Annotated in this window: 34 protein-coding genes; 28 read left to right on the top strand and 6 right to left on the bottom strand. The window is 35.2% G+C overall.

Annotated elements, in window-relative coordinates; all coding sequences use genetic code 11:
- The 5 genes from MWU82_RS21655 to MWU82_RS21675 form a co-directional block, all read right to left on the bottom strand.
- A partial coding sequence (locus tag MWU82_RS21655) for a malectin domain-containing carbohydrate-binding protein (RefSeq protein ID WP_247097878.1) occupies nucleotides 1-7,389 on the bottom strand: 7,389 nt, incomplete at its 3' end.
- Between the two features lie 463 nt (nucleotides 7,390-7,852).
- Nucleotides 7,853-10,234 (bottom strand): tyrosine-protein kinase family protein, encoded by a 2,382-nt coding sequence (locus MWU82_RS21660; protein ID WP_247097879.1) that lies wholly within the window; start codon nucleotides 10,232-10,234, stop codon nucleotides 7,853-7,855.
- Nucleotides 10,235-10,261: 27 nt separating this feature from the next.
- Nucleotides 10,262-11,032, bottom strand: a complete 771-nt coding sequence (locus MWU82_RS21665) for a polysaccharide biosynthesis/export family protein (RefSeq protein ID WP_247097880.1) — start codon at nucleotides 11,030-11,032, stop codon at nucleotides 10,262-10,264.
- Between the two features lie 56 nt (nucleotides 11,033-11,088).
- Nucleotides 11,089-13,038: a nucleoside-diphosphate sugar epimerase/dehydratase gene (locus tag MWU82_RS21670; protein WP_247097881.1), complete on the bottom strand. Its 1,950-nt coding sequence runs from the start codon at nucleotides 13,036-13,038 to the stop codon at nucleotides 11,089-11,091.
- Entirely contained in the window at nucleotides 13,035-14,165 is a 1,131-nt protein-coding gene (locus MWU82_RS21675) for an aminotransferase class I/II-fold pyridoxal phosphate-dependent enzyme (protein ID WP_281502459.1), read from the bottom strand. The genes MWU82_RS21670 and MWU82_RS21675 overlap by 4 nt, the downstream gene beginning before the upstream one ends.
- A 242-nt stretch (nucleotides 14,166-14,407) precedes the next feature.
- Here MWU82_RS21675 and MWU82_RS21680 point away from each other — a divergent pair, with 242 nt between their 5' ends.
- The 4 genes from MWU82_RS21680 to MWU82_RS21695 all read left to right on the top strand — a co-directional run bounded on the left by MWU82_RS21680 (nucleotide 14,408) and on the right by MWU82_RS21695 (nucleotide 19,430).
- Nucleotides 14,408-15,805: a nucleotide sugar dehydrogenase gene (locus MWU82_RS21680; protein ID WP_247097882.1), complete on the top strand. Its 1,398-nt coding sequence runs from the start codon at nucleotides 14,408-14,410 to the stop codon at nucleotides 15,803-15,805.
- Nucleotides 15,806-15,948: 143 nt separating this feature from the next.
- Nucleotides 15,949-16,998 carry an NAD-dependent epimerase/dehydratase family protein gene (locus MWU82_RS21685; RefSeq protein ID WP_247097883.1) on the top strand — a complete coding sequence of 350 codons (1,050 nt, stop codon included), beginning with the start codon at nucleotides 15,949-15,951 and terminating at the stop codon, nucleotides 16,996-16,998.
- A gap of 76 nt (nucleotides 16,999-17,074) precedes the next feature.
- Nucleotides 17,075-18,073, top strand: a complete 999-nt coding sequence (locus MWU82_RS21690; RefSeq protein ID WP_247097884.1) for an SDR family oxidoreductase — start codon at nucleotides 17,075-17,077, stop codon at nucleotides 18,071-18,073.
- A gap of 76 nt (nucleotides 18,074-18,149) precedes the next feature.
- On the top strand, nucleotides 18,150-19,430 hold the full coding sequence (locus MWU82_RS21695) for a nucleotide sugar dehydrogenase (protein WP_247097885.1): 1,281 nt from the start codon (nucleotides 18,150-18,152) through the stop codon (nucleotides 19,428-19,430).
- Nucleotides 19,431-20,224: 794 nt separating this feature from the next.
- On the opposite strand, the gene MWU82_RS21700 is transcribed toward MWU82_RS21695, so the two are convergent.
- Entirely contained in the window at nucleotides 20,225-21,271 is a 1,047-nt protein-coding gene (locus MWU82_RS21700; protein WP_247097886.1) for an acyltransferase, read from the bottom strand.
- Nucleotides 21,272-21,929: 658 nt separating this feature from the next.
- Between MWU82_RS21700 and MWU82_RS21705 the strand changes: the two genes are divergently transcribed.
- The 24 genes from MWU82_RS21705 (at nucleotide 21,930) to MWU82_RS21820 (ending at nucleotide 50,446) form a co-directional block, all read left to right on the top strand.
- Complete coding sequence (locus MWU82_RS21705) at nucleotides 21,930-23,720, top strand: Ig-like domain-containing protein (RefSeq protein WP_247097887.1); 1,791 nt, start codon at nucleotides 21,930-21,932, stop codon at nucleotides 23,718-23,720.
- A 405-nt stretch (nucleotides 23,721-24,125) separates the two neighbouring features.
- The gene (locus MWU82_RS21710; RefSeq protein WP_247097888.1) at nucleotides 24,126-25,325 is read left to right on the top strand and encodes an O-antigen ligase family protein; all 1,200 of its coding nucleotides are present in this window, start codon (nucleotides 24,126-24,128) and stop codon (nucleotides 25,323-25,325) included.
- A gap of 24 nt (nucleotides 25,326-25,349) precedes the next feature.
- Entirely contained in the window at nucleotides 25,350-26,807 is a 1,458-nt protein-coding gene (locus tag MWU82_RS21715; RefSeq protein WP_247097889.1) for a lipopolysaccharide biosynthesis protein, read from the top strand.
- 78 nt (nucleotides 26,808-26,885) lie between these two features.
- Nucleotides 26,886-27,974 (top strand): glycosyltransferase family 4 protein, encoded by a 1,089-nt coding sequence (locus tag MWU82_RS21720; protein ID WP_247097890.1) that lies wholly within the window; start codon nucleotides 26,886-26,888, stop codon nucleotides 27,972-27,974.
- Nucleotides 27,975-27,991: 17 nt separating this feature from the next.
- The gene (locus tag MWU82_RS21725; RefSeq protein WP_247097891.1) at nucleotides 27,992-29,077 is read left to right on the top strand and encodes a polysaccharide pyruvyl transferase family protein; all 1,086 of its coding nucleotides are present in this window, start codon (nucleotides 27,992-27,994) and stop codon (nucleotides 29,075-29,077) included.
- Between the two features lie 101 nt (nucleotides 29,078-29,178).
- Complete coding sequence (locus MWU82_RS21730) at nucleotides 29,179-30,303, top strand: glycosyltransferase (protein WP_247097892.1); 1,125 nt, start codon at nucleotides 29,179-29,181, stop codon at nucleotides 30,301-30,303.
- Nucleotides 30,304-30,363: 60 nt separating this feature from the next.
- Nucleotides 30,364-31,368 carry a polysaccharide biosynthesis protein gene (locus MWU82_RS21735; RefSeq protein WP_247097893.1) on the top strand — a complete coding sequence of 335 codons (1,005 nt, stop codon included), beginning with the start codon at nucleotides 30,364-30,366 and terminating at the stop codon, nucleotides 31,366-31,368.
- Nucleotides 31,368-31,796: a WxcM-like domain-containing protein gene (locus MWU82_RS21740; RefSeq protein WP_247097894.1), complete on the top strand. Its 429-nt coding sequence runs from the start codon at nucleotides 31,368-31,370 to the stop codon at nucleotides 31,794-31,796. The genes MWU82_RS21735 and MWU82_RS21740 overlap by 1 nt, the downstream gene beginning before the upstream one ends.
- 108 nt (nucleotides 31,797-31,904) lie before the next feature.
- Entirely contained in the window at nucleotides 31,905-33,038 is a 1,134-nt protein-coding gene (locus MWU82_RS21745) for an NAD-dependent epimerase/dehydratase family protein (RefSeq protein WP_247097895.1), read from the top strand.
- A gap of 20 nt (nucleotides 33,039-33,058) precedes the next feature.
- The gene (wecB, locus tag MWU82_RS21750; protein ID WP_247097896.1) at nucleotides 33,059-34,195 is read left to right on the top strand and encodes a UDP-N-acetylglucosamine 2-epimerase (non-hydrolyzing); all 1,137 of its coding nucleotides are present in this window, start codon (nucleotides 33,059-33,061) and stop codon (nucleotides 34,193-34,195) included.
- A gap of 4 nt (nucleotides 34,196-34,199) precedes the next feature.
- A complete protein-coding gene (locus MWU82_RS21755) occupies nucleotides 34,200-35,399 on the top strand; it encodes a glycosyltransferase family 4 protein (protein WP_247097897.1) in 1,200 nt (399 codons plus the stop codon).
- Between the two features lie 125 nt (nucleotides 35,400-35,524).
- A complete protein-coding gene (locus tag MWU82_RS21760) occupies nucleotides 35,525-36,139 on the top strand; it encodes a sugar transferase (RefSeq protein WP_247097898.1) in 615 nt (204 codons plus the stop codon).
- A gap of 378 nt (nucleotides 36,140-36,517) precedes the next feature.
- The gene (locus MWU82_RS21765) at nucleotides 36,518-37,636 is read left to right on the top strand and encodes a glycosyltransferase family 4 protein (RefSeq protein ID WP_247097899.1); all 1,119 of its coding nucleotides are present in this window, start codon (nucleotides 36,518-36,520) and stop codon (nucleotides 37,634-37,636) included.
- 13 nt (nucleotides 37,637-37,649) lie between these two features.
- The gene (locus MWU82_RS21770; RefSeq protein WP_247097900.1) at nucleotides 37,650-38,666 is read left to right on the top strand and encodes a GNAT family N-acetyltransferase; all 1,017 of its coding nucleotides are present in this window, start codon (nucleotides 37,650-37,652) and stop codon (nucleotides 38,664-38,666) included.
- 19 nt (nucleotides 38,667-38,685) lie between these two features.
- Nucleotides 38,686-39,516: a hypothetical protein gene (locus MWU82_RS21775; protein ID WP_247097901.1), complete on the top strand. Its 831-nt coding sequence runs from the start codon at nucleotides 38,686-38,688 to the stop codon at nucleotides 39,514-39,516.
- Between the two features lie 50 nt (nucleotides 39,517-39,566).
- Entirely contained in the window at nucleotides 39,567-40,607 is a 1,041-nt protein-coding gene (locus tag MWU82_RS24405; RefSeq protein ID WP_247097902.1) for a peptidoglycan bridge formation glycyltransferase FemA/FemB family protein, read from the top strand.
- Nucleotides 40,608-40,617: 10 nt separating this feature from the next.
- Nucleotides 40,618-41,868 (top strand): GNAT family N-acetyltransferase, encoded by a 1,251-nt coding sequence (locus MWU82_RS21785; protein WP_247097903.1) that lies wholly within the window; start codon nucleotides 40,618-40,620, stop codon nucleotides 41,866-41,868.
- Between the two features lie 189 nt (nucleotides 41,869-42,057).
- Complete coding sequence (locus tag MWU82_RS21790; protein ID WP_247097904.1) at nucleotides 42,058-43,062, top strand: GNAT family N-acetyltransferase; 1,005 nt, start codon at nucleotides 42,058-42,060, stop codon at nucleotides 43,060-43,062.
- 61 nt (nucleotides 43,063-43,123) lie between these two features.
- Nucleotides 43,124-44,311, top strand: a complete 1,188-nt coding sequence (locus MWU82_RS21795; protein WP_247097905.1) for a GNAT family N-acetyltransferase — start codon at nucleotides 43,124-43,126, stop codon at nucleotides 44,309-44,311.
- A gap of 13 nt (nucleotides 44,312-44,324) precedes the next feature.
- Nucleotides 44,325-45,548 (top strand): GNAT family N-acetyltransferase, encoded by a 1,224-nt coding sequence (locus MWU82_RS21800; protein WP_247097906.1) that lies wholly within the window; start codon nucleotides 44,325-44,327, stop codon nucleotides 45,546-45,548.
- Between the two features lie 12 nt (nucleotides 45,549-45,560).
- The gene (locus MWU82_RS21805; RefSeq protein ID WP_247097907.1) at nucleotides 45,561-46,712 is read left to right on the top strand and encodes a GNAT family N-acetyltransferase; all 1,152 of its coding nucleotides are present in this window, start codon (nucleotides 45,561-45,563) and stop codon (nucleotides 46,710-46,712) included.
- Between the two features lie 17 nt (nucleotides 46,713-46,729).
- Nucleotides 46,730-47,935: a GNAT family N-acetyltransferase gene (locus tag MWU82_RS21810; RefSeq protein WP_247097908.1), complete on the top strand. Its 1,206-nt coding sequence runs from the start codon at nucleotides 46,730-46,732 to the stop codon at nucleotides 47,933-47,935.
- A 198-nt stretch (nucleotides 47,936-48,133) separates the two neighbouring features.
- Nucleotides 48,134-48,961, top strand: a complete 828-nt coding sequence (locus MWU82_RS21815; RefSeq protein WP_247097909.1) for a cupin-like domain-containing protein — start codon at nucleotides 48,134-48,136, stop codon at nucleotides 48,959-48,961.
- Nucleotides 48,962-49,294: 333 nt separating this feature from the next.
- Nucleotides 49,295-50,446 (top strand): GNAT family N-acetyltransferase, encoded by a 1,152-nt coding sequence (locus tag MWU82_RS21820; RefSeq protein ID WP_247097910.1) that lies wholly within the window; start codon nucleotides 49,295-49,297, stop codon nucleotides 50,444-50,446.
- Nucleotides 50,447-50,615: the final 169 nt, after the last annotated feature.

Genomic DNA, 50,615 nt, shown 5'->3' on the forward strand with positions numbered 1-50,615 from the left:
CACCGCACCCTCTATATCATTCTGCACACCTGGATTAGTGACCACTGGTGCCTGATTAACAGGATCCACAGTTACGTTCCAGGTAAAGGAAACCACGGCAGACTCCGCAGGAGTACCGTCGTCCGTTACCGTTACCTCTACTGTATAAGGACTGTTTGTTGTAGCACCTGTAGCGATGGTACCACTGATAAGTCCGGTAGCGTTATCTATACTTAGGCCGGTAGGGAGTCCAGTGGCAGAAAAGCTCATGCCATCGTCCTCCGGATCAGTGGCCGAAACCTGTAGCGATACCACGTCGCCCTCAACACCGTTCTGCTCACCAGGGTTCGTAACCACTGGTGCCTGGTTAGCAGGTATGTTAACTGTTATGGTTAAAGTAGTCGAATTCGAAAGAACTCCGTCACTAACCGTTAACTCTACTTCATATATGCCAGGGGTATTAAAAATATGTACAGGATCTGCAGTGGTCTCTGTTGGAGTCCCATCCTTAAAGTCCCACAAATATTCTGTTACTCCCGTATCATCGGTTGAATTACTTCCTGTAAAACTAACGGTTAGGGGCGCATCACCAGAAGTGATATCAGCTTCCAATACTGCTACAGGAACTTGATTTCCTGCCTCACCAATATTCCACACAAATTCAAGTAGTGTAGATTGAGACGGTACACAATCATCGGTAACAGTAACCTCTACATTATAAGGACTATTGTCAGCAGCACCACTACTTCCTCCACCTTGTAAAGATTCGGATGCAGCAAATAATTGCGTTGTGTTATAATTCTGATCCACTTTATGCAAGGTAGCGCGATCAATAATATGGCCATCGGACCTAGAAGCAATTTCCATGGTGTAGGTACCTGGATTGTCAAATTGAACAAAAACATATTGCAATTCATTATCACTGGTTTGGGTATCCCAATTCCAAGCAATAACATTGGTATATATTTTAAACCAACCAGCTGAAGTCGCCCCATTAACCACTGGGGTTTTCCCAATTCCTCCAGGATATTTGATATCAGTGGTACCTGCTGTGTTGTCTGCACAGAAAAAATCATCTGCATCGGGGAAACGTAGCCAGGCGTCATTATGCTCTGTATTTGGATTGGACGGGGCTATAGTACCAATCTTATTGTGCCATTGGAATCTATAAAGTCCAGGTGTTGAGATATTAATCTGGGTAGTAATGGTTCCATTACCCGGAGTACTAAAACTATCAACCGTATTAAATAGATAACCCGTTCCTTTAAAACCTGTAACAGAAGATTCTTCGGACCAATTACTTCCAAAATTTAGGTTCTCCATTTCCATAACTACCAATCCATTACTTTCCTGATAGGCACCACTACCCCCGCCACCGGCAGAGACCGTTCCTGAAATTAAACCTGTATTGGCATCTATACTAAGACCTGCTGGTAATCCGGTTGCACTATATGTAACATCTGTACAAGATCCAGTAGCATCTATTTGAAGAGAAACACTTTCTCCTTCAATATTATTTTGAGTACCAGGATCGGTAACATCTGGAACATTTAGAGCATTGGACAAATTAATGACTTTGGAAGAGTTATTTCCATAATTAATGGTTAAAATGGCACTTCTGTTTGCCCCAGTACCATTAAGAGTAATTCCAATAGGATGTGTAGTATTTGGATTCAATAACTGATTGGTCAATTCCCCAGATACAATATTAAAATCGGCCGCATTGGGTCCGGATAGAACCATTGAAGTTACTATAATCCCCACGTTTCCATTTTCTATATCCAAATCGATGGATTCTGTAGCTCCATCGGCTATTAACAAACCGTTCAAAGCAGTAAGGTCACTGGCAACACTTGGACTACCAACAGGTGCATCCTCACCAAAATACTCCATATTCTTTTGGTTTCCACCACCCTGTACGGGCGAACCGGCCAAAATAAAGATTCCGTTTCCAGAAACAATAGCTTGTGTACCATGTCTTGGTGAATTTAACCCAGGTAATGTACTCCATGATTGTGATACAGGATCATACTCCTCCACTGTGGTTAAAGAGGGACCTGCATTTTCACTTTCTCCTCCAATTACCATCAATTTATCGTTAAACTTAACCGCTGAAGAGCCACCCCTTGGTGTTGGAATATTCTGACCGGCAGGCAAAGTACTCCAACTTTGGGCGGTAAAATCATATACATCTACCTCTGGTATAGTAGGAGCAAATGTTCCTCCTGCACCACCTGATAAACGGCCTCCTGAAACATATAACTTATTTCCAATCACAACTGCTGCAAAATGATCTCTTGCTCTTGGAGCATCGGCCAATGCTGTCCATGTTCCGGTTTCCGGATCAAATTCATCAAAGTATGGAACGTAGCCACCATCGTGTCCTTGTGTGTTACCGGCCACAACGTAAAACTTATTATTGTGCAGAACGAGGCCTGCAGATCCCCTTCTCCTGTTGGCAGGAATTTGAGGACCTTGAATCCATTCTTCATTTGCCGGATCAAATGCCCAAACATATTCAGCCGGGGTTTCAGTAGGAAAGGCATTATCCTTAAAAGAGCCTATTACCCAAATTAATCCTTGGTACTCCGTAGCTTGGAAATGATTAAACTCAAAAGGAGCTGAATTAACCAATGAAGTCCAAGAATTTGAAGTATAATCATAAACATCAATTGTTTTGGCACTCTCTCTTCCACCCATTAGATAGAATTTATTACCAGCTTGAACAAAAGAATTTTCATGCCTTGCCGTATAGGTCTCATCTTCACTCTTATTGACCCAAGTAGAGGCTATGGTCCATGAAAACACTTTACTTGCCGGAGCAGAACCCGGTTTAACTACAGTTACCACTACTTGATGTACCCCGTTGTTATTAGGTCCTCCAGCCGAAGCCGTGGGGTCTATTGTACCAGTAATTTGTCCGTTGCTTGAGTTAATGCTTATCCCTTCAGGTTGACCAGAGATATAATAAGCAATATCCTCTCCGGGATCTCCACCGCTTGCAGAGACACTAAGATTAACGACTTCGTTAATATCATTGGATTGGCTGGCAATTGTAGATAAGGTTAAAGTGGGATTTGTAGTATCCACCTCAAAAATTTCTATTGCACTTATTATTGGATTATCCGCAACCCCATGAAGGAATAAAATATTCAATTCTCCATCATTTAACGTCACCGGAAAAGATAGCGTACCTGCAACCAAATGTCCAAACTCTGAAATTAAGTCCAAATCATCTTTTACTATAACACCTTCCAGAGAAATATCGAATATTCTATCGCCGACTTGATCAGCCAACTCATAACTATTCCCTAAATAAAGATTTACCATATAATCTCCATTTTCCAACGGAAACTTAAATTCCATCTCGGCTCCTCCAGCTGCATCATAGCGCTCCCTACCAAAAATGCTGTTGAACGTAGTGTTATCAATATAGGCAGGCAAAGAACTATGTCTTTTATTGTAAGGTAAACTGGCGTTAATGGAAAAACCGGTATTTACAGAATACATACTTGATGCATACGCTCCATTGGTATTATTAAACTTCCAATCCACACCATTGTCTGTAGCCGTAACATCGTTACCACCAACGTTCACCCTATATGAAGTGGCATCAAATATGACCCATTCAAAGGAAATACTTACCGCATCATTGGTTAAACCATCGCTATCATCAACGGTTATGGTTACATTATAAGGGCTGTTCACTTCAGCACCAACTGCCACTGTCCCTCCTATTTGCCCATTGGTAGGTTCAATAACCAATCCTGGTGGAAGTCCTTGTGCGGAATACTGTTTATTCCCATCTCCACCATAAGCGGAAACCGTAAGATTACCTATCAACTGTTCCCCCGTACCGGTTTTTTGATCTGCAATTGGATCTACATATATCGGTGTTTCCGAGTCCGAGGCATCCAAAATTTCAATTCCATTAATCATAGGGTTTTCAATGCTTCCATGAATAAAGGAAATATCAATAGCCCCATCGGTTACTGTAATAACATGACTTATAAGGGCTCCTACTTCGTGACCGTAGGATCCAGACAAATCTATATCGTTCAAGGCCGGATAAGTAATCCCTTCCATCTGAACATCAAATAATCGTTGTCCCGGAGCTGAAGTTCCCGACCAGCCATTACCCATATAAAGTCTTACCTCATAGTTACCAGGTTGACCTACTGGAAATGAATATGTCATATTGGGCACGCCTGCGACATTGTCTGCCCTTTCAGTACTAAAAATAGTAGCTGGCGTTGTAGCAGGTACACTGGGACCACTATTAACTGTAAAAGCAAAGGCTTGGTTACTGCCGGCAACAGAAAGATTGGCGGAGTTGTTGGCCGGAGTATCTTGCTCCCAAACAATACCTCCGTCAATGGCCGCTATTTCTGGTCCACCCGCATTCACCCTATATAATACAATTGGAGCATCAGTAACAGTAACAGTAAAGGTCTGTTCCACAAAATTAGATTCACCATCTGTAGCTCGTATGGTTATATCGGACACCGTTGATACTCCTGGATATGACAAGGTCAGTTCGTTCCCGTTGATTACTGCACCTATACTGGGATCCGTATTATTCTCAACAGTGTAAGTAAGATTGGAGATACCATTATCATCATCGAAAAAATTATCCAAAGTTAATACCTCATTGGCAGAGTTGATCATTCTATCCAAATTTGGAATATTGTTGACTACGAAAGGATTGCTGTCCAAAACGTTAAGGAAATCCCAAGTTCCCTGTAATTCTACTCCGGTAGCATTCGATGTTCCAATTAGTCCAACGGCCAAATCGGTAGTGGATTGTTGTAAAGCTGTCAATAAAGCTCCTGATGCCGTTATCGTACCTAAAGTAGTCCGAGATGCCCCCCCTACTAATGTATACTGGCAAACCACTTCCCCATTTGCTGGATTAACTACAAAATAGAATACAACACCATTTGGACGATCTTGAACTGGAACCACAAAATCCAAAGAGGGTTGCGGCACATCATTAATTTCTTGCAAGGCAGTAATTCCATTTTGAGTAATCACCATTTTAATATAGTTGCTCTGAGTTCCATCACCCATAAAAATGCCAAGCTCACCATTGGGTGAAGCCGTATTTCCATATAACTGCAAGGGATCATTAAAATTAGCCAAACTACTAACTACAGTAAATATGGAACTGGTCTGCTCTACCTGTACTCCATATTGAAATCCCTTTTCTTGGCTATTGGTAGCTCCCAAAGCCGTTCCAGAGGTCATATTCATAGTCATTGCGCCAATGGCCCCTCCCAAAATATCGTTCGGATTCGGGTCTACGGGGTCATCTTTTCTGTCGATCCAATTTAACCAATTGGGATTAGCATCTCCATTATTCATTAAACCGGTCATTCCAAGACCTAAATATCCACCTAAACTAGTATCTGAAAATAGCTCATTAATAACAGGAATTATAAATGCATCGCTGCCCGCTGTATTAGGGTTGCCCAATTGAAAAGGATCTAGAGCATCTGAAATACCGTCGTTGTCGTCATCCAAATCATTAAGATCCGAAAGATAGGGAGCACCGGCAGATTTATCAAAATCACTTGGCTGCGAACCACCATTACAAGGGTCACTGCCATTTTGTTCCTCATCCTGATTGGTATAGCCATCGTTGTCGTAGTCAGCATTGGCATCATATCCCGGGTCACCTGGCGCTATACAATTCACTAAATCCGCAGGTTCCAATACAACAATTTTGGATACTGTATTACCGTTTCCTCCACTCCCAGTATATATCCCTATCCATATAGTTCCCGGAAAAGGATCTGAATCCCCATTACAACTCACCCCAAGTGCATTACCGCCTAAATTGGAAGCAAAAATTGGATTTAGTGTCTCAAGACTACCATCTGGATTAAGTTCTGCTCTTCTTAACTGTTGAAAATTGGTCCCGGCAAGTAAATCGCCTTGCATGGCTCCATTAAAGTTTGTAGCTGTATACTCATCAATACCATTGGTATTGGTACCCCAAACAGTTACTATATCATCATCCGGGCCATCTGGATTGGTTATCCCCGGTCCCCTCCAATCCCCTTCTACGGGATTGGCCGTCGGCACTGGAGGCCAATTTGCAGGAAGTGCTATGCTTGCATCGGTTGTAGACCCTGGACTAGATCCATCAGGATCATATATTAGTGTTCTAAAAACAGCACCTGCATTACTTGTAGCGTTTGGAGTGGTATATAATCCTGCTCCGTTAGGATTGGCCCTTACAGGATTTGGATGTCCTCCATAATAGCTCCCAAAAACATAATTTTGAATATCCGTGGTAATCAATTGAAGGTGATCTTCATTATTAATTTGTTCTCCTCCAGATGGGGAAGAACTTCCAGGTTCTCCTACAACATAATTATTGGTTACATTGGCAGTACCCTCATTCTCGGGAAATCCACCCCATCCACCATTGGCACCATTGTCCGTAACATATACGGCCCCACTCTCCGTAACCACTAAATCATATGCATTTCTATAACCTGGGGAAAAAATTTGAACAGGACCACCTTGTACTACCATGGCCTGATTAAGACCATCATTGCCTCCAAAAGGGTCATTCACATCTATACCATTATAACCAGGAGCATTAGGGTCGGTAATGCCGTTTGCATTGGCACGTGTTGGATCGTCCAAGGTTGGTATATCATATATATAGTTACGACCATTGTCATTTTGGATAGGTAGCGCTTCCAAAATATCCAGATTTACTGATAAAATGGCCCCGGAAAGTGCGTATTCCATTGCATAATTAAAATTGATGGATGGACTTCCCCCATTGGTATGTCCCCCTTGAGCTACGATTAGATAGTCAATTCCACTAACTGTAACAAATTCCAATCCATTGGTAGCATGGTTTTCCTCCGATCTCGGCAAGCCTCTAACTATATCTACCACATCCCATGAAGATCCGTTCCAAGAAAACCTAGTTATAATCCCAGAGTTGGTATCAAGACCTGTATCACCAGATCCACCGTTAACTCCCCCTCCAATTCTGAAATCACTGGAGGTAGCATAGATAATCGGATTTGCGGAAGTTCCAGCAACAGTTATACCAGTAGTCTGTCTTAATGCTGAACTATCAGGGGAACCATCGTCATTATGGTTTTGAATACCGTTGATACCAGTAATTACCTCAGTATTTAGGACTTTGTAATCGCTAGGACCGTTCCTTTCTATGGTAAGTGCCTTGATGGTACCAGAGTATTCAGCAAAATATAACCGTCCATCAGGACCAAATTTCAATGAAGTGGTGACCAAAGCATTACCATTTCCATTGAAATCCAACTGGCTCTGAGAAAAGTTAATCTGTGCATTTATCTGGTTAAATCCTAGGGCGAACAACCAAAAAAAGATAAATAAAAGGGATTTGGAGTAATTGTGTTTCATATTCCTATAGTTAAAAAGCATTCTAATTTTAAACCGCTTGCAACGGGTCTTATAAGTTACAACAAACAAATATAAAGTAATAACAATCGTGAAGGAAAATACCCTAATCTTATTCGTTTAAACCCGAATGTTCATCGATAAAATACAGGGATAAAAATTATGAACACTTTAAGCCTTCATTAAGCTTAATAAAACATATTGCTCTATCAAAATAATGAAAACCACCGATGATTCTGCTTCACAAACATTTAGCTGTATCCGCTAAAGAGGGCAAGCAAATAAAATCTGTAAAAAACAAAAAAAGGAAGACTAAACGCCTTCCCTTTTATAAATCAAATGAGTTTAAATTAAATCCCTGATTATATAACTCTAATCGCCATATAATTATGCTATAAAATTACATTACAGTAACCAAGTCCAAAAGGAAGATTATAATAATCATTGCTCAACAAGTGCATAGATTTTAAAATTTCCACCACTTTTTTTGGCTTTTGCCATAGCCATAACCGTATTTACCGCCATACCCTAAATTGGAAACTTTCACATCGTTCACTACAAAGGACAGCCCTTTGATTTTACCATCCTCCTGCAATTTCATAGGATATTGAACAGCCTTCTTTTCCGTAACACCTGCTCTTGTTACATAAATGAGATGATCGGCATAATCACTGATTAATAATGTATCCGTAACCACCATTAATGGTGCCGTATCAACTATTACATAATCGTATTTCTCAGATATTTCCTCAAAAAGTTCTTTAATACGTTTGCTCATTAACAATTCTGCAGGGTTGGGAGGTATTCTCCCCGAATATATAACATCCATAGTATCATTAAAAACCAACATCGGATTAATGATATCCTTAACCTCCAAAGCATTATCATAGAGGTACTCCGTAAGACCCACATCCTTTTTTCTACTCCTAACGGGCATTTTATTAATTTCACTTCCCGTAAAAAAGGAATACAATTTGGGATTACGGACATCAGCCCCCAATAATAGCACCTTTTTATCGGTACTGGCAATTGTCATGGCCAAATTGGTTGATAGAAAAGACTTCCCTTCTCCTGGAACACTAGAGGTAACAAAAATAATATTATTCTTTCCGTTTTCTGTACTTTTTGTCTTGATCAAATAATCCAGATTGGTTCTAATAATCCTCAAGGATTCTGCCAAAACGGAGCGGTCTTCTTTAACAATTACTTTTTGGTCTTTTCTGGACAGTCGTGGCAATTCCCCAAGCACAGGAATATCCATGGATATTTTTTCCAAACTATGCATGTTGTGCAGTTTGTTATCTAACAAATTCGTCACATAAATCCAAGAAAATGGAATTAAGCCGCCAAGTAATATAAAGGCCAAAAAAACAACTTTTCTTTTGGGTGATATAGGAAATGGACTAGGGTTATAGGCATAATCTATTACCTTAGATTTAGGTGCGGTTGAGGCTACTGCAATTTGAGCTTCCTCCCTCTTCTGCAACAAATAAAGATACAACTGTTCCGTTGTTTCCTGTTTTCTGGTGATATCCCTTAAGGCTCTCTCATTTTTTGGAGCGGAATAAATCTTGGAATTAAAAATAGCCTGTTGACTACTCAAAGCATTTACCTGTAAGCCCAAATTATCTACCGTACTGCTTAAACTAGACTGCATATTCCTTTTTAAACCTCGGATCTGTTGGTCCAAATTAACAATGACCGGGTTCTTTTCATTGGAACTTTTTAATAATCGGTTCCGTTCCAAAACCAATTCGTTATACTTGGAAGTAGTACTATTTATGGTTGGGTCGGTTAGGCCTATATTCCCAGGAAGCACCTCAAAACCATCCTGCTGTTCCACAATGTCCTTCATAGATGCAGCAATATTGAGCTGGGTCCGCATATTGGCCAATTCCTGTTGATTGGCCACCCCCACATTTAAATTAATATTGGCTTCAGAAGCAATGTCCGTAACCCCTCTTCCAGTTTTGAAGTCTTGGGCAGTCTGATCAGCCGTAGAAAGATTGGTGTAAATCTCTGCAATTCTGTCATCAATAAAATTCGAAGTTCTATCGGCAATCATCCGTTTATCCTCTATGGCATTCTTATTGTAGACCCTTATCAATTCATTTAATATTTGAATTGCCTTTTCTTTTATAGGATCTTCCAAGGCAATATTAACCACATTGGAATATTCATCCAATATATTAATATTTATCTTCTCAATATAAGCTTGAGCCACCAGATTAACTGGGTGTACCTCTACCTTAATTTTAGCCTTCTTAAATCGATCAAAATTTTCCATATTGGGGGTTACCACAATATCCCCTATTGGGGTAGGAATATTCGTCCCAAATGACAGCACTTTTAATGGCATATCCTCCTCTTCGGTATAACCAAATGTGGTAGTAGATGACAATTGTAAATAAAAAGTAAAACTGGATTTATTAATAATAGAATCGGCAGCTATAAAATTTACCTTTACCGGTGGGTTGCTATACAATTCCGTATCTATTATATTACCTTGGGCCATAATCTTTGTATTTAGCCCCAAAGTTTTGACCACTTCAATAAAATTGGACCTCGATTTAATTAGTTCAATTTCGTCGCTAACTTCTGTATTTCCTCCGGAAAGAAGATCCAAATCTTTAAATAACCCAAGGCCCGCCCCGGAACTGCCTTCATCAACAATTTGGATTTTAGCTTCAGCACGATATTCCGGGATTTCGTAACGTAGATAAATGAACGCCATGCAAAATGCAATAACAACTGACAAAGCGAACCATTTCCAATGCTTAGAGTATAAACTTATTATTTCATTAATATCGAAGTGATCCGTGGAATTGTTTTGAGAGTTTAAACTCATTGGGTAAGGAGTAAAATATATTAATCGTTAATTTCTTGTTATAAAAAGTATGGTGGAGGTAATCACCAGCGAGGCCAAGGAAATGGCTATAGTGGCCCTGTTGTCCAAACTAGAAGAAGTTACTGCCGATTGATTGGGTTCCACATAGACCACATCATTTTGGGTCAGATAATAAACTGGGGAATTCATAGCCTCCTTTTGGGTAAGGTCTAAACGGGTATACACCTTGGTGCCATCAAAATCACGGATAACCATCACATTTTTACGCATTCCCTTTATAGTTAAATCTCCGGCCAGGCCAAGTGCCTCCAAAATAGTTATACGTTCCCCTCCTACAGGATAAGTACCTGGACTTCTAACTTCTCCTAAAATTGTAACTGTAAAATTCACCAACCTAATATTAATTATAGGATCCTTTAAATAGTCCTTCAATCTTTCACTCAAAAGTAGCCTTACTTCCTCTGGCGATAAACCGGATATTTTCAACTTGCCGATCACTGGAAAATTGATATTTCCCTCCTGATCGATAAGATACTCTACCTCTTCTGCCCGTATACTTCCTTCGGTTACACCTTTATACAAATTAAAGGGAACGCTGGCCTCGTTATCCAGGGTAGACACATTAATACTAACAAGGTCATCGACCTTAAATTTTGGGGTAAAACTGTTCTTGTCTACCAGGGTTTCAAAACTACTGGCATTCTGAAAATAGACAACCTCTTTTTTCGAGGCACAGGATGAAAGGAATAACGCAAAAATTAATAAAAGTTTGGATAAGCCAAAATATTCTTTTTTCATGGAACCAGGTATAATGGAATTGATTATAAGATTTTGTAATGCAAGTATAGTAAAATTTAAGACTGTAGCATTTTCTTGACGTTTACATTTTCTGTTTTTTCTACTACTTTTTTATTTTCTTTAACCTTATCCAGCTTACATTGATCAGAATTGTTGGAAACATATTCTGGAACAATAGCCTTCATAAGTGCCACCGGGTTACCATTAAAAAACATATTGGTCACACACAACTCGTTAATCTTGGACCTAATATCCTCAAAATCAAACTCCCTGGACTTGCTGATCATAATTTTCTTATGGTAAGTAGGCATGGTATTTTCCCCATTGGCCAATAGCTCCTCATACAATTTTTCACCTGGTCGAAGCCCTGTAATCTTGATATCGATGTCCTCAGGATATCGTAGACCGGACAATTTAATCATATTCTTGGCCAAATTGAAAATTCTGACGGATTCACCCATATCAAAAATAAATATCTCACCTCCTTGTCCCATTCCTCCAGCTTCCAATACCAATTGGGCCGCTTCCGGAATCGTCATAAAGTAGCGAGTTATATCCTTATGAGTTACGGTTAAGGGACCTCCTTTTTCAATTTGTTTTTTAAATAACGGAATCACAGAACCATTGGACCCCAAAACGTTACCAAAACGGGTTGTAATAAATTTTGTTTTGTTCTGTTGCTGCGAACAACTAATGTACATTTCCGCTATCCTTTTGGTAGCCCCCATTACATTAGTAGGGTTAACGGCCTTATCCGTAGACACAAAAATAAATTTATCCACATTATTGTCCAGAGAAAGATCTACGATCACCTTGGTCCCTGCAACATTAATCTTAACAGCCTCATAGGCGTTGTATTCCATTAACGGTACATGCTTATATGCAGCGGCATGAAACACCATATTGGGCTTGTACTCCTGAAACAATCCGGACATCCTATTTTTGTCCCTTATATCCCCGACAATAGGAATAAAATTATGAAAACCGTTCTGTATCAACTCTTGCTGCAAGTCATATAAGGCAGATTCTGCCTGGTCGATCACGATTAGCGATTTATATTCGTAATTTGCTATTTGCCTTACCAGCTCACTACCAATAGAACCTGCTCCACCAGTAACCACAATCACCTTATCCTTTAACTCCTTGGAAATGCGATTGTTCTTGATATTGATGGGAACCCTGTCCAACAAGTCCTCAATTTGCACCTGTTTAATCTGGGAAAGTTTCAATTCACCATTGATCCAATCCTCTATAGGTGGAACTATTTTGACTTGTACAGGAAAATCGACCAAACCTTCAACCAATTCCCTTAATTTGCTATGCTCTATATTTTGTATGGAAAAAATTATTTCATTAATACCATTGGCTTTTAAGAAATACTCCGACAATACTTCGGGAGCATAAACCTTTACACCATTTATACTCTTGCCCACCTTTTCATAATCCTTATCTATATACCCAACAACTCTTGATGAACTTCCTGAATGCCCCGTTAAGGCATTCTGGGTAAGAATACCGGATTCTCCTGCCCCGTAAATAATAACATTTTTGGTGATCTTAAATTGCTTCACCAAGTTATAATAGGCATTCTTAAACATATACCTAGAAGCCGTTAAGGCAATAAAGCACAACAAACTATGAATAATTATAATGGATAACGGTACTGTAAAACCTTCCATAAAATCCATTTCCCTATTTAGAATAATTATGAAAATGGTAATTATACTGGCAAGACAAATGGCATTGAAAATATTATAAACATCCCTTACCCCTGTATGACGGACTACTCCCTTGTACGAACCTGTAATCAAGAAGGCAAGCAACGAAATTAGAATTATCACAGGCAACTGCATAACCAACTTGCTAATATCAAAATCAAGGGTTAGGTTAAACCTTATAAGGTAAGATAATATAAATGTTATGGCCACCAAGATCAAATCTATTGCCAAGACAATCCATTTGGAGGTATACTTTTGTGCTCTACTGGTTAAGTAATTATGTATCATTGGGTTATTACTTTTAAAATTATTTCTACAACTCGATCTAAATCTTCTTGCTGCAAATTGGAACCGCTGGGCAGACAAAGCCCTCTTTGGAACAAATCTTCTGATGTGCCGTCAACGAAACTCTTACAATCTAAAAAAACAGGCTGCAAGTGCATTGGTTTCCACAAAGGTCTGGACTCTATATCTTCCTCCAATAGCGATAACCTTATTTTTTCACGAATATCGTATGAAGGTAACAATATACAGCTCAACCATCGGTTGGATTTTAAGTCATTTGGCTCGTCCAAAAATTCTATTTCGGATAGTCGTGCCAATTTGGACTTATAATATTCAAAATTGCTCCTTCGACTATTCACTCTATCTTCGATCACCTCCATTTGCCCCCTACCTATTCCGGCAAGCACATTGCTCATTCTATAATTATAGCCAATATGGGTATGTTCATAATGCGGAGCATTATCCCTAGCTTGTGTTGCCAGAAAAACCGCCTTCTTTTTTAATCCCCCATCCTTGGTAATCAAGGCACCGCCACCGGAAGTGGTAATAATCTTATTGCCATTAAAAGACAATATACCTATTGTTCCAAGACTGCTACAAGGCCTATTCTTATAGGTGCTTCCGAGTGCTTCCGCACTATCCTCAATTACAGGAATATCATATTTGGATGCAATTTCATTTATTTCCTCCACCTTATAAGGCATGCCGTATAAATGTACCGCGATAATCGCCTTAGGCTTTTTGCCATTTGCTAAACCATCCTTTATCGCTTGCTCCAACAATACCGGCGAAATGTTCCAAGTTTCCCTTTCACTATCCACAAATATAGGCCGAGCCCCTAAATAGGTTATAGGGTTAGCGGAAGCCGAAAAAGTAAACGACTGACAAATTACATCATCTCCGTACGTAACTCCAAGCAACTCCAACGCCAAATGAATTGCCGCTGTGCCCGAACTAAGAGCAGCCACCTGCATGGAATTGCCTAAATAATTTCCAATAGCATCTTCAAAAGCATTTACATTGGGACCTAGTGGCGCTATCCAATTCGTATCAAACGCCTCTTGAACATAATTTTGCTCATTGCCGCCCATATGTGGCGAAGAAAGCCATATTTTTGTTTTTGTAATCAAAACTTGGGGTTATTTAATTATTGCAATGTAAAATTAGCTATACTTTCGAGTACATTATCATATTCACCAGATAATTCGTTCAAGATTGAATTATCTCGATTAAATACTGCTCTAATTAAATTTTTCGAAGTTTTATCGAGACTTCTGAACAATTCACCTATAAATATAAGCTTAGATAAGCTAAAAGCCTAGGTCAATTGAATTAATTTTTAATCTTTGCACAAAATAATTATCCTATAATAATGAAAAAAGTCACCAAGATTTGTTGCATCGGGGCCGGTTATGTTGGCGGACCTACCATGTCTGTCATAGCCAGTCAATGTCCAGAGATTAAAGTTACTGTTGTGGATATCAATGTAGACCGCATTAACCAATGGAACGATTCCAATTTGGATAATTTACCGGTCTACGAGCCTGGCCTGAGTGAAATTGTGGCTGCTACAAGAGGCAAAAACCTTTTTTTTAGCACTGAGGTGGACAAAGCTATTGATGAGGCAGAAATAATTTTCATATCTGTAAACACTCCTACCAAAACCTACGGTAAGGGCAAAGGGCAGGCAGCCGATCTTAAATTTATTGAATTATGCGCCAGAAATATTGCCAGGGTTGCCAAAACCGATAAAATTGTTGTTGAAAAGTCAACCCTTCCCGTAAGAACGGCCAGTGCCATAAAAAGTATTTTGGACAATACCGGTAACGGAGTTGCTTTCGAAATCCTTTCCAATCCTGAATTTTTGGCGGAAGGTACCGCTATAGAAGATTTATTGCATGCAGACCGTGTTTTAATAGGTGGTGACGAAACTGCCACAGGTAAAGCGGCCAAAAACACCTTGAGTGCCATTTATGAACATTGGCTTCCAAAGGAACGCATTTTACAGACCAACGTTTGGTCTTCGGAACTTTCCAAACTCGTTGCCAATGCCTTTTTAGCACAACGCGTATCCTCTATAAATTCTATCTCTGCATTATGTGAAAAAACGGATGCCAATGTCGCTGAAGTCTCCAGAGCCATAGGCTATGACAGTAGAATAGGATCCAAATTCTTAAATTCCTCAGTAGGCTTTGGGGGATCCTGTTTTCAGAAAGACATCCTTAATTTGGTTTACATTGCCAGTAGTTTTGGCTTACAAGAAGTTGCGGATTACTGGGAACAAGTAATTATTATGAACGATTACCAGAAAAGACGCTTTGCCGAAAATATTATTTCCACGCTATACAATACAGTTTCCGGAAAAAAAATAGTATTCTATGGTTGGGCATTTAAAAAAGACACCAATGACACTAGGGAATCCGCAGCTATATACGTTGCCGATGCGTTATTGGAAGAAAGAGCTGAAATAGTGGTTTATGACCCAAAGGTTTCTGAAAAGCAAATTTATGCAGACCTGGATTATTTAAATACCAGAACGCCCGAAGAAAACCGCCGCTTATTGAAAGTTACAAAACAACCTATAGAGGCCATTCAGGATGCCCATGCTATAGCCATACTAACAGAATGGGATGAGTTTAAGAACTACGATTGGGCCGAAATTTTCAAAAATATGCTAAAACCAGCCTTTGTTTTTGATGGGAGAAGACTTTTGGATAAAGAAAGTATGACCGAATTAGGGTTTAACTATTATAAGATTGGAGAATCCTAGGAAGCGGTAAGAAAAAATGAATTGACACATACGACACAGGACCAGTATAAAAATATAGGCCTGCAAAACTAAAACACTATTAAATGTAGGGAGAACCCAGCCCACTTGTCAATTTTTCCGATATTTGTGAAAAACAAATTCTTTTGAAAATACTAGTTACTGGTTCTGCGGGTTTTATAGGGTTTCACGTTACTCGATCTTTACTGAACAAAGGGCATCAGGTGGTCGGGATAGATAATATAAACAGGTATTACGATATTGAACTTAAATACGCACGACTAAAAGAATTGGGCATTTCCAAGGACAAGGCCGAGCTTTTGCACCTTGGTTGCACCGGAACCTTATATGGAGACCAGTTCCAATTTATCCGTATGGACATTGCCGACCGGGAAAGGCTTCCCAAAGTTTTCGAGACAGAAAAATTTGACAAGGTGTGCCATTTGGCTGCCCAAGCAGGAGTACGTTACAGCATAGACAACCCCGAAGTTTACATAGATTCCAATGTGGTCGGCTATGCCAATATTTTGGAATGTTGCAGGCACCATTCAATCCAACATTTTATTTACGCCAGCAGTTCCAGTGTGTACGGTCTTAACAAGAAAATCCCTTTTCATGAAGATGATCAGGTAGACCACCCCATAAGCCTTTATGCAGCAACAAAAAAGAGTAACGAACTAATGGCACATACCTATAGCCATTTATACAAAATACCCACTACGGGACTTAGATTTTTTACGGTTTACGGGCCTTGGGGCAGACCAGATATGGCACTTTTTCTTTTTACTGAAGCTATTGTAAAAGGAAAACCTATAAAGGTCTTCAATAATGGTGAAATGGAACGCGATTTTACCCATATAAACGATATAACTACCGGAATCACAAGTGTTATTGAAAAAAAATCATCAACCCCTATAGATCAAAAGAAACTGTACAAGATTTACAATATTGGAAATAACAGATCCATTAAATTATTGGATTTTATTGTGGAAATTGAAAAAAACCTGGGCAGAACTGCCTCCAAAGAAATGTTGCCTATACAACCTGGCGATGTGCAAAAAACTTGGGCCAACATTGATAGGCTTATACATGACTATAACTACCAACCAAAAACCAATATAGCGGATGGAGTTAAATCCTTTACCGATTGGTTCTGTAATTTCTATAACATACCAAAAAAAGAGACAGAAGCTTAATTTCTATGCCCTCACCTATATTTTCCAACCTTAGAACACTTTTCAAACTACAAAAGAATCTTCCTTTATAACAAATATGACTAATAAAGAATTAAAATTCCCAAAAGAATATTCTGTACTGGTAACAGGAGGGGCTGGATTTATTGGATCCAATCTATGCGAATTCCTTGTAAATAATGGCAACAAAGTATTGTGCCTAGATAATTTTGCAACAGGAAAAATTGAAAATATTTCGCATCTTCTGAAAAATAAAAATTTCAATCTTTTAGAAGGGGACATAAGAAACCTAGAGGACTGTATAACAGCTTGTAATAATACAGATTACGTATTGCACCAAGCAGCTTTGGGATCAGTTCCAAGATCCATTAAAGACCCCATAACCAGCAATGAAGTAAATGTAACCGGATTTTTGAATATGCTGGTAGCTGCTAGGGATACCAAAGTAAAACGCTTTGTCTATGCGGCTAGTTCTTCTACCTACGGAGATTCCAAAGGGTTACCAAAAGTTGAAGAAGTTATTGGAAAACCTTTATCCCCTTATGCCATTACCAAATACGTAAATGAGCTATATGCCGAAATATTCGCTAAAACCTATGGCATGGAAACCATTGGGTTGCGTTATTTTAATGTTTTCGGAAGAAAACAAGATCCCAATGGGGCTTATGCGGCAGTTATTCCCAAATTCGTAATGCAGTTAATGAAAAACGAATCTCCTAATATTAATGGTGATGGTAGCTATTCCAGGGATTTTACCTATGTAGATAACGTAGTCCAAGCAAACATAAAAGCCTTGGCTACCAATAAAAAGCTAGCCTTAAACAGCGTATACAATGTTGCTTTTGGTGAACGTACTTCTTTGAACGATTTAATAACCATTCTAAAGGAATACCTATCTGAATATGATTCCAAAATACAGGATATCAAAACAACCTACGGCCCATTACGGGAGGGCGATGTACCACATTCCCTAGCCTCTATCCAAAAAGCTCAAGATTTATTGGATTACCAGCCAACCCATAATTTAAAAGAAGGCCTAAAAGAAGCCGTATCCTGGTATTGGGATAATTTAAAATAATTCAAAAAAGTTGTCTTTTTAACCAAGAAGGCCTCATACTGTATAGTACTTATAATTAGTCTTAAATAATGATTGCATGAACGATATCAAAATCGCCATTATAGGCCTGGGCTATGTAGGGTTGCCATTGGCACATTTATTTGCAACAAAATATCCCGTAGTAGGATTTGACATTAATAAGGAAAGAATAAAACAGCTGGGTAATGGAGTGGACTATACCATGGAAGTTTCTGATACCTCTTTAAAAGAAGTCATCAAGGACACACCCAATGCAAGAAAAGGACTTTTTTGTACGGATCAATTGGAACATATAAAAGGCTGCAATTACTATATTGTAACAGTGCCAACCCCTGTGGACAATGCCAATAAACCCGATTTAAGCGCATTATTTAAATCTAGCGAAACAATTGGCAAGGTTATTAAGATGGGAGATATTGTAATCTATGAATCCACCGTTTACCCAGGTGCAACTGAAGAAGAATGTATACCTATCATAGAGAAAACAAGTGGATTAAAATTCAACCTTGACTTTTTTGCCGGTTATTCCCCTGAAAGAATAAATCCTGGCGACAAGGAACACACTGTTGACAAAATACTAAAGGTAACTTCTGGTTCCACCCCTGAGATTGGAACAAAAGTAGATCAGCTTTACAAATCCGTTATTACTGCGGGAACCTATTTGGCGCCCAGTATTCGGGTAGCCGAAGCTGCCAAAGTCATCGAAAATTCACAAAGGGACATCAATATTGCCTTTGTAAACGAATTGGCCAAAATTTTTAATCTAATGGGAATCGACACCCAGGAAGTTTTAAAAGCGGCTGCTACCAAATGGAATTTCCTCCCCTTTAGTCCAGGTTTGGTTGGAGGTCATTGTATTGGGGTAGACCCTTATTATCTAGCCCAAAAAGCCCAAGAATACGGATATCACCCAGAAATAATTTTGGCGGGGAGACGAATGAACGATAGTATGGGCAATTATGTAGCGGCAGAAGTGGTAAAATTAATGGTACAAAACGACCTAAAGGTAAAAGGTGCCAATATTTTGGTTTTAGGCATAACATTTAAGGAAAATTGTCCGGATGTACGAAATACAAAAGCTGTAGACGTAATAAACAATTTAAGTAGCTACGGAGCAAAAATAGATGTTTTTGACCCATGGGCCTCTACTAATGAGGTTAAACACGAATACAACCTAACTACTTATACCCAATTGCCCAAAAAGAAATATGATGGAATTGTATTGACAGTAGCCCATAGTCAATTTTTAAGTCTAGACCTAAATTCAATATTAAAGACCAATGGCATAGTGTATGATGTTAAGGGTGTTTTGGGGAAGCAAATTAATGGACGATTGTAATCGTGGTCACTAAAGATTAATAAGTATAATTTAGGTTACAGATATTATTTAAGCCATCTATCTACTTGCCCAGGGACACTAACTTTTCCCTCCCTAACCTATCATAGGTTTTATACGGAAAATGCAATTAATATAACCCTTAAGAGAATAATTGGATTTTCTAAGTTCAAACCACATTGAACAAGAACATCCAACCTGGACTAAACAAGACCCACATCTTGAAACCCCGCGCGATAGAATCTGTTCTCCATGATGGCCTGCACGAGCATTACCAATCAGGTGCCCATATTACCCAATGAATACTGGAAACTCACTTAAACCTAAATATCCGTTACATAGGTTCAATAGATAAAAAGGACAACTACGCGAAGCCAATAGAGACATGGCTGGAAAAGCACAACGGAGAATCACAGCAGTTAAGAAAAAGATAGATCAAGGAAATGCTCCAGAGAACAGGACCAGCGTTCATGTGCAGGGAACAAGGGAAGTCAATACTCTTCGAATAATATTTACTATTCCATTTTAACCCCCAATAATCCTACACGCATAAAATCAGTTAATTCAAGGAAGTTCAACTACCTTTTCCGTCCAACTATTGACATTGACCAAAACTTGATTATCAAAATCAATGCCTATGGGACTTATACCCTACATTTAGCGAATAGGGAAAAACAGAGACAATTGTAGCAACAAGACATGTTGAGCAAGAACTTACAGCTGGAGGTGGTTCAATAATTATATTCAAAAATATTACAGGACCAGGGTCATAATAAATTTTCACTGGCTTTTGTATACTAGTATCCGGTAATATATACAGCGTATTTTGGGAACAATTTTTTCATTAAAAGAGCCAAAAGCATACTACAAATAACTATTGTGCCCCATATCAAAAAGTAAGCAGGCCAATTATAGTTTATTTTGACTTCAAATTCTGTTTTTAGCAAGGTTAAAATGTACAACACGTACGAATGAATAAAATAAATACCAAAACTGGTGGAGGCCAAAAGGACTATAAACCTATTCCTTGAACCCTCATATCGGTATAAAAAGACCATAAAAAAGATACATAGAACCGATTTTTGCAAAAGAACCAAGTCTATGCCATCGTAAATAAAAGGTAGTTTTTGATAATTGTTGTACCTCCCTAAAAGAGCCTGAACAATCGCCAACACCAATGCTGCCCCAAAAAAAATGAACTCCTTCCCTTTTAGTTTGGCATAAATAGAAGTTTTGTTCATTGAGCAAAGAATACCTAATAAATATGCAGGAGTAAAATAAAAAACCGATTGTAATATTGCTAAGTTATTTACGGGTCTATGAATAAGAATGGCTATAATATAACAAACACCAACAATAATCAATTGATTACTTAGCTTGAGTTCTATGAATTTGACATGTAAAGGATACATGAGAAAAAGGCAAAGTGCAAATGGAATATACCAGTAGGCTACCAAATGAGCCCCAGTGATGTAGTAAAGAAAGCTAGGAATAATATAATCATGCACAACACCTCCGCCTGTCAGTGGCAAATAAGCATTCCAGAATTCTGGCTTGGTTTGGAGTTTAATCAAAATTGGCCCAATGGATAGAATGCTATAGGGTACTAACAATCGTTTCACTTTTGCATAAAAAAAACTATTCGTTTTTTGCTTCCGATAGAAAATATGATGAAATAGAAATCCGGAAATAAAAATAAAATGAATCGTACTACCTGCCATAAGATTAGCAAATACTCTTTCCAGGGTGTTGTCTAACTGTATCCCTGAGATAGAATAACAATGTGCTGAAACTATAAACAATATAGCAATCCCCCTATATGTGTTAATCGAGTTCAAGTACATTTTAACGAATATACATACTTGATGCTTTGGAAACAAGTCTTAAACAAAAGTAGATTTTAATTGATTTTATGTTCATCAAAAGAATTTCATATTTGTAGTCGAGTTAAACATTCAACAGAATCCATAACAAAAGCTTTCTTTTGTATCGTTTTGTCCGTTCTGTCAAATATTAGAAGAAAAGTGTTGTGAGCAATATGCAATGAAAAAGTAATAATATAATACCACTCCCCTTCCTTACTACAGGAATATCTTGAATCACCTTCCAGAATGCCCTTAGGTAACCAGGTCCTTCCTAAAATATTTTTTAGATTTTAAGAGATACCATTTAACAGTCAGTACCGTTATAAATAAAACCCTAATGATGTACTAATGTTTTCCTTATTATTCGTAGCTATTTAAAACCTGTAGTAAACCGTATCCCAATGTTAAAAAATTAACATTCACAGGCTAAATACAGGGTCAAATCATAAAGAAATGAGCATTTCATCGAATAAACGTAACCTAAACATCTAAACCCTTAAAACCAATCGTAAAACCTCCATTGCATCTTAAAAGTGCAGTTCATCGAAAATAGCTTGTCTTTTAACGATGATGTTAAAAAAATAAATAATATTTGTAAAACCCAAATGATTATCATTTAAACAAAAGTCTTAAACTTATGAAATTTCGCCCCTCGAATTTTATCCAATTGACCCTAGCTTCTATTGTCTTATTTTTAAGTTATTCCTGCAACAAAGATTCCGATCTTTTGGCAGAATATGTAATAGAGCAACCCCAAGCCTTCATGGTAAACGATGTTGTGGTTACCTTAGCCAACAATCCGGTCGTCATTAAACCCTTAAGCAACGATACCTTTAAAGAACCTGAAAAGGTAATCATTACGGAAGTAACCCCCCCAAAAATGGGCACCGCAGAGGTGCAAGAGGATAATACCGTTGTATACACCCCCAATACCGATGAAACGGGCACGGACGAGTTTGATTACACAACAACCGTGACCAATTCAGACAATTCAGTTTCTAAAGAAACTGGTAGTATTTCGGTAACCGTTACACCTACGGATAAAACTTCACCAATAACTGGAGATAATGTCTATTACGTAACCACTGCAGGCAAGAGTACCAACAATGGAAGCACAGAAGCTTCGGCTTGGAGTATACAACAGGCTTTTTCTTCTGCAAAAGCCGGTGATGTCGTCTATATTAAAGCAGGTAATTATGGCGGAGTAGAGTTATTGACTAAAAATTCTGGGACCGAAGGTAAACCAATACAATTCATTGGGTATAAAAATACACCAGGAGACATTGTCAGCACCAATAGTCCAACATATTCCTACGAACAATACAAAACTAATAGTGACGATTTAGACTCTTCCAAAATGCCTTTACTCAAAGGATCGAGATCTAATAACATTGGTTCAGGAATGGGAATTAAGATTGACAGCAAAAACTACATATACCTTGAAAACTTTATGATAAGGGATTATGAATACGGAATATATGCTAGAGGAAATAATTGCAAATTCAAGAATATCATATCAGTTGACCATGGTGATTTCAATCCTGCAAATAGCTATCCAAACGGAACTAGCGATTTACATAAGAACTTAAGTGGTAATGGTTTTTGGATTACTAGTTCAGATAACTTTGAAATGATAAATTGCCTCGCCATTAACAACGGAGCTAGAGGAATTGCAATTGTGGGCTCTAATAATTCCTCATTGAACAATAATATGGTATATAGCGATAACAATACCAATCCAACCGATTATTACATTATGGTTTATGGTAGTAACAAGCTTAATTTGGACAACAACTTAGTTAAAAGGATAGGTGCTTTATCACATCCTGGCCATGGTTATAGTGTAAAAGTAGGTTCTGAATACAATACATTTACTAATTGTAGAGCAGAAGGAACTTCATTTGAATTGAACAACCGTGCTGCTTTTAATACTTTTAGGGATTGCCATGTAGAAGGCCAAGGACTGGCATTGAGCGGTGGCTGGAAAATTACGAATTATTCTCATGACAATGAATTTATTAATTGCAGTAACAATGCCGGAGAAGGAATTGTCTTCTCAGATTGGAAGGAATCGGACGGTAACAATGGTATTGATACGGCAGCTTTCAACAATACTTTTAAAAATTGTACTATAACAAATACTGTTGACCATAGTGGCGCAATAATTGATTTTCATTGGAATGACCAATCAGGAAGGCTAACTTCATATGCAAGAGATAACGAATTCATTGACTGCACTTTTTCAGGTGCCAACAATTTATTTAAAGTTGACCGTGTAACTAAAGGGAATAAATTTGTCAATTGTACGATTAGTGACATCAAATCTTTGCGTACCTCCAGATTTGACGTAAACAAAAGCTTATCTTTAGGTGTTGAATTAACAAATATTGTAACTAAAAACATTGGCTTTTCTCTTAGTGGAATTTAAAAGTATATGTACATAAATTAATATACGATTTTTACAACTTCAGAATAGGAAATTATAAAAATCATGTAAAAGAGCGGGGCAAGCCCCGCTCTTTTACATGATTTTTATAATTTAAACATAAGTCTAAAATTTCACCTAATTATTTTTTTTAATACTAATAAGTAAAGTTCAAATCAAGTATTTGAGTAAAATCAAAAATTGGTTAAAAAAGGCAATTTACCTTTACAAGACTAGTTTATTAAAAAAGGCCTGTTATCCATAGTCAAAAGGGCTAATTCCTAATAAAAAGATTAATATAGAATTTCAACGATTATAATGCCTGCTTAAAATCTTTAATTGTAATTTTCGGGCGAATTAGTAATATTTGCCAATTATGAATATCATTCAACCAAGCAAAAGAAGATAATGCTAAACACGTTAGAGAGAAAAAAATCTTACTTTTTAGGGTTATCAATAATTTTAACCATTATTTTTTTAATGGCTCTGGGACCTCTTTTGGGTTTACAAAGTATTGTCACCTATGGACTTATACCTTTTCTCGCAATAATAGGATTTACCTATGATATTAAGACATTTCATAAAAAAACTACCGAACTAAAACTTTTTTTTGGAATTGTAATTCTAGCATTGCTTACTATTTTTTACAACAATATTGATTTCGAAGCATTTGGCACTACGTATTTCGGATTATTGGGGGCATTCATTGCTGCGTATGCCACATTATCACTAAATAAAAACAATCCATATGAAAACTACTTTCATATTGGTTTCGTTTTGGCAATCATTGCGTTAATTTTAATTGAATTTAATGATGGAAATATAAGTCTTGTTGATTTTGCCACTAGTCGTGACCGAAGAAGATTTATGCTTAATGCAAATTTTTACTCCTATGCGAGTTACTTTGGAAATATTAGTCTGTTTTATTTATACCTAAAACAAAGAAATAAAATAGTCCTAGTTTCGTTAGTTATATTACCAATTCTATTTATAATAGTAGCATTTGCCACTCAATCAAGATCTGGTATACTTTTTATAGTATTGTCCAACATTAGCTTTTGGCTGGTAATATGTAGAACCAATAATAAAAATATATTTTTGAAAATTTTTAAGGCAATAGGAATTGTCATCATCATCTACTTTCTAGCTTTGCAATTTATAGCTATTTATGAAAATTCTGAATTTAAGAATCGAGTATCCAATTCCAGTGGCAAGGCTGATGCCCGCGAAATTCTTGTTATAAAAGGTTGGGAAGTTTTTGAGAATAATCCATTTATTGGAGTAGGTACCGGTCAGTTCCCTAGGTTTAGTGGTATGAATCAATTTACCCATAACTCATATGTTGAGATTCTAGCTGAAAACGGACTGTTTAGCGGTATATTATTATTTCTAATGTTTGGAATTCCTACTTATATAAGTCTCAAAAATTTAATTACCTATCCAAAAAATGAACTTTTTCGTTTGAATTTCTTCTTTTTTATCACTTTTTTGATGTATAACAATGCTTATGTATTCTATAAGTTTTCATTTTCAATGATATATTTCTTCCTAATAATTAGTACACAAAATAAGGCAAGTATTGAAGACAAGAATAAAATACAGTCCTAATATCAATCTATCCAAGTAACAATAATGTCACTTAAAAACAAAGCAATTACCAGTTTTAGTTGGACTCTATTTGAAGGTGTTTTCGGCCAAGGTTTAAGTTTTATAGTAGGTATTATTCTTGCGAGAATTTTAGAACCACGAGATTTTGGTATTGTAGGTATTTTGACCGTTTTTTTAGCTATTTCAGATTCTTTAGTAGAAGCAGGTTTCGGAAGTGCCTTAATACGAAAAGTAGATTCAAACATAAAAGATTACAACACCATGTTTTACACCAACTTAAGTTTTGGTGTAATATTATATGTTCTCTTGTTTATACTTTCTCCTCAAATAGCAATTTATTTTGATGAACCTATACTCAACAAACTTTTGAAACTAGCAGGATTAGTTTTAATTATCAACTCTTTTTCACTTATTCAAGGAACCCTGCTAACAAAAAAGCTTAACTTTAAAACACCTGCCATAATTTCTATTTTTGCTTCCACATTATCAGGATTATTCGCTATTTATTTAGCTTACAATGGTTATGGCGTATGGAGTTTAGTACTTTTAAGTCTGACAAAACAATCAATATGGGCTATTCTTTTATGGTTTACAGCAAGTTGGCGTCCTTCACTAATCTATTCCAGAAATAGTTTTAAGGAATTGTTCAGTTTTGGATATAAACTTTTAATTGCGTCTCTAATAAATACCGTTTACAAAAATATTTATTACATAATAATAGGTAAGTATTTTTCATCAAAATCTTTGGGTTTTTATACGAGAGCTAATCAGTTTCAGGCTCCTTTTTCCTCTAATATTGCTTTGGGTATAATGAAAATTAGTTTCCCTATTCTTTCCACTCTACAAGATGACAATATTAACCTAAAACAAAAATTTAAGCGATTTATTCGGTTTAGTGTATTCTTAAATTTTCAAATCTTAATGATGATTGCTGCTATAGCTAAACCCTTAATTCTAACCCTTATTGGAGCAAAATGGACTAATTCTATTATTTATTTACAATTACTTTGTGTTTCCGGTATGTTATATCCATTACACATCTTACACTTAAATCTACTTGTTGTAAAAGGTTATTCCAACCTTAATCTAAAACTGGAAATAATAAAAAAATTGATTTTAATACCAATAATATTGATTACCGTTACAATAAGCATAAAAGCAATGATTTATGGCCTTATTATATTTTCTATAACAGAATACTTTATAAATAGTTTTTATACCAAAAAATTGATAGGTTATTCATACAAACAACAATTTGTTGACATTTTACCATTTTTAGTTGTTTCAATAACGACTTTTTTAACTGTTTGGTCAATAACCTTTATTAATATAGATTTTAAAACAATGTTGATAATACAATTAATTAGTGGTATGCTTATGTTTGTTTTAATAAACGAAATTTTTCGGCTATCTGAATATTCTGAACTAAAAACCATTCTAATAAAACAAACCAAAAAAGTGTGGTTTAAATTAAAAAAATAAGATCCTAAGAATTGGAATAAACAATTGTTTCAGTAGATAAACAATTGTAATTATCCTTTTAATATCTATAAAATAAATATGACTAAAATAGCATTTTTAATTGGTCAGGTAAATAATATTGGCGGTATTCCTAGGGTGGTATCACTGATTTCAGATAGCTTAATAAAAACAGGGCTATTTGACATACAGGTAATTTCATATCAGAAGGGGAATAATCAGGGCTATGGATGGAACGATAAAATCAAATTCAATTACCTATTAGACAACCCTATGCCATTAAAAAAAGGCATATTTACAGCCACAATGAGGCTTCGAAAAATACTTAAAAATGAAAAAATTGACTTTCTAATCACTTGTGGATCCTTATATGGTCCTTTGGGTGTTCTTAGTACAAGGTTTTTAGATACCAAAACTATTTATTGGGATCATTCAAACTTTTTTGAAAACACAAGCCACCAATTTAAAATTGAAAGCAAAAAATTTACGGCGTTCTTTGCAGATGTAGTAGTACCTTTAACCAAACATGACAAGATCAATTACGAAAAATATACCAAAGCAAAATTGGTTTATCAAATCTACAACCCAATAGATTCGAAATTGGAGAACCTAAAACATGAATATGATAAATCTTCGAAAAGAATTATTAGCGTTGGACGTTTAACCGATCAAAAAAATTTTTTATTGCTTGTCGATGTTGCTAAAATTGTCCTTAATAAACACCCTGATTGGAAATGGGACATCTATGGATCAGGACCACTCGAACAAAAAATTAAAGATAAAATTACCGATAATAAACTAAATGACTCATTATTTTTAAAGGGACAATCCAATCATTTATACTCTCTATACAAAGAATATTCATTTATGGTAATGACATCAAAATATGAAGGTTTCCCTATGACTTTGTTAGAAGGTATGTCCAACAAATTACCATTAATAAGCTTCGACATAGAAACTGGCCCAAATGAAATTATAGTGGAAAATAAAAATGGATTTTTAGTTCCTTCGTTATCAATACCTGAAATGACAATCAAAATTATAGAACTAATTGAAAACCAAGAAAAGAGGATAAGTTTTTCAGAACACAATGAAAAACTCATAGATAGCTTTAATATGAATGGAATTACTTCTAGGTGGATTTCACTATTTGAGCAGTTAAAACAATAAAAAAATTAAAGATAAAAATGAAAAAAGCCGTTTATATAGTTGCAACCCAATACGATAATTTGGGAGATTTAATTATAAATAAATGCCTAATAGATGAACTTACTAGATACGTAGATTTATACGTAGACTCACATAATATTAGCGATGATTTTATTAAATGCTTTGAACTAAATGACAAGGTTAATTTTTTAAAAAAGAATTATGGTTTTTCATTTAAAGACCCAACGTTATTAAAATACCTGCTGTCCAAAAAAATAAAATTTGAATATTTATTCAAGAGTCCTGGACCAGTAGGATTTACAAAACCTTCGGGCATAAATGATCGAATTAGAGGTTTTGTTTTCAATCAAATTTTTAAAACCACACGCAATAAAGGATGTAAATCTTATGTTATAGGTTCTGAAATCACTTTAAAAAATGACTTTGAAACAAAAGGGTATCGCGAATTTAGCAAATATTTTTATCACCATTTAGTCAGAAGTAAAGCCAATGTTGATTTATTAAAGTCCATTGGTATTGACCAGGCCGAGTATATTCCAGACTTATGTTTTTTATTGTATGATAAAATTTCAAGAATAAGCAACAGAACAAAAGTAGGGATTTCTTTTAGAGATTTACAAGATGATAAATTGAATGAGAACATTGTCCAATCTGTAAAAATATATGTGGATTATTATTTAAAGAAAGGAAAAAAGGTAGTCTTTTTCTACCAGGTCAATCGTGATTACGCATATACAAAAAAACTTTTTTCAGCCTATAAGGATGTTGTAGGAGTGAGTTTTATTGAAGAATGTCTGAGTTTTGAGGATATTATAACTTATTCGGACTTTGAGACTGTGATAAGTAATAGATTACATGTCTTATTATTGGGATTTATTCATAATTCATTGACAGTTCCCTTAATAAATGATAATGCGAGCACTAATAAAATAAAAGGTATTTATACAAGTATTGGTTCTAGTATCGAACCAATGACCTTTTTGACAAAAAATCAATTAGAAAATTTTGACAATGACCTAGATCGGTTATTGATTGAAACAGAAAATATAAATGAAGTTCAAAACCACATGTGTAAACAAAGGATTTCAGAAATTTTTAAATAGAAATTGGTTCTATCATAAGAACCTTTTATAACCTTAGTTAAGACAACAAAATTCTTTATAAGGCAGAATTTAGTTATATAACATAAATTGATTCTATATTAATGAAAAAAATTATTTTAATATATCCAGGATTTCCGCACTATCGAAATGGTATTATAGAAACACTACTGGAATCGAAAAATAATAAATATTATTTCGTTGGCGATAAAAATGGATATGCCGGAATCAAACCATATGATTTTAAAACAATAGAACAATTTAAGCATTGTCCTTCATACAGAATTGGACCATTCTTTTTTAACAAAGGACTAATCAGATTTGCCTTAAAGACCAAAGCCGACGGAATAATTGTACACTCTTCTCCTTATTGGATATCGATAATTATAGCGTCCTTAATTTTTCGGCTGAAAAAGACTAGAGTAATTAATTGGACTCACGGTCTGTTGGACGATAAAAAAAATACATACAATAAATTATACTACTATTTTTTTAAATTGTTTTTCGATGGACTCCTTCTTTATAGCAATCAATCTAAAAATAATCTAGTCAAACTGGGGTACAAAGAAACTAGAGCAAATGTTATATATAATTCCTTAGATTACAAAAACCAAATAAAACTTAGAAACACCTTAAGCGATCATGGAAGAAATGAAATTCGAGGTGAGATGTTCATTAATCCTGAAAATCATCAATTAATTTTCATTGGGAGACTTACTAGTCAAAAAAGACTTGCCTTTTTAGTCAATGTCGTTAAATTATTAAAAGATGAAAATATAAACATCAATCTTCTTTTTGTAGGGGAAGGAATGGAAAAGGAATCTCTTATTGATCTAAGCTTGAAACTAGATATTGCTGATCAAGTACATTTTTATGGAGCTTCATATGATGAAAACAATAATTACAGGTTAATTGTATCCAGTGATATCTGTGTTGCCCCAGGAGAGATTGGCTTAACATCTATTCACTCTTTAGTTTATGGCGTACCTGTTATTTCGCACAGCGACCCTAATAACCAAATGCCCGAATTCGAAGCCATTAAACCCGGTATTAATGGTGCACTTTTTGAAAATGGTAACATTGAGGATTTAAAGGAAAAAATAAAATTAGTAATTAACTTAATAGAAAATAAATCTGCTACAGATTTAAAAAAAGACTGTTACAAAATAGTAGACGAATATTATAATCCCGATTATCAATTAAAAATAATTGAAAAGGCATTTAATTAAAATCCACTTCACAAAAGCTATAGTGTTAAATAGTCCTAATCAATAAAATATAAAGATATTATGTTCAAAGATAAAACATTGCTCATTACAGGAGGGACAGGTTCTTTTGGAAACGCCGTATTAAACCGCTTTCTAGAAACCAATATTAAGGAAATACGCATCTTCAGTCGCGATGAAAAAAAACAGGACGATATGCGCAACCAACTTAAAAATGAAAAAGTAAAATTTTACATTGGGGATGTAAGGGACTACAACAGTATAGCCAAGGCCATGCACGGGGTAGATTACGTTTTTCACGCAGCGGCCTTAAAACAGGTGCCTTCTTGTGAGTTTTTTCCATTGGAAGCAACCAAAACAAATGTATTTGGTACGCAGAACACCATTGATGCAGCTGTAGCCAATAATGTAAAGCGAATTATTTGCCTTAGTACAGATAAAGCGGCCTACCCTATTAATGCCATGGGCATTAGTAAAGCCCTTATGGAAAAAGTTGCGGTTGCAGCTTCTAGAAATATTCCAAATGACAATACCATTGTTTGCCTTACCAGATACGGAAATGTCATGGCCTCCCGTGGTTCGGTAATCCCATTGTTTGTGAAACAAATTCAAGAAAAGGCGCCCTTAACGGTAACGGACCCCAAAATGACCCGTTTTTTAATGTCATTGGAAGATGCTGTAGATTTGGTATTGTTTGCCTTTCAAAATGGAAACCAGGGAGATTTGTTTGTAAACAAAGCTCCTGCCAGTACCATTGGAGATCTAGCCCAAGCTATTAAAGAGATCTTTAATTCTGATAGTGAAGTAAAAGTGATTGGTACGCGACATGGTGAAAAACTATATGAAACCCTATGTACCCGGGAGGAAATGCAAAAAGCCGAGGATATGGGCGAATTTTATAGAATTCCTGCTGATAATAGGGACCTTAACTACAGCCGGTACTTTTCTGAAGGAGAAACCGATACCAGTACCATTGAAGACTATCACTCCCATAACACCGAACAATTGACCAACGAGGCCTTGAAGAATACCTTGTTGAATTTGGATTTTATAAAAGAAAATTTATAATGGTCCAACCCATCGAAATTGAAGGATCTGTTTTTTCCGATACGCGCGGAAAAATCAAGTTTTTCAATACCTTTGATATGACCCAGATTGTTCGCTTTTACGAGATTTCGCCGGCCTCAACAGAAATTATTAGAGGCTGGCAGGGGCACCACAAAGAAAAAAAATGGTTCTATTGTCATACTGGTTCATTTATAATCAACACCATCAATATTAAGGACCAACATATTCCGACCAACAATAGAACGCCGGAAAAATTTGTATTAAAAGAGAATACCGCTTTAATTTTGGAAGTCCCAGAAGGAAGTGCCACAGCATTTAAATCCCTTGAAGATGGTTCCAAATTAATGGTTTTTTCTAATTTCACCTTAGAGGAATCTATGACCGATGATATCAGATTTCCTTTGGAAACTTGGAATGCCGATTGGTGAGATTCTAAAATTAAGATAAAAGAATGTTTCCAAATGGTTATTCCAGATTAGCCTTTTGGCCCTTTGACTTGTATACCAGAAATATGTCATTAGACAAATAAAGCATAAATGAAAAAAATAGGAATAACCGGACAGGCCGGATTTGTAGGTAACCATTTGTACAATACATTGTCTTTAGACGAAACTATTACCCTAGTTCCCTTTGAACGTTCTTTCTTTGGAAGCAAGGAATTATTATCCAACTTTGTTGCTGAATGCGATGTAATTGTTCATTTGGCGGCAATGAACAGACATGAAGATGCCAATGTAATCTATGAGACCAATTTAGACTTGGTAAGTCAACTTATTGAGGCCTGTAAAACAAAAGATGTAAAGCCACATATCATATTTTCCTCCTCCTCCCAAGAAGAAAAAGACAATCTTTATGGGCTATCTAAAAAAGAAGGCAAAGAAAAATTTATGCAGTGGGCCCAAGAAGCGGGAGGTAAATTTACTTCTCTTACCATTCCCAATGTTTTTGGTCCATTTGGAAAGCCAAATTACAATTCTGTAGTAGCTACATTTTGCCATAAAATTGCAAATAATGAAATGCCTACTATAATAAACGACAGTGAGGTAGGCCTTATCTACATCAATGAATTGGTGGAGATATTTATCAAGTGTATTAAAGATTCGAAAAAAGGAGGAATTCCAGATAGTAGTATTGGCGAATTAAAAATTGCACCCACAAAAAATATAAAAGTATCCGAAATCCTGAGGTTATTGCAGCAATACAAAACCGATTATATGGAAAACGGAATTTTCCCCAATCTGGATCTGGACTTTGAAAAGGCCCTTTTCAATACTTTTAGGTGTTATGTTCCTACCAGTCATTATCCGGTAAAATTTAAAAAAAATACAGACAATAGAGGCAGCTTTGTAGAGATTGCAAGAACCCAGACCAGTGGACAATTTTCTTTTTCAACCACTGTTCCCGGAATTACAAGGGGCAATCATTTTCACACCAGAAAAGCCGAGCGATTTGCCGTAATAAGCGGAAAAGCCCTAATACAGCTTAGAAAGATCGGAACCGATGAAATTCTGGATTATTATTTGGACGGAGATGAACCAGCTTACGTGGATATGCCCATATGGTATACACATAATATAAAGAATATTGGAGATACGGAACTTATTACTTTGTTTTGGATCAATGAGCCCTACAATCCTGAGGATGCCGATACTTACTTTGTAAACGTATAATAAACATAAAAAAATAACCATTGAAAAAGCTTAAAGTATTAACTGTTGTGGGTACACGCCCTGAAATAATTAGATTGGCCTGTGTTTTAAATGCCCTTGATGCCAATGAAGCTATTGATCATACCTTGGTGCACACTGGCCAAAATTATGATTATGAACTTAATGAAATCTTTTTTGAGGACTTGGGAATACGAAAACCCGATCATTTTCTTAATGCTGCAGGTAAAAATGCCACAGAAACCGTGGGCAATATCCTAATTGCTATAGACCCAATATTGGAAAAACTGGCTCCCGATGCCTTTTTGGTGTTGGGCGATACCAATTCCTGTTTATGTGCTATTCCTGCCAAAAAGCGAAAGATACCTGTTTTTCATATGGAAGCAGGCAACCGATGTTTTGACCAAAGAGTTCCTGAAGAAACCAATAGAAAGATTGTAGATCATATTTCGGATATAAATTTAACCTATAGCGATATTGCCAGGGAATATTTACTAAGGGAAGGTTTATCGCCAGAACGGGTAATTAAGACAGGTAGTCCTATGTTCGAGGTTTTAGGAAATTTTAAAACTAAAATTGAAGCTTCCAATGTATTGGAAAAATTAAAACTGGAAAAACAAAAATTCTTTGTGGTGTCTTCGCATAGGGAAGAAAATATTAGCAATCCTAAAAACTTTGAAGGGCTAATAACTTCATTAAACCAAATTGCCGAAAAATACGATTATCCCATAATTGTTTCTACCCATCCCAGGACTAGAAACATGTTAAATGAGAAAAAAATAAAAACACACCCCAATATTCAGTTTCTAAAACCTCTTGGTTTTTCGGACTACAATGCCCTACAGTATCATTCTTTTGCCGTTTTGTCCGATAGCGGTACCATATCAGAGGAATCATCCATATTGAATTTTCGGGCCCTTAATATACGGGAAGCCCACGAACGCCCCGAGGCCATGGAGGAAGCTTCGGTGATGATGGTAGGTCTTAATCCACAACGCATTATGCAAGCTTTGGTAGCTTTAGAGGTTCAAGAACGAAATCCGAATAGAAATTTTAGGCCAGTAGCCGATTATTCCATGCCCAATGTAAGTGAAAAGGTAGTCCGCATAATAATTTCATATGTAGATTATATTAACAGGGTCGTTTGGTCCAAATCATAAAATTATGAGAGTTATTTTTTTAGGTCTTGCCGTTCCCAATATGAACGAATATCACAATATGTTTACCGAGCTAGTGGTAGAATTCCGCAATAATGGACATGATATAATGGTAGTGGCCCCTACCTATGACGAAAAGGTATTTGGAATGCAGATAGAGGACGGTATTCCAACCTTACGTGTACCTACTTTGGAATTGTTCGGTGTTGGGAAAATACAAAAAGGATTGGCCACCCTCCTGCTCCCCTATCAATATAAGAGGGCTTTAAAAAAATCTAAAATAGATTTGAATTTTGATTTGGTAATGATGCCTACCCCTCCCATTACCTTGGTAAATGTGGCCAGTTGGTTAAAGCGGAAATACGGTTCCAAAATGTATTTGATCCTTCGTGATATATTTCCGCAAAATGCTCTGGATTTAGGTATGATGAACCCCAGAGGTTTAGCCTATACCTATTTTAGAAAAAAAGAAAAGGAAATGTATAATGCTTCAGACTATATTGGATGCATGTCTCCAGGGAATATAGATTATGTAAAAAAGCATAATCCTGAACAAGACGCCAACAAACTACATCTGTTGCCCAATTGGGCATGGCTTCAACCTAATTTAGAGCAACAGGAGATAATTAAGATAAAGGAGCAATACGATCTTTTGGACAAATTTATTGTTGTTTTTGGGGGTAATATTGGCAAGCCCCAAAAAATGGAAAATATAGTGGCACTTGCCAAGTCCTGTTCCTCCAATAAGGAAATCTTTTTTTTGATAATTGGGGGCGGGAACGAAAAAGAACATTTGGACAAGATGATTCTACAAGAAGGTTTAAGCAATGTTCGGGTAAAAGACTTTTTAAGTAGGGAAGAATTCTTTAAAGTTTTACAAATTGCCGATGTGGGTCTTATATCTTTAAGTGAGAATTTCACCATTCCTAATATACCTTCCAAATCTTTGGTCTATTTTAATGCAAAAGTACCTATTTTGGCCTCAGTGGACTTAAATACCGACTTTGGCACCCAATTGGAAAACATTGGGGCCGGTCTTTGGGCCGAAGCGGGAAAAACCGAAATCCTGAAGGAAAAATTAATGCAATTGTACAAGAATCCCGACAAACGAAAAAAAATGGGCGAGAATGGGTATCTATACTTTAAAAATAACCTTTTAGCATCCATGGCCTATGAAAAGATAATTTCACGGGTTAAAAACACTTAAGAATACGCTACAGGCAATAGTAAAAGTAAAATGGTGATTAATCCATTAATTTGAGGGGTTCGTCCATGAAACAATTGACGAACAGAAAATAAGTACTTTCTTTGTATACCTGAAAGACAATTTAAATGTATAAAAACTTTTTTAAACGGATACTTGACTTCTTCATAGCTATAATTATGTTGACTCTGTTGAGTCCAATTTTTGTATTGCTTACTGTGTTGTTGTTCATTTTTAACGATGGCCAGGTGTTTTTTCTTCAAAAACGGCCTGGTAAAAATGAACGTATTTTTAGTATTATTAAGTTTAAGACCATGAACGACAAAAAGGATGCTGAAGGCAATCTTCTTCCCGATGGCGACAGATTGACCTCGGTAGGCAAAATCGTCAGAAAAACGTCCATGGACGAAATTCCACAGCTGATCAATATTCTAAAAGGGGACATGAGCCTTATAGGTCCACGCCCCTTGCTGATACAATACTTACCAGTTTACACGGAAAGGGAAAAGCAAAGACACTCCGTATTACCGGGTATCACAGGGCTTTCACAAGTTTCGGGTAGAAATAACCTGGGTTGGGACGAGCGTTTGAACATGGACGTAGAATATGTGGAAAACATGTCTTTTCTTCTTGACCTAAAAATATTTCTTAAAACCATAAAAAATGTAATTACCTCCAAAGACGTAGCCGTTGATTCCTTTACTGTAATGCCGACTTTAGATGATTTTAGAAAGACTCCATGATTTATTCGGGTCAGTAAAAGCAGAGCTAATCAATGCCAAAGATCTTTTTGAAGTTATTATAATTAGAGTTTCCAAAATTTACATTGTTACTCCAATTATTGAGCTACTTATTAGAGTTGCTCGGTGACCTAGTACTGACTTCAAAAACAGTAATTCGTAATTCAGATTGAATTTTTCTGGAAGCATAAAAAATAGGATAATAAGAGAATAAGTTGCACATCCACATTTTAGGTGGCCAATTAAACATAAAAGAGTTTTCTAAAAACAGTTATAGATTGCAGAAATAAAATTGAATTAACAACCTATAAACTAATCGCTAAAAATGTTCGTTAATAAGAAAGTAAGCACTAAAAATATGGCCCTAAAATAAAATCAACAATGAGAGTCCTTTTTTTACTTAGTAGAATTGAAAAGAGCGGTGTAACCTTAAATACGCTGGACTTGGCTCAGGGTTTGGTTAACCAGGGCCATCAATTATTGTTGATTACAGGTGGAATAACGGACGGTGACAATGATTACTTGGTTAAAATTGAAAATGACTTTAAAAATATAGGAACAGAAATTAAAACTTTTAAAACCCCTAAGGGCAATATTTTAAGTAAGATTCTAATTTCTATAGGGGCGATATATCAGATATTAAATTGGATTCGGGAACTTAAGCCCGATGTAATTCATTCCCAGTCGCCTTATATGACCTTTTTGCCTTGGTTATTAAGAAAGCCGTTTATAACCACAGTTCATAATGTGCAATTGGTGAAAAACCTTAAATATAAAAATCCAACCGAATTAATTGCCATCAGTCGGGAATCCAAAGAATATGCGATAAAGACATTAGGAGCTAAACCTGATAGTGTTTCCGTAATATGTCATGGGGTTTCAAAGAGATTCTCTGAAATAACTCCTGGAAAAGAGTTATCACTTTTAAAAAATAAATACAATATTCCAGGGAATAAAATAGTTATAGGCTTTGTAGGCAGGATAACCAAGGAAAAAGGACTGGATGTTCTAATTACCGCCGTGGAAAAATACCTTCCCAAAACAACAGTCGATAATGTGCATTTGGTGTTTTTGGGAGATTATTGGTTTGAATCCGATAAAATATGGTTAAAGGAAATTATTGACAATTCAATTTTACAAAATTCAATTAGTATAGTGCCTTTTCAAGACCCGAAACCATTCTACGAACTGTTCCATATTTTTGTGCTTCCCTCAAAATCGGAAGCTTTTGGCTTGGTATCCATAGAAGCCATGATGAGCAACTGTTGCACTATTAGAACCGACACAAATGGAGCTCTGGACCAGATTGAAGATGGAAAGGATGGGTATATCTTTGCCAACGGCAATGCCAAAGAATTAGGGGATATCCTTTTAAACGTAATAGAAAATAAGGAACTAAGGGATACCATTGCAACTAATGGAAGGCGGAAAGCATTGGAAAATTTCACGATTGAGGCCATGACAATAAAGACCTTGAGCATTTATAATAAAATGATTTAACATATTTGGATACATGCTAAATATTATTACAGAGAAGAACGATTGGGAAAAAGTAATGGATCAGCTAGGTGTTTTTGACTTTTACCACACTTATGACTATCATCATCTATCCAAAAACGATGGAGAGAAACCTTTGCTTTTGGTATATACCAAAGATAATCTTATCATAGCCCTTCCGCTACTGATTCGTCAAATATTTAATACAGACTATTTCGACGCTACTTCTGTCTATGGATATGTTGGTCCACTAAGTAACAATACTACAGAAAACCAAGAATTTAAAGAGTATCAAAGTTGTCTTAACGAGTATTTTAAAAGCAACAACATCATTTCAGTATTTTCTCGTCTTAATCCGTATATCCCACAACAGTTGGAAATACTGTCCGGTATAGGTGAGGTTAAGTCCATTGGGAATATAGTAAACATAGACCTTACCCAAAGCTTGGAAGTGCAGCGGTCCGCCTACAGAAGGGATACCCGTAGTAGAATTAATAAGGCCAGACGATTATGTTCCGTAAGGAAAGCTGAGAGTACTGAGGACATTAAGAGTTTTATAGATATCTATTTGGAGACCATGAGGAAATTGGACGCCAATACTTCCTACTTCTTCGACGAAGATTATTTTTTTAACTTCTTGCAATGCAAAGGATTCAAGACAGATATTCTTTTGGCTATTCACAATGAAACTAATAACGTGATTGCAGGATCCATGTTCGTTAAAACAAACAATATAATTCAATATCACCTTTCCGGCACCAAAACCGAGTATTTAAACATTGCGCCTTCTAGGTTATTATTGGACGAAATGCGGCTTCTTGGTTCCGAAGAAAAGTACACCTATTTTAATCTTGGAGGCGGCTATCACAGCAAGGAAGATGCATTATTTAATTTTAAGTCCTCCTTTTCCAATGACATAAAACTGTTTAGTGTTTGGAAAGTAATAGTGGACGAGAATATTTATGGCCAACTACAGAAAGATGCCAATATAAGTGAAACCGACTTTTTTCCGGCTTATAGAGCCAATAATTAAGAATCTAAAAAATACCTAAATGATCATTTTTATTGTACCAATTAAAAGTGCCCAGATTTCCTCTAATTGGGAAGTGTTTTCCATTTTAGTGGAAAGGACCATGAAATCTATTTGCCAACAGACTAGTGACGACTTCAAGGTAGTAGCCGTATGTCATGAAATCCCAAAACTTAATTATCAACATCCCTCGCTAGAATTCATACAAGTTGATTTTGATCCCCCAACTCCTGAAAACATACAAAAACTTCAGTCCGATGATCCGCTGAACTACAGAAATGCTGCCAAGGAAGCCGACAAAGCGAAAAAAATAATGTTCGGAATAGAATATTCCAATAAATATAAGGCATCACATTTTATGGTAGTGGATGCCGACGATTGTATTAGTAACAATATTGCAAAATTCGTTAAAGAGGACAGCAGTAATGTGCCTGGGTGGTTTTTTAAAAAAGGATATATTTATAACGAGGGCAGCAATTTGATATTTCTAAACAAAAACACATTTAACGTATTGTGCGGGACCTGTATAGTTATAAGATCGGAATATGTAGGTCAATTGCTACAGGAAAAGCCGTACCCACTCTTTAATCATGATTTTACCACACTGAGTACTGGTGAAAAGATGCAACCATTACCATTTCCCGGGGCCATTTACAGCATTGGGAATACAGAAAATTATTGTAGCACCCCAGAGGCTGTAAAAAAGATGAACTCCTACAGCTTCCTTACAAAGGACTTCTTCGAAAACATTATCCGAAAATTAATGAAGTACAGGCTTAAGTTTGTGACAAAAGGACTCCGTAAGGAATTTGGTTTAACCAAATTGGATTTTACCTCGGTCTTTAATAAATAAATGCCGCAATTGCACAACAAGTACATTTTGTATAAATAATACTCTGATAAGTGATCGAAATCATTATAAATAAGAACCAATGGGATGCCGTTCTAAAGACGGTAGATGTCTTTGATTTTTATCATACCTATGATTATCACCACATATCCAAGAAAGAAGGAGAACATCCTATTTTAATTAAATATTCGGAAAAAGGTGTTGTCATTGCTCTCCCGTTTCTACTACGCAAGGTTCCGGAGTCCAAATTTCAGGATTTCACATCCGTATATGGATATGCGGGGCCCATAACTAAAGGAATTGATGAAAATTTTAACAATTCCGAATTTTTGAAAGAGTTCAAGAATTATTTAGTAAATAATAATATTATTTCAGTCTTTTCGAGATTAAATCCCTTCATCCCTTTTCAAAACATCTGTTTACAAGGTTTTGGTGAAATATCTGCCTTGAGCCACATTGTAAATATTGATATAACCAGGAATTTAGAAGAACAAAAACATTCTTATCACAAAAGATTAAGGACCCATATCAACAAAGCTCGCAGGGAATGCTATGTGAAATCTGCAGAAACCAAGGAGGAAGTATTGGAATACATTGATCTCTATTATGCCAATATGGAAAGGGTAAATGCAAAAAAAGACTATTTTTTTGACCATGAATATTTTTTTCAACTCTTAGATTCAAAAGATTTTAATACAAGGATACTTTTGGCCATTGAAAAGGAAACCCAAAATATTATTGCAGGTGCTATGTTTATTGAGACCAATAAAATAGTCCAATATCACCTGTCCGGATCCGACTTCGCATATCTAAACCTGTTTCCGATAAAGTTATTAATTGATGAAATGCGTATTATTGCCAGCAACAAAAATTATAAGTTCTTTAATCTTGGTGGCGGGGTAGGTAGTAAAGAGGACTCTCTATTTCATTTTAAATCCAGTTTTTCCCAAGACTTTAAGAATTTTACTATTTGGAAATGTGTAAGCGATATTGAAAAGTATGAAGCTTTAATTGTGGAAAAAATGAAGCCAAACTGTGATAATTTTGTAAAAAATTGCACCTATTTCTTTCCCTGTTACCGGTGTAAGTCTTAAATAATATATTATGAACAGAAATCCGTTTTCTTCGAAAACGTATACCAGTACTTGGCTTAGACATTTCTATTCAAACGGCCGTGAAATTTCCTTTCCTTTTTTGAACGGAACTTCATTCTATAAACTTCCTTTTTTTCCTTTATATATGAACGTAGGAAGGAATCTTACTAAAGGCATAAGCTATACATTTTCAAAAGAAAGCTTAACAAAGGAAGCCAAAAATAAAGTACTGCTCATCTATGATGTTCCAGAATATATGAACAAATCCCAAGGCATTGACATTAACAAAAAATATGCCCTGGATAGCATTACCCAATATCCTGGTTTTTTAATAGACCTAAAGTCTTTCCAGGACATCAATAATTATATGTCTGCAACCTTTAGTAAAAGCAGTAGGTACAAGCTAAATAAATATAAAAAAAAATTAGAGTCTTGTTTCAACATTAAATACAAGATGTATCATGGACATATCAACAAAGATGAGTACGATCATATTTTTGATGAGTTTGAGAAATTATTGAGAAAAAGATTTTTACAAAAAGAAATAACCAATAACAATTTGGACCCAAAGGAATGGAACTTTTATAAAGACGTAACTTACCCAATGATCTTAGAGAACGATGCCACCTTGTTCGTAACCTATAATGAAAATCAAATTATTGGTGTAACCCTAAATTATATTCATAGCAATACCCTAATTGATGCCATAACTGTTTTTGATGTTGACTACTCCAAATTTAATTTGGGCTCCGTAAACATCATGAAACTGATTGAATGGTGTTTGGAAAACAAATTTGACAAACTGGATTTTTCCAAAGGATACTTTGACTATAAAAAAAGATGGAGTAATCTAGAGTACAAATTTGAATACCACCTAATTTATAATAAAAATGCCATTCTTCCGAGAACTATTGCCTTTGTTATTAAAAATTACTTCAGAGCAAAACAGTATTTGCGGGATAAAAAATTAAATGATAGGATTCATAAAATTAAATTCTTACTTAATAAGAATTCCACAAAACAAAATGTGCAACTCGGATTTACATTTGAAGAGTTGACCGAACTTTCCACCAACCATGAATTAAAGGAAATCTTTTTGTCAACAGAAAAAAACCACTCGCTAAAAACAGCCCTTTTCGAATACTTATATCTCAATAACGAATCTATAAGCAACCTAAGGACATTTAAGGTCTTCAATACTGAAGATACCTATATATTTCAAACTGAAAGTAAGACAACAAAAGTACAACTGGAACGTTAAAATACAGCAATGACCCATAAAGTGCTTTCAATTATTTTTAAGCTTATTATACTAAAATACAAAGGGTTAACAATCCTATTGAGCGTTAACAAGTATTAGGTTACCACTCTATACCCACGCGATCCCTCTAATACTTCTAATATGCTATTTTATGAAAATATTTGAAACAAATTAGTAAAAAATAAAAAAATGGATACTATAACCCGGACAAAATCTAGTCGAAACGAGGAAGTGATTTCAAAATTAGGTTTCCTATATTCCATTTTTGTCGAAAACCATATTCCTCCCTACTATCAAGAAGCCATTGTTAATACGCTTGATAACAATCGTATAACATTACCTGCAGGACAATCACCTATAAAAGGAAATAGTAGTGTAGTTCTGGTTCCTAATATACCTGACTATTTAAATGTGTCCTTAAACCTTGGAGAAGCCGGTATGAAGTGTAAAAAGGCTAGTCAATATCAAGGATTTTTGGTGCATTTAAAAGACGGTATAGACAGCAAGACTTATCTTTCAGAACAGTTGAGTAAAAGGAATATAAAGAATTTATACGCCAAACAACGAAAATTAGAAGCAGGGCATAAAATTTCATATATCTTTCATTACGGCGATATCTCAAAAGAACATTATGATTTTCTTTTTACAGAATTTTACACCATGCTTAAAAGGAGATTTTTGGAAAAAAAAATGTACAACAACAATTTGCTAAATTGGAAATTTTATTATGATTTGGCTTACCCAATGATATTGGAAAAAAAAGCTTCCTTATTCGTTATTTATGATGGGGAAAAACCTATTACCCTGACTTTAAACTTTCATTTAAAGGATATTGTTTTCAGTTATATTCAAACGTATGACATAGACTATTCCCATTACAACATGGGAGATATTAGTATGGTAAAACATATAGAATGGTGCCAAAAGAATGAATTTTCGGTTTTTGATCTTGCCATGGGACAAACAGATTACAAATTAAAGTGGTGCAATCATGTTTATAATTTTGAACATCACCTTTTTTTTAATCCCGGATCAGCTTATTCCAGTTTGAAATCTTACCTCCTATCCCAAAAATTACGTTTAAGACAATATCTAAGGGACAAGGATATTATTGGCAAGAGGTTTCAAATGGACAAATTTTTATTTAAAAGACGGGTTAAAAGATTGAACAATTTTAATTGGAAGGAATCTTAGGTCAACTTACCTATTTATGCTATACTGAGTTATTAAATTGGATTTAATATTGCCTGAGGATATGACTTCTTTTAAAATAAAAAAATTAAATTTCTTGACCATTTTTTTGGAGAACAGGTCCTTAAATTCCTTTTATTCCTGCATAACCAATGTTTTTTCCGGGCAGGTTGAGTTCCTGAATAATTCTGCAACCCAGCCTCCTAAAAATATAATACTTGTTAAAGATGTTCCGGATTATCTGGATGCACAACTTAATGAGGACTATGGTTGGAAAATAAAAAAATTGAAAACATTTAAAGGAAGTCTAATAAATTTAAATAACTACAAAGACGAAACTGATTATTTATTAAAAACTTTTAGCACTAGTAGAAGGTCTAAATTTAGAACCAATCAGAAACGACTCGAGAAATGTTTTAATATTTCATATAAAACCTACTATGGACACATTGAAAAAAATGAGTACGAGTACTTGTTCGATAATTTTCTTGAATTAATAAATCGCAGGTTCGACCAAAAACAGCTCATAAACGATGATTTAGTACGATGGAAAGTATACCGTGATATAGCCTACCCATTAATCCTAAATAAGGAAGCCTGTTTATTCGTAATTTACGACGGGGACAAACCTATTAGTATAAGCTTTAATCCCATTCATGGGAAGACCATTTTTGGCTATATACGTGGATATGATATTGATTATGGAAAATTTTATATCGGTTTTACGGACATCATCATTCAACTAAAATGGTGCTTTGAAAACAATATTACCACATTTGACCTTTTGAAAGGAGAATATGAGTATAAATCCCAGTGGACAGATACCGAATATTATTTTGAAAAGCACATTATATTTAATTCATCCTTCTTATTTCCAGACCTATGGGCTAAAATGATTATTTTCAAAATCAAAACCATGTACCTTTTAATAAACCTCTTGAAAAAATGGAAGTTGCACCTTGTATATGGAAAAATTAAATCCTATTTGAGACGACCGAACATTGATTCTAAAAAAACTATATCCAAATTCGAAATATGTATAGAAAACGATCCTGAGTTACCCAAAGCAAGTGCTTTTATGAAAATGGACATTTCCGATAAAAGACTAGAGCAGGTTAAAATGTACATATACAATTTTTTATATCAAAATCAAGAATCAATTAACGATATAGTCGTTTTAAACCTAATAGATTCTCAAAATACCTTTCTCATCAAAGGGACAAACAATAGTCAAAAAATTACGGTAAATTAAATAAGCCATTTGTATGATTCCTTCGAAACCTGCAACAAACCTTGAACAGCTTCATTTTTTTGAACTTTTTTTGGCCAAACGGAATTTAGAACCCTTCTATACCAGAATATACAATTCATTTTCAAAGAAAATTATTTACGACAGGTCTATCCCCCAAAAAAACTACCTCAGTAAAAAAACTATCATCATAAAGGATGTTCCCGACTATTTGGAGGTTGAGATTCCAAATGAAAATAATAGTCTAAAAATAAAAAAAGTCAGCACCTATGAGGGATATGCCATTAATATTCAACCTTATATCCACATCAATGAATACTTATCCGAAAACTTTGGAAAAGCAAGCAGATCAAAGTTAAGGCGATATCAAAATAGATTGGAAAATTGCTTTAACATTTCTTATAAAATGTATTATGGTGAAATAGCGAAAGATGAATTTTCTTTTCTTTTTAATGAATTAAGGAGTATGCTTGAAAAACGCTTTACCCAAAAAAAAGAAGATAACTATGAACTACAGAATTGGGAAAAGTACCAAAATCTAATATTCCCATTGATAAATGATAAAAAGGCTTCCATATTTGTAATCTACGACGGCCGAAAACCAATTGATATTTGCGTTAACTTAATCTATGACAAGATAGTCTACTCCAGCCTCAGTAGTTATGATATTAATTATGCTGCCTTCAGCATGGGCTCAATAGATATGATAAAGCTTATAGAATGGTGTATTGAAAACAAATTTGAAACCATAGATCTGCTTAAGGGGTATTATTATTACAAACAAAAATGGATCAACAAAATCTACGGTTATCAAAATCATTTTATTTACGATACCACGTCTTTAGGAACGGCATTCTATGCCAATTTTAAAGCATTATCCTCCAAATACTTCTATCTTTTATTTCAATTATTCAAACGATGGAAATTTGATGAATTCTACCACAATTATAAACGAAAAATTTATAAACCCGATTTACCAGAAGTGGACTTAAACCAACCAAAAAGCTCACGGTATATTCAAGATAAAGAAATCCCAACAGAATATGATTTGAATGAAATTAATTTGGACAATCCAAAATATAATTATCTTAAAAAAACTCTTTACGATTTTTTATATACAAGCCACGAGTCAATAAATACGGTAAAAATATTAGAACTAAAAAATTTCAAAAGCTCTTTTATTTTTAAGGGAAAATTAAAAAATATCGAGGTCGTTTTCACGGACCAAGCCGGTAAATAGAAAATAAGATTTATGAGGATAAAAAAAATCGACTTATTTGCAGAATTGTTCGAAAAGGAAAATGGCCTTCCTGAAATTTTTGCAGGCATGGAATTCGACACAAATAATATTGCCAAGTATTCCCCTTCTATCAAAAAAAAATTTTCCACAGGTTACTACCTTAAATTTGTACCGGACTATTTGGTGTTTCCTTTGGTAGACGAATCTCTTTTTCTTTACAAAAAATTAATCCACGTAAAAGGTTATTCAATTAAACTTGATGATGTTACCGATGTTAATAGTTATATAAAAACTCAATTCAAATCCAATGCCAAAACAATTAATAGGTATGTAAATCGACTGGAATCCTGCTTCAACATAGAATATAAAATGTTCTACGGTGAGATTGACGAGGATAATTATAACTTTATAATGGATTCATTGTTCTTTATGATGCGAAAAAGATTTAGTCAACTTCAAGTTAACAATGAAAGTGAAGCAAAATGGGAACATACTAGGGCAATACTTTATGACCTAATTCAATTAAAAAGGGCCTCCTTATTTGTCATCTATGCCGATTCAAAACCTATAGAAATTTCCATCAATTATCATCTTAAAGGTATCCTTTTCAGTTCTATATCATCATATGATATTGACTATTCCAAATTTGGACTTGGTCATGTTGAAATAGTAAAGCAATTGGAATGGTGTCTGGCAAATAACCATAAGATTTTTGAAATGGGCAGGGGAGATTTGGATTATAAACGCCGTTGGAGCAACCAGATTTATAATTTTGAACATCATATTGTATATCTGAAAGATTCGTTCTATGGAAGATTATGGAGCATAAAGGAAGTGGGGTTGAATCGACTTAAAGCCTACCTGAAATCGAAAAATATAGATCTCATTTTAAAAAACATAAAAGATAAGTTATCGCCCAAATGTGATAAAAATGGTTTTATAGAGTATAAAGTTGAAACATTAAATACTAATTTTTCGGAGATAAATATCCCGCCTATTGATCTTGACCAAGAAGCCCATGCACATCTAAAAAAATATGTTTACGACTTTTTATATTCCAATATAGAGCATATCTCACAAATAAAAATTTTTTGCCTGGAAGAAGGAAAAGCTTACATCATAAAAGGCGAGAAAACAAGTGTGAAAATCTATTTGGAAAACTAAATTATAAATAATTACTGATGCCAAAATATGCCTTGGATTTTTATTTTGACCTTTTCGAGAAAGGAATATTTCCGGAGGTGGTAGATAATGTTTTGTATTCCAGTGACAATAGTAAAATGCAAAGACCTCAAAAAAGTCCTACTGCCACTATGTTGCAAATGAACGGTTTGTTTTACCTAAATAATGTCCCAGATTATCTTGACCTAAAACTTAAACCAGGATACAAATCCAAAACATTCCCATTAGCGAAGGGATTTATGGCCGATTTAAGCGGTTACATGAATTTTTCTGATTATTTGAAAAATAACTTAAAGCCTAGACTAAGAACAGCGGTCAAAAGCAGCATTAGGCGCTTGGAGCTTAGTTTCAACATAACATATAGAGTTTTTTATGGTGAAATTAGTCAAGAGGAATATGATTCTTTGGTGAATAGCCTATATCACTTTATCCTAAGAAGGTTTGATGAACTTAAGGAAGAAAATGCAAGGATTAATGAATGGGAAAGATTTCACCAACTTTTCCTGCCATTGATCAGACAAAAAAAGGCGTCACTATTTGTTATTTATAATGATGGGAAACCTATAAATATATCGCTGAACTATCATTACGATAAGATTTTCTTTTATGCCATACCTGGATTTGATATTGATTATTCAAAATTTGGATTGGGACATATTATGCTTTACAAACAAATTGAATGGTGTTTCCAGAATAATTACAAACATTTTGATATGAGCATGGGAGATCTGGATTACAAAAGACAGTGGTGCACGAATGACTATTATTTTGAACGTCATTTAATTTACCTACCTAAATCCCTAAATCAGTCAATTCTGGCACAATTGGTAGTATTTAGTACAAAAATGAAACTTTATTTGAAGTCCAAAAATATTCATTTGATATATCTTCGATTGATTCGGCTATTAAAAGGTAAGAAGCCGATACCCGAACAGGAAACAACAACCGAATTGGGTAATATTCAAGCATATACAACACCATTGGAAAGTGTTGAATTGAAAGAATATATCCTGTGTGAAATCGATTTCAAAAACGAAAAATACTCTTTTCTTTTAAGGCATTTATATGATTATTTATTCACCCACCAATTACCTATAAATGACTTTATAGTGTACGAAATTAAGCCCAATAAGGAATATATCATTAATGGCCCCACAACTAAGCTCAAATTAGTTCTATCGGCAACCCGACCCGGTGACCAATAATTCCTTAAACAGAAATCATTAGCCTCCAGAAACCTCGGAATGGTCCTAAAGCAAAAATCCGACATTTGAAAAAATAAAACATCAAGAACCAGACCCTAATTAATTGACAGCTAAACAAATAGTACTTAATCGATTATTTAATTTTTATTCCATAAGATTTCCTAAATTTATATTATTCTAAATACTAATTATTAGAAAATGAATATTGTAAACGATATTTTAAACCGAAGTACTCCTATTGAAACCCTGGAATCAATAGACTATAATACTTTAAAAAATAATTATATAAATAAAAAAAAGCCTGTAGTAATTAAGGGTTTTGCTAGAAATTGGGGAGCTACAAAAAAATGGAATTTAGACTATTTTTTGGATCTTGAAGACGATAAGGATATTACCCTACTTTCCGGAAATTTCATTCAAGACGATAACCGTTATAAAAAATCAACCTTTAGAGATTATATATTGAAATTGAAGGATGCTGAAGTAAATCAACAAGCTGTAAAGGATTATCTGACTACCTTGGATATCTTTAACTACTTTCCCCATCTAAATGGTGATACCGATTTTTCAATTTTTGAAAAGTGCACTGCCGTAAACGATGTAACGGCTTGGATTGGTCCGAAAGGGACCATATCAGGTTTTCATAATGACACAGGAAAGAATTTATATGCCCAAATAAAGGGAAAGAAAATGTTTATCCTTTCCTCCACAAAATACAATCAACATTTATATCCCAGTGATAAATACATTAATGGTGCAGTTGCAAGCCAAGTGGACATAAATAATTTTTCCTCCGAAAAATTCCCCAAATTTATGGATGCGGAGTTTAAGAGCGTTATTCTAGAACCAGGCGATGCTCTTTATGTTCCTTCCATGTGGTGGCATTATGTCCAGTCCTTTGATACCTCTATAAGTATCAGTAATTTTGGTTATTCCCAGATAGAATTATTTTCCTTGAGAGTCCTCAATTTTTTACACAGGCGGGGTTTTTATAAATCAAAAAATTGTTTTTGCTGTAATAAATAATACAAAGTAGTTCGGTTATTAAAACTAATAGTATGTGAGTGCCAATTAGATTAGCATAGATAAGATTTACCTGAAACCATTGGCTATAAATATTAGAATTAACCAACTCAACATGCATTTAATTAATCTATATTCATTAGCACAAGGATAATATTACTATTTCCAAATCGTTTTATGAAGACCGTATTGATTTAATCTATTTCAATGTTGCATTATTTTTTAAGTTTTGGTGTTCTAAATTTCAACAATTAATCCAATTAAAAATAGGGTCGTAAAAAAACATAATACCCCTAAATGTTTCTATAACCCTTTTAATCTCCATTTTACAAATTCATGGTAAAAGTAAGACTAGAGCTTTTCTCAACCATTTTCGACAAACAAACCGTACCGGATTTCTATTCAAGTATAAGTTATGCAGATAATCTTATTGTTAATAAGCCAAGCACCTGTTCCTTTAATGGTAGCAAAGTGTATTCTGTAAACTTAGTACCTAGCTACATGAGTTGCAAGCTTTGTGACGAGCATTTATTCAATAGTAAAAAAATATCACAGCATAATTGGGGCTATGCCATTTTTTTAAATTCCGATTCAAATGCCGCTGGGTACTTGAAAAATAAATTCAATTCCAACTTTAGAACCAACCTAAACAGAAGTATTAGGCGCTTAGAGACATGTTTTGACATCCAATACAAAATGTATCATGGCGAAATTGCACTACATGACTACGAAGCCCTGATGGAATCATTACGAGTCATGCTGGTAAACAGATTCAGAGCCATAAATGAACCTAATAATAATCTACCTAAATGGAAAGATATTTGTGCGGAAACCTTTCCCTTGATCAACCAAAAAAAAGCGTCATTGTTTGTAATATATCATGGTGATAGACCCATTGAAATATCACTAAATTATCATTTGGACAAAATTTTATTCAGCTCCATTTCATCCTATGACTTGGACTATTCCAAATTCGGCTTGGGTCATATTGAAATTTATAAACAATTAGAATGGTGTTATTTAAACAATTACAATGTTTTTGAAATGGGTGTGGGCGGTATGGATTATAAACGGAGATGGAGCAATAACATATACAATTATGAACACCATATTTACTACAATAAATCTTTTTTAGCCAATTGTTATGCCTTCTTTGAAATCTCGAAAATAAAATTAAAAGAGTACCTAAAGTCCAAACAAATTCCTTTATACATTCAAAAGGTCAAATCCGCTCTTAGCCCTAGCAAAAATATAGATGATAAATCGGCAGGAGTGGTGAAAATAGAACAATTGGAGGCCAACGAAATACATAAGGACTTGATAAAGATAAATCTTGAAAATGAAGGTTTCTATCATCTAAGGAAACACGTTTACGACTTTATGTACAGTAATCCCGAAAATATAGCCAATGTTGGAATTTTTCAAATTAATGGTACAAACAGCTTTGTCATAAAAGGTTCTGATAAGCAAATCAAGGTCACTCTTTAGTATATCAAAAAAAACAATTTAATTTCTTTTCCCTAAAATAGCAAACTTCTTTTAAGACTATTACCATAAGAGTTTGAACTTGCAACAAAAAACGGGACAAAAAGTTAAGCTACATTTTTAAATTGCATTATTTGTTCAAATTCTAGTATTGTGCGGTTACCCAGAGCTG

The sequence above is a fragment of the Arenibacter sp. S6351L genome, assembly GCF_023016025.1.
Lineage (GTDB): Bacteria > Bacteroidota > Bacteroidia > Flavobacteriales > Flavobacteriaceae > Arenibacter > Arenibacter algicola_B.

Excerpts from the sequence above, each read along its gene's own strand:
- MWU82_RS21800 (WP_247097906.1), top strand. The coding sequence starts at position 44,325 with ATGATTCCTTCGAAACCTGCAACAAACCTTGAACAGCTTCATTTTTTT.
- MWU82_RS21705 (WP_247097887.1), top strand. The coding sequence starts at position 21,930 with ATGAAATTTCGCCCCTCGAATTTTATCCAATTGACCCTAGCTTCTATT.
- MWU82_RS21725 (WP_247097891.1), top strand. The coding sequence starts at position 27,992 with ATGAAAAAAGCCGTTTATATAGTTGCAACCCAATACGATAATTTGGGA.
- MWU82_RS21785 (WP_247097903.1), top strand. The coding sequence starts at position 40,618 with ATGAACAGAAATCCGTTTTCTTCGAAAACGTATACCAGTACTTGGCTT.
- MWU82_RS21805 (WP_247097907.1), top strand. The coding sequence starts at position 45,561 with ATGAGGATAAAAAAAATCGACTTATTTGCAGAATTGTTCGAAAAGGAA.
- MWU82_RS21730 (WP_247097892.1), top strand. The coding sequence starts at position 29,179 with ATGAAAAAAATTATTTTAATATATCCAGGATTTCCGCACTATCGAAAT.
- MWU82_RS21765 (WP_247097899.1), top strand. The coding sequence starts at position 36,518 with ATGAGAGTCCTTTTTTTACTTAGTAGAATTGAAAAGAGCGGTGTAACC.
- MWU82_RS21715 (WP_247097889.1), top strand. The coding sequence starts at position 25,350 with ATGTCACTTAAAAACAAAGCAATTACCAGTTTTAGTTGGACTCTATTT.
- MWU82_RS21790 (WP_247097904.1), top strand. The coding sequence starts at position 42,058 with ATGGATACTATAACCCGGACAAAATCTAGTCGAAACGAGGAAGTGATT.
- MWU82_RS21760 (WP_247097898.1), top strand. The coding sequence starts at position 35,525 with ATGTATAAAAACTTTTTTAAACGGATACTTGACTTCTTCATAGCTATA.
- MWU82_RS21680 (WP_247097882.1), top strand. The coding sequence starts at position 14,408 with ATGAAAAAAGTCACCAAGATTTGTTGCATCGGGGCCGGTTATGTTGGC.
- MWU82_RS21810 (WP_247097908.1), top strand. The coding sequence starts at position 46,730 with ATGCCAAAATATGCCTTGGATTTTTATTTTGACCTTTTCGAGAAAGGA.
- MWU82_RS21665 (WP_247097880.1), bottom strand. The coding sequence starts at position 11,032 with ATGAAAAAAGAATATTTTGGCTTATCCAAACTTTTATTAATTTTTGCG.
- MWU82_RS21820 (WP_247097910.1), top strand. The coding sequence starts at position 49,295 with ATGGTAAAAGTAAGACTAGAGCTTTTCTCAACCATTTTCGACAAACAA.
- MWU82_RS21740 (WP_247097894.1), top strand. The coding sequence starts at position 31,368 with ATGGTCCAACCCATCGAAATTGAAGGATCTGTTTTTTCCGATACGCGC.
- MWU82_RS21720 (WP_247097890.1), top strand. The coding sequence starts at position 26,886 with ATGACTAAAATAGCATTTTTAATTGGTCAGGTAAATAATATTGGCGGT.
- MWU82_RS21815 (WP_247097909.1), top strand. The coding sequence starts at position 48,134 with ATGAATATTGTAAACGATATTTTAAACCGAAGTACTCCTATTGAAACC.
- MWU82_RS21695 (WP_247097885.1), top strand. The coding sequence starts at position 18,150 with ATGAACGATATCAAAATCGCCATTATAGGCCTGGGCTATGTAGGGTTG.
- MWU82_RS21690 (WP_247097884.1), top strand. The coding sequence starts at position 17,075 with ATGACTAATAAAGAATTAAAATTCCCAAAAGAATATTCTGTACTGGTA.
- MWU82_RS21795 (WP_247097905.1), top strand. The coding sequence starts at position 43,124 with ATGACTTCTTTTAAAATAAAAAAATTAAATTTCTTGACCATTTTTTTG.
- MWU82_RS21660 (WP_247097879.1), bottom strand. The coding sequence starts at position 10,234 with ATGAGTTTAAACTCTCAAAACAATTCCACGGATCACTTCGATATTAAT.
- MWU82_RS21775 (WP_247097901.1), top strand. The coding sequence starts at position 38,686 with ATGATCATTTTTATTGTACCAATTAAAAGTGCCCAGATTTCCTCTAAT.
- MWU82_RS21770 (WP_247097900.1), top strand. The coding sequence starts at position 37,650 with ATGCTAAATATTATTACAGAGAAGAACGATTGGGAAAAAGTAATGGAT.
- MWU82_RS21670 (WP_247097881.1), bottom strand. The coding sequence starts at position 13,038 with ATGATACATAATTACTTAACCAGTAGAGCACAAAAGTATACCTCCAAA.
- MWU82_RS21755 (WP_247097897.1), top strand. The coding sequence starts at position 34,200 with ATGAGAGTTATTTTTTTAGGTCTTGCCGTTCCCAATATGAACGAATAT.
- MWU82_RS21700 (WP_247097886.1), bottom strand. The coding sequence starts at position 21,271 with ATGTACTTGAACTCGATTAACACATATAGGGGGATTGCTATATTGTTT.
- MWU82_RS21710 (WP_247097888.1), top strand. The coding sequence starts at position 24,126 with ATGCTAAACACGTTAGAGAGAAAAAAATCTTACTTTTTAGGGTTATCA.
- MWU82_RS21735 (WP_247097893.1), top strand. The coding sequence starts at position 30,364 with ATGTTCAAAGATAAAACATTGCTCATTACAGGAGGGACAGGTTCTTTT.
- MWU82_RS21745 (WP_247097895.1), top strand. The coding sequence starts at position 31,905 with ATGAAAAAAATAGGAATAACCGGACAGGCCGGATTTGTAGGTAACCAT.